Annotated in this window: 46 protein-coding genes and 8 pseudogenes (1 of these 54 running past the window's edge); 31 read left to right on the top strand and 23 right to left on the bottom strand. The window is 68.8% G+C overall.

What is annotated here, in order from left to right; genetic code table 11:
- Positions 1-248, bottom strand: the 5' end (the start) of a protein-coding gene (locus AADR41_RS13225; RefSeq protein ID WP_342281563.1) for an SDR family oxidoreductase. It extends 523 nt beyond the left edge of the window; 248 of the gene's 771 nt are visible here — the first part of the coding sequence; its start codon is at positions 246-248; the stop codon falls past the left edge of the window.
- Between the two features lie 190 nt (positions 249-438).
- On the opposite strand from AADR41_RS13225, the pseudogene AADR41_RS13220 reads away from it, so the two are divergent.
- The 4 genes and pseudogenes from AADR41_RS13220 to AADR41_RS13205 form a co-directional block, all read left to right on the top strand.
- Positions 439-1,342 (top strand): annotated as a pseudogene (locus tag AADR41_RS13220) (helix-turn-helix transcriptional regulator).
- 62 nt (positions 1,343-1,404) lie between these two features.
- On the top strand, positions 1,405-2,394 hold the full coding sequence (locus AADR41_RS13215; RefSeq protein WP_342281561.1) for a GlxA family transcriptional regulator: 990 nt from the start codon (positions 1,405-1,407) through the stop codon (positions 2,392-2,394).
- 140 nt (positions 2,395-2,534) lie between these two features.
- Positions 2,535-3,173 carry an HD domain-containing protein gene (locus AADR41_RS13210; RefSeq protein ID WP_342281560.1) on the top strand — a complete coding sequence of 213 codons (639 nt, stop codon included), beginning with the start codon at positions 2,535-2,537 and terminating at the stop codon, positions 3,171-3,173.
- A 58-nt stretch (positions 3,174-3,231) separates the two neighbouring features.
- Positions 3,232-3,839 (top strand): annotated as a pseudogene (locus AADR41_RS13205) (IS5 family transposase); the annotation flags it as partial.
- Positions 3,840-4,243: 404 nt separating this feature from the next.
- Here the strand turns inward: AADR41_RS13205 and AADR41_RS13200 are convergent.
- Together AADR41_RS13200 and AADR41_RS13195 are read right to left on the bottom strand one after the other, a co-directional pair.
- Complete coding sequence (locus tag AADR41_RS13200; protein WP_342281559.1) at positions 4,244-5,158, bottom strand: transposase family protein; 915 nt, start codon at positions 5,156-5,158, stop codon at positions 4,244-4,246.
- A 325-nt stretch (positions 5,159-5,483) separates the two neighbouring features.
- A complete protein-coding gene (locus AADR41_RS13195) occupies positions 5,484-6,128 on the bottom strand; it encodes a TetR/AcrR family transcriptional regulator (protein ID WP_342281558.1) in 645 nt (214 codons plus the stop codon).
- A 69-nt stretch (positions 6,129-6,197) separates the two neighbouring features.
- Between AADR41_RS13195 and AADR41_RS13190 the strand changes: the two genes are divergently transcribed.
- From AADR41_RS13190 to AADR41_RS13180, 3 genes and pseudogenes are all read left to right on the top strand, one after another.
- Positions 6,198-7,031, top strand: a complete 834-nt coding sequence (locus AADR41_RS13190; protein ID WP_342281557.1) for a class I SAM-dependent methyltransferase — start codon at positions 6,198-6,200, stop codon at positions 7,029-7,031.
- Positions 7,032-7,164: 133 nt separating this feature from the next.
- Positions 7,165-8,043: a class I SAM-dependent methyltransferase gene (locus AADR41_RS13185; protein WP_342281556.1), complete on the top strand. Its 879-nt coding sequence runs from the start codon at positions 7,165-7,167 to the stop codon at positions 8,041-8,043.
- 33 nt (positions 8,044-8,076) lie between these two features.
- Positions 8,077-8,917: pseudogene (locus tag AADR41_RS13180) on the top strand (IS5 family transposase).
- A gap of 98 nt (positions 8,918-9,015) precedes the next feature.
- Here AADR41_RS13180 and AADR41_RS13175 read toward each other — a convergent pair.
- The 3 genes from AADR41_RS13175 to AADR41_RS13165 form a co-directional block, all read right to left on the bottom strand.
- Positions 9,016-9,804: a calcium-binding protein gene (locus tag AADR41_RS13175; RefSeq protein ID WP_342281555.1), complete on the bottom strand. Its 789-nt coding sequence runs from the start codon at positions 9,802-9,804 to the stop codon at positions 9,016-9,018.
- A 512-nt stretch (positions 9,805-10,316) separates the two neighbouring features.
- Positions 10,317-11,108, bottom strand: a complete 792-nt coding sequence (locus AADR41_RS13170; RefSeq protein ID WP_342281554.1) for a DUF2785 domain-containing protein — start codon at positions 11,106-11,108, stop codon at positions 10,317-10,319.
- A gap of 274 nt (positions 11,109-11,382) precedes the next feature.
- Positions 11,383-11,676 (bottom strand): hypothetical protein, encoded by a 294-nt coding sequence (locus AADR41_RS13165; RefSeq protein ID WP_342281553.1) that lies wholly within the window; start codon positions 11,674-11,676, stop codon positions 11,383-11,385.
- Between the two features lie 604 nt (positions 11,677-12,280).
- On the opposite strand from AADR41_RS13165, the gene AADR41_RS13155 reads away from it, so the two are divergent.
- Positions 12,281-12,643, top strand: a complete 363-nt coding sequence (locus AADR41_RS13155) for an ATP/GTP-binding protein (protein WP_342281551.1) — start codon at positions 12,281-12,283, stop codon at positions 12,641-12,643.
- Positions 12,644-12,855: 212 nt separating this feature from the next.
- Positions 12,856-13,293 (top strand): hypothetical protein, encoded by a 438-nt coding sequence (locus AADR41_RS13150; RefSeq protein ID WP_342281550.1) that lies wholly within the window; start codon positions 12,856-12,858, stop codon positions 13,291-13,293.
- 899 nt (positions 13,294-14,192) lie between these two features.
- Here the strand turns inward: AADR41_RS13150 and AADR41_RS13145 are convergent.
- From AADR41_RS13145 to AADR41_RS13120, 6 genes are all read right to left on the bottom strand, one after another.
- Complete coding sequence (locus AADR41_RS13145) at positions 14,193-16,187, bottom strand: SpoIIE family protein phosphatase (protein ID WP_446751026.1); 1,995 nt, start codon at positions 16,185-16,187, stop codon at positions 14,193-14,195.
- Positions 16,188-17,160: 973 nt separating this feature from the next.
- Entirely contained in the window at positions 17,161-18,594 is a 1,434-nt protein-coding gene (locus AADR41_RS13140; RefSeq protein WP_342281548.1) for a sulfatase-like hydrolase/transferase, read from the bottom strand.
- Between the two features lie 11 nt (positions 18,595-18,605).
- Positions 18,606-19,952 carry an MFS transporter gene (locus tag AADR41_RS13135; protein ID WP_342281547.1) on the bottom strand — a complete coding sequence of 449 codons (1,347 nt, stop codon included), beginning with the start codon at positions 19,950-19,952 and terminating at the stop codon, positions 18,606-18,608.
- A 53-nt stretch (positions 19,953-20,005) separates the two neighbouring features.
- Positions 20,006-21,595: a sulfatase family protein gene (locus AADR41_RS13130; protein WP_342281546.1), complete on the bottom strand. Its 1,590-nt coding sequence runs from the start codon at positions 21,593-21,595 to the stop codon at positions 20,006-20,008.
- A gap of 196 nt (positions 21,596-21,791) precedes the next feature.
- Positions 21,792-22,373 (bottom strand): PadR family transcriptional regulator, encoded by a 582-nt coding sequence (locus tag AADR41_RS13125; protein ID WP_342281545.1) that lies wholly within the window; start codon positions 22,371-22,373, stop codon positions 21,792-21,794.
- A gap of 72 nt (positions 22,374-22,445) precedes the next feature.
- Positions 22,446-23,417, bottom strand: coding sequence for a formylglycine-generating enzyme family protein (locus AADR41_RS13120; RefSeq protein ID WP_342281544.1), 972 nt, complete (start codon positions 23,415-23,417; stop codon positions 22,446-22,448).
- A gap of 177 nt (positions 23,418-23,594) precedes the next feature.
- On the opposite strand from AADR41_RS13120, the gene AADR41_RS13115 reads away from it, so the two are divergent.
- From AADR41_RS13115 to AADR41_RS13090, 6 genes and pseudogenes are all read left to right on the top strand, one after another.
- Positions 23,595-25,376 (top strand): sulfatase, encoded by a 1,782-nt coding sequence (locus AADR41_RS13115; RefSeq protein ID WP_342281543.1) that lies wholly within the window; start codon positions 23,595-23,597, stop codon positions 25,374-25,376.
- A 33-nt stretch (positions 25,377-25,409) separates the two neighbouring features.
- Complete coding sequence (locus AADR41_RS13110; RefSeq protein WP_342281542.1) at positions 25,410-27,905, top strand: beta-glucosidase H; 2,496 nt, start codon at positions 25,410-25,412, stop codon at positions 27,903-27,905.
- Between the two features lie 110 nt (positions 27,906-28,015).
- Positions 28,016-29,692, top strand: a complete 1,677-nt coding sequence (locus AADR41_RS13105; RefSeq protein WP_342281541.1) for an FAD-binding dehydrogenase — start codon at positions 28,016-28,018, stop codon at positions 29,690-29,692.
- 320 nt (positions 29,693-30,012) lie between these two features.
- Positions 30,013-30,522: a hypothetical protein gene (locus AADR41_RS13100; RefSeq protein WP_342281540.1), complete on the top strand. Its 510-nt coding sequence runs from the start codon at positions 30,013-30,015 to the stop codon at positions 30,520-30,522.
- Between the two features lie 49 nt (positions 30,523-30,571).
- A complete protein-coding gene (locus AADR41_RS13095; protein ID WP_342281539.1) occupies positions 30,572-30,919 on the top strand; it encodes a hypothetical protein in 348 nt (115 codons plus the stop codon).
- Positions 30,920-31,036: 117 nt separating this feature from the next.
- Positions 31,037-32,123 (top strand): annotated as a pseudogene (locus tag AADR41_RS13090) (IS630 family transposase).
- Between the two features lie 25 nt (positions 32,124-32,148).
- On the opposite strand, the gene AADR41_RS13085 reads toward AADR41_RS13090, so the two are convergent.
- Genes AADR41_RS13085 through AADR41_RS13070 form a run of 4 tightly spaced genes read right to left on the bottom strand, consistent with a single transcriptional unit; the run spans position 32,149 to position 35,949 of the window.
- The gene (locus AADR41_RS13085) at positions 32,149-33,351 is read right to left on the bottom strand and encodes a hypothetical protein (protein ID WP_342281538.1); all 1,203 of its coding nucleotides are present in this window, start codon (positions 33,349-33,351) and stop codon (positions 32,149-32,151) included.
- Between the two features lie 5 nt (positions 33,352-33,356).
- Positions 33,357-34,520, bottom strand: coding sequence for a serine/threonine-protein kinase (locus tag AADR41_RS13080; protein ID WP_342281537.1), 1,164 nt, complete (start codon positions 34,518-34,520; stop codon positions 33,357-33,359).
- Positions 34,521-34,536: 16 nt separating this feature from the next.
- Positions 34,537-35,469 (bottom strand): serine protease, encoded by a 933-nt coding sequence (locus AADR41_RS13075; RefSeq protein ID WP_342281536.1) that lies wholly within the window; start codon positions 35,467-35,469, stop codon positions 34,537-34,539.
- Between the two features lie 9 nt (positions 35,470-35,478).
- Positions 35,479-35,949 carry a hypothetical protein gene (locus AADR41_RS13070; RefSeq protein ID WP_342281535.1) on the bottom strand — a complete coding sequence of 157 codons (471 nt, stop codon included), beginning with the start codon at positions 35,947-35,949 and terminating at the stop codon, positions 35,479-35,481.
- Positions 35,950-36,195: 246 nt separating this feature from the next.
- On the opposite strand from AADR41_RS13070, the gene AADR41_RS13065 reads away from it, so the two are divergent.
- Complete coding sequence (locus AADR41_RS13065; RefSeq protein WP_342281534.1) at positions 36,196-36,393, top strand: hypothetical protein; 198 nt, start codon at positions 36,196-36,198, stop codon at positions 36,391-36,393.
- A gap of 96 nt (positions 36,394-36,489) precedes the next feature.
- Here AADR41_RS13065 and AADR41_RS13060 read toward each other — a convergent pair whose 3' ends face one another.
- From AADR41_RS13060 to AADR41_RS13050, 3 genes are all read right to left on the bottom strand, one after another.
- Positions 36,490-36,762 carry a DUF6225 family protein gene (locus AADR41_RS13060; RefSeq protein WP_342281533.1) on the bottom strand — a complete coding sequence of 91 codons (273 nt, stop codon included), beginning with the start codon at positions 36,760-36,762 and terminating at the stop codon, positions 36,490-36,492.
- On the bottom strand, positions 36,759-36,932 hold the full coding sequence (locus AADR41_RS13055; RefSeq protein WP_342281532.1) for a hypothetical protein: 174 nt from the start codon (positions 36,930-36,932) through the stop codon (positions 36,759-36,761). Before AADR41_RS13055 ends, AADR41_RS13060 begins: the two co-directional genes overlap by 4 nt.
- Before the next feature lie 187 nt (positions 36,933-37,119).
- The gene (locus tag AADR41_RS13050; protein WP_342281531.1) at positions 37,120-37,923 is read right to left on the bottom strand and encodes a hypothetical protein; all 804 of its coding nucleotides are present in this window, start codon (positions 37,921-37,923) and stop codon (positions 37,120-37,122) included.
- Between the two features lie 324 nt (positions 37,924-38,247).
- On the opposite strand from AADR41_RS13050, the gene AADR41_RS13045 reads away from it, so the two are divergent.
- A complete protein-coding gene (locus tag AADR41_RS13045; RefSeq protein ID WP_446751029.1) occupies positions 38,248-38,877 on the top strand; it encodes a helicase associated domain-containing protein in 630 nt (209 codons plus the stop codon).
- Here AADR41_RS13045 and AADR41_RS13040 read toward each other — a convergent pair.
- A pseudogene (locus AADR41_RS13040) lies at positions 38,788-39,469 on the bottom strand (IS6 family transposase); the annotation flags it as partial. The gene AADR41_RS13045 and the pseudogene AADR41_RS13040 sit on opposite strands and share 90 nt — an antisense overlap.
- Positions 39,470-40,583: 1,114 nt before the next feature.
- On the opposite strand from AADR41_RS13040, the pseudogene AADR41_RS13035 reads away from it, so the two are divergent.
- The 3 genes and pseudogenes from AADR41_RS13035 (at position 40,584) to AADR41_RS13025 (ending at position 43,573) form a co-directional block, all read left to right on the top strand.
- Positions 40,584-41,825, top strand: a pseudogene (locus AADR41_RS13035) (IS110 family transposase).
- 52 nt (positions 41,826-41,877) lie between these two features.
- Positions 41,878-42,180 carry a hypothetical protein gene (locus AADR41_RS13030; protein ID WP_342281529.1) on the top strand — a complete coding sequence of 101 codons (303 nt, stop codon included), beginning with the start codon at positions 41,878-41,880 and terminating at the stop codon, positions 42,178-42,180.
- A 358-nt stretch (positions 42,181-42,538) separates the two neighbouring features.
- A complete protein-coding gene (locus AADR41_RS13025) occupies positions 42,539-43,573 on the top strand; it encodes an SGNH/GDSL hydrolase family protein (RefSeq protein WP_342281528.1) in 1,035 nt (344 codons plus the stop codon).
- Between the two features lie 177 nt (positions 43,574-43,750).
- Here AADR41_RS13025 and AADR41_RS13020 read toward each other — a convergent pair.
- A pseudogene (locus AADR41_RS13020) lies at positions 43,751-43,958 on the bottom strand (hypothetical protein); the annotation flags it as partial.
- 790 nt (positions 43,959-44,748) lie between these two features.
- Positions 44,749-45,567, bottom strand: coding sequence for a MerR family transcriptional regulator (locus AADR41_RS13010; RefSeq protein ID WP_342281527.1), 819 nt, complete (start codon positions 45,565-45,567; stop codon positions 44,749-44,751).
- Between the two features lie 371 nt (positions 45,568-45,938).
- Between AADR41_RS13010 and AADR41_RS13005 the strand changes: the two genes are divergently transcribed.
- The 3 genes from AADR41_RS13005 to AADR41_RS12995 all read left to right on the top strand — a co-directional run bounded on the left by AADR41_RS13005 (position 45,939) and on the right by AADR41_RS12995 (position 47,481).
- Positions 45,939-46,118, top strand: a complete 180-nt coding sequence (locus AADR41_RS13005) for a hypothetical protein (RefSeq protein ID WP_342281526.1) — start codon at positions 45,939-45,941, stop codon at positions 46,116-46,118.
- 153 nt (positions 46,119-46,271) lie between these two features.
- The gene (locus tag AADR41_RS13000) at positions 46,272-47,030 is read left to right on the top strand and encodes an alpha/beta fold hydrolase (protein ID WP_342281525.1); all 759 of its coding nucleotides are present in this window, start codon (positions 46,272-46,274) and stop codon (positions 47,028-47,030) included.
- Positions 47,023-47,481, top strand: coding sequence for a MarR family winged helix-turn-helix transcriptional regulator (locus tag AADR41_RS12995; RefSeq protein ID WP_342281524.1), 459 nt, complete (start codon positions 47,023-47,025; stop codon positions 47,479-47,481). Before AADR41_RS13000 ends, AADR41_RS12995 begins: the two co-directional genes overlap by 8 nt.
- Before the next feature lie 363 nt (positions 47,482-47,844).
- Here the strand turns inward: AADR41_RS12995 and AADR41_RS12990 are convergent, their stop codons facing one another.
- Positions 47,845-49,086 carry an IS110 family transposase gene (locus tag AADR41_RS12990; RefSeq protein ID WP_342281523.1) on the bottom strand — a complete coding sequence of 414 codons (1,242 nt, stop codon included), beginning with the start codon at positions 49,084-49,086 and terminating at the stop codon, positions 47,845-47,847.
- An 872-nt stretch (positions 49,087-49,958) separates the two neighbouring features.
- Here AADR41_RS12990 and AADR41_RS12985 point away from each other — a divergent pair.
- The 8 genes and pseudogenes from AADR41_RS12985 (at position 49,959) to AADR41_RS12950 (ending at position 57,613) form a co-directional block, all read left to right on the top strand.
- On the top strand, positions 49,959-50,885 hold the full coding sequence (locus tag AADR41_RS12985; protein WP_342281522.1) for an alpha/beta fold hydrolase: 927 nt from the start codon (positions 49,959-49,961) through the stop codon (positions 50,883-50,885).
- Between the two features lie 124 nt (positions 50,886-51,009).
- Positions 51,010-52,101 (top strand): integrase core domain-containing protein, encoded by a 1,092-nt coding sequence (locus tag AADR41_RS12980; protein ID WP_342281521.1) that lies wholly within the window; start codon positions 51,010-51,012, stop codon positions 52,099-52,101.
- A 26-nt stretch (positions 52,102-52,127) separates the two neighbouring features.
- Positions 52,128-52,283: pseudogene (locus tag AADR41_RS12975) on the top strand (IS5/IS1182 family transposase); the annotation flags it as partial.
- A 231-nt stretch (positions 52,284-52,514) separates the two neighbouring features.
- A complete protein-coding gene (locus AADR41_RS12970) occupies positions 52,515-53,399 on the top strand; it encodes an ABC transporter substrate-binding protein (protein ID WP_342281520.1) in 885 nt (294 codons plus the stop codon).
- Positions 53,400-53,407: 8 nt separating this feature from the next.
- The gene (locus tag AADR41_RS12965) at positions 53,408-54,382 is read left to right on the top strand and encodes an amino acid ABC transporter permease (protein WP_342281519.1); all 975 of its coding nucleotides are present in this window, start codon (positions 53,408-53,410) and stop codon (positions 54,380-54,382) included.
- Positions 54,379-55,152, top strand: coding sequence for an amino acid ABC transporter ATP-binding protein (locus AADR41_RS12960; protein WP_342281518.1), 774 nt, complete (start codon positions 54,379-54,381; stop codon positions 55,150-55,152). Before AADR41_RS12965 ends, AADR41_RS12960 begins: the two co-directional genes overlap by 4 nt.
- Positions 55,152-56,771 (top strand): N-acyl-D-amino-acid deacylase family protein, encoded by a 1,620-nt coding sequence (locus tag AADR41_RS12955; protein WP_342281517.1) that lies wholly within the window; start codon positions 55,152-55,154, stop codon positions 56,769-56,771. The genes AADR41_RS12960 and AADR41_RS12955 overlap by 1 nt, the downstream gene beginning before the upstream one ends.
- Positions 56,768-57,613 (top strand): serine hydrolase, encoded by an 846-nt coding sequence (locus tag AADR41_RS12950; protein WP_342281516.1) that lies wholly within the window; start codon positions 56,768-56,770, stop codon positions 57,611-57,613. Before AADR41_RS12955 ends, AADR41_RS12950 begins: the two co-directional genes overlap by 4 nt.
- Positions 57,614-57,671 lie beyond the last annotated feature (58 nt).

Below are 57,671 nucleotides of genomic sequence, written 5' to 3'. Positions count from 1 at the left end.
ATCCGCTCGGCCGCCGCCCGCACGGCCTCGGCGTCGGTGACGTCGACGGCCAGGACGATCGCGGTGCCGCCGGCCTGCTCGATCTCGGCGGCCAGCGCCTCCAGGCGGTCGGCGCGGCGGGCCAGCAGGGCCACCTTGGCGCCGCGCGCGGCCAGCCGTCGGGCGGTGGCCTCGCCGATACCGCTGGAGGCCCCGGTGACCACGGCGATACGGCCGGCGAGGGTGGTGTCGGTGATCAGTGTGGACATGAGGTGGTGCTCCTTCATCGCTGTCGGCGCGGATGTCTCCCGCCGCCTCATCCAGAAGACCAGGCGCACAGGCGCTCGCGGCGGCTGTAGCCGGCCCGCTCCCGCCTGGTTCCACCAGTACCAGGTTGAGGGCCGGCAGCCTCACCAACGACCCGCACAATGGACATACGGAACAGATCACGGAGGCCGGATGAAGCAGACTGCGGAGCTCGGCGCGTTCCTGCGCTCCCGCCGCGCCCGGCTGCGGCCCGACGACGTCGGGCTCGCACCGGATGCCCGCGCCCGGCGCGTGGCCGGGGCTACGCCGTGAGGAACTGGCCCGGCTTGCCGGTATCAGCACCGACTACTACATCCGCCTCGAACAGGGCCGCAGCGGCAACGTGTCCGAGGAGATCCTGCACGCCCTCGCCGAGGCCCTGCGCCTGGACCGGACCGAGCGCGCCCACATGATGAACCTGGCCGCAGCCGGTACCGGTCCGCGCCGCCGCGCTCCGGAGCGCCCGCAGCGGGTCCGCCCCGGCCTCCACGAGGTACTGGACATCCTGGAACACGTACCCGCGTTCATCCTGGGCAGGCGCACCGACGTCCTCGCCGCCAACCGGCTCGCCCGCACAGTGCTCACCGACTTCGACGCACTCCCGGCGAGCCGGCGCAACTATGCCCGCTACCTGCTTCTCGACCCCGCCGCACGGGAGCGCTGCCTGGACTGGGAGCGCACGGCGGCGGAGACCGTGGCCATGCTGCGCCTTGATGCCGGCCGCCATCCCCACGACCGGCAGCTGACTGCCCTGATCGGCGAACTGTCCGTGCACAGCCCGCAGTTCCCCCGCTGGTGGTCTGACCACCAGGTCCAGGAGCGCAGCCACGGCGTCAAGCGCTACCGCCACCCCCTCGTCGGCGACATCACCTTCCGCTACGAATGCCTCTCCCCGCCGGACGACCCCGACCAGACCCTGTGCATCTACACCGCGGGCCCCGAACCCTCCGACCGGGAGAACCTGGCGCTGCTCGGCAGCTGGACCGAGCGGGACACCACGCGCACAGCCGGCGCCGCACCCGGTACCGAGCGCGGATCCCCACCCCACCGGCCATAACGCTCTGCTCCCGAAGTTTCCCGTAGGCGGACAGCGGCACGGCACTTGAGAGGCGAGCAGTCATGGAACCCGGACGGCACATCGTGTTCGTCGTGTTCGACGGCATCAAGATGCTCGACGTGGTCGGCCCGGCGGAGGTGTTCGCCGAGGCCAATCTGTTCGGCGCCGACTACGTGCTCGGCTATGCCTCGCCGTCCGGGGAGCCGGTCGTCACCTCTGTGGGCCTACGCCTTCCTGTCGGCGGGAGGGCGGCCGATGTGGCCGGGGCGGACACGGTCGTCGTCTCGGGTGGCGACGTCCTGGTCACTCGGGCCGTCCCCGCCGATCTGACCGAAGCGATCCGCATGCTCCGGCCCCGTGCCCGGCGGCTGGTGTCGATCTGCACCGGATCGTTCGCCCTTGCCGCCGCCGGGGTCCTGGACGGGCGGCGGGCCACCACCCACTGGCGGCACGCTCGGCTGCTCTCCCGCGCCCATCCCGATGTCCGGGTGCAGCCCGACGCCCTGTTCGTCGAGGACGACGGCATCGTGACCTCGGCAGGCGTCTCCGCCGGCATCGATCTGGCCCTGGCCCTGGTGGAACAGGACCATGGCGCCGACCTGGCGCGGAACGTCGCCCGCAGCCTCGTGGTGTTCATGCAGCGCCCCGGCGGGCAGTCCCAGTTCTCGGCGCCGTTGGAGGTACGTCCGCCCCGCACACCGGCCCTGCGCTCCGTGGTCGACCTCGTAGCGGCGCAGCCCGGGCTCCCGCACACCGTCGGCTCACTGGCCGCCCTGATCGGCGTCAGCCCGCGCCACCTGGCGCGGATGTTCACCGCCGAGCTGGACATCACTCCGGCGCGGTTCGTCGAGCAGGTCCGTCTCGACCATGCGAAAGCGCTGCTCGACTCGGGCAGCGGGGTGGCCGAGGCGGCGCGGGCTGCCGGATTCGGGAGCTCGGAGACGATGCGCCGCACCTTCGTGGCCCGCCTGGGCGTCTCGCCGAGCGGCTACCTGGCCCGGTTCGCCACCGCCCGACGCGACGGCGACGACACGGCGGCCCGCGCCCGCTGACCCCTTGCGAGGACGCGGCCACGGTCCGCGTCCGGGCGGGTCCGGATCTGTGGGATGCCCGGCAGTTTGCGCAGTGGGCCGGACGGTGATCTGGAGGAACTCTGGAAGCAGTCCACTACACACCCGACCAAGGAGGACCCATGGCGGAGAACATCGCGGGGATCGTCATTCCCGACACCCGGCTGGTCCGCGAGGCCACCGACCTCGTCCTCGACGCCGCCGACGAGACGATCTTCAACCACTCGCGTCGCGTCTACCTCTGGGGATCGCTGAAAGCAGCCGCGCGCGGACTCGAAGCCGACCCCGAGCTCGCCTACGTCGGCGGTCTCTTCCACGACCTCGGCCTCACCCCGGCCTACGCCACCAAGGACCGGCGCTTCGAGCTCGACGGCGCCGAGGCCGCCCGCGCCTTCCTGCTCGACCACGGCCGCACCGAGCAGGAGGCCCGCAATGTCTGGCTGGCCATCGCGCTGCACACGACACCCGAGATTCCGCTCCAGCTGGCTCCGGAGGTCGCCGTGGTGACCCTCGGTGTCGAGACCGACGTCCTCGGTCTCGACCTCACCGAGATCACCGAACAGCAGCGGGCCGAGGTCGTCGCCGCGCACCCGCGCCCCGACTTCAAGAACCGCATCCTGAGGGCCTTCTACGAGGGCATGGCCGAGCGTCCCGACACCACCTTCGGAACCATGAACGACGACGTGCTGGCCCACTTCGACCCGTCGTTCAGCCGGAAGGACTTCGTCGAGATCATCCGGAACAACCCCTGGCCGGAGTGAGGCAGCGCTGAGAGAGCGTTTTGTCCTGGCGGAGGTGTCTGGCGGTCCGTGCTGGCAGACGGTGTACCGACGTTTCGCCCAGTGGAGCCGGGACCGGGTCTGGGCGAGGCTCCACCGTGTCGTCCTCGACGAACTCGGAGCCTGTGGCGAGCTGGACTGGTCCCGGTGCGCCATCGACTCCGTGAGCCTCCGGGCCTCAAAAGGGGGCCACTGACGGGACCGAATCCGACCGATCGCGGCAACGCGGGATCGAAAATCCACGTGATTGTTGACCGGAACGGGCTGCCGCTGTCGCTGGGCGTCTCCGGCGCGAACATGCACAACAGCCTCGGCCTTGAGCCGCTCGTACGCGGCGTCCCGCCCATCCGATCCCGGCGGGGCCCACGCCGCCGAAGGCCCGACAGGCTTCACGCGGACAAGGGCTACGACTACGACCACCTGCGCCGATGGCTCCGCAAGCGCGGCATCCGACACCGCATCGCCCGCAAGGGCATCGAGTCCTCACAACGACTCGGACGCCACCGCTGGGCGGTCGAGCGGGCCATGTCCTGGCCGGCCGGCTGCCGACGTCTGCACCGCCGCTACGAACGCAAGGCCGAACACTTCCTCGCCTTCGTCGGCACAGCCTCCGTACCCATCTGCCATCGCCGCCTCACACGCAGTTGACGGCCTAAAACACTTCAGGCAGGGCGGTTGCGATCCAGAAAATCCCGACCAGAATCCACCCCCCTCCCACCAGACGAAACGTCCCAGCCGTAGCGCTTCCCATTGACACGCGACAGGAATAGTAGGAAAAGATCCGATCTGCGAGGTTCCACAGGTTCGCCACGAGGCAGATCCCGAAACCCGCGACGACGGCTCCAACCACGACAGCAAGCATCAGCCACACTTCCTACACTCGCGCATTCAACAGATGATTCCCCATCTTCATGCCCCACTGTCCGAGCGGCCGATCGCGCAACGAACCCGATCGCTGGCCCTCGTTCAAGCGATCCGTCACAAGAAACGACGTCTAACGAGCTGGTGCGTGATTATGTTGGAGACGCAAGGGGTCTGGGCTGGGGTTTGTGTCAGCCAGTGGTGTTGCGGTCGGGGACGAGGCCGGCGATGGCCCGGTAGGTGACGGGCAGGGTCTCCCGGCGGTGGGTCCAGCGGACCAGTTGCTTCCAGCGTTTGTGATCGGCGAGGGCGTGTTCGACGCTGATGCGTTTCGAGGGGTGCCGGTGTCGGGCCTGTAGGCGGGCTTCGAGGGCCTCGGGAGGGCTGATCTTGTTTCCCTTCCTGGGCGGGGTCACCGCCTGGCCGGGATGGTCGCGGCGGAGCGCGGGGTAGCCGTCGTCCAGGAGGGCCTCCACGTCGCGAGAGTGCCGGAAACGGGGACCGATGCCTTCGTTGCGTGCGGCGGTCGTGTCATGCATCCGCCCTGGCCGCAGGGCGTCGGTCCAGAGCGTGCGGCCCTGATGGTCGGCGACGACGGTGGCCTTCATCGTGTTCTGTTTCTTCTTGCCGGAGACGAACGCACGGCGCCCGCCGCGGCCGGACGGGGGCCGGCGGACCTGGACCTCGGTGGCGTCCGGCCGCGGCTCGATGCCCTCGGCCTGGGCGTATGCGAATACATCCGCCAGGGTCCGCAGCCGCAGGCCGGGCCGGTCCGGGACCGCGCATCCCCGCTCGGTCAGCAGCCCTCGTATCTCGCCGATCGCACGGGTGATGGTGGAGCGGTCGACGCCGAACAACAACCCCAACGCCGCATGCGGCACATCGTGCCGCAGGTGAATCAGCGTGGCCACGAGCCGGTCGACGAACACCAGCCGATGCCGGGCACCGGCTCCCGCCCCGCGCTTCCTGGCCCCGCCACGAGCTTCGTGACGACGCCCCTCGACCACGGCCTGCCACGATCCCGCCAACTCCTCAACCAGGGCGGCGAGATGCCTCCGGGAGACCCCTGTGAACACCTGATGCGTAAGAACCGTCCGACTGAGCATGATCGCCACATCCGGATCATGCCACCCACCAGCAAGAACACATCACCCGCAATCACGCACCAACTCGTAAGAGCTCGCGCGGATAGGGGTGCGGTCATGGTTAGCGGTTCGGGCTGGCTTTGTTCACTTCCAGCAGCAGCATTTGTTCGTCGGTTCGGGAGACATCTGGCGCGTGGAAGCGTCGGGAGTGTTCACGAGAAATGACGTCGGGGCATGGGCGGCTCGCCTGTGAGGAAGGCGGCCGGGTAACCGTATAGGACACCGCCGCGGGTGGGTCGCGGCTGGGCGCCCGGCGATGCGGTGACGAATGGCCCCGTGGTGGGTCTTACTCGCGGTCGGGTACGCCCGGCTTGAGGAGCTGGAGGGCGAGGGTGTCGGCTGCCCATCGCTCCCATGCGGCTGGCGTCCAGGCGCGGTCGCGGGTGAGGGTGAGGAAGAGTTCAGGGCTGAGCAGGGCGTAGAGAATGTCGGCGGTCTTGTCGACTGTCAGGCCGGGCCTGGCCCCTGGCTTGTCCAGCAGCGCTTTGGCCGCTGCGGTATGCACGGTGTAACGCGGATCTCCGTGTTCGGGCCATACCTCGCGGAGCTCGGGGTGGGCAGCGGCTGCGGCGCGGACCATCTCGGAGATGGCGGCGACGCGCTCCAGGATGGTGCGGCTGCCAGTCACGAGTGCGGCAAGGCCGCTGTCGGCGTCCGGCGCTTCCGCGACCTGCGCGAACCAAGGGCGGTCCATCGTTGCCACCGGCGCGTCATCGCCCGCGATGGCTACATCGACCAGTTCCTTCAGCAGCCCGGGCTTGTTACGGAAGTTGAAGTAGATGGTCTGGATGGCCACGCCCGCGCGGTCGGCGACCTGCTGGAGCGTGGTAGCGCCATAGCCGTTCGCGACGAACAGCTCAGTGGCGGCGGCAATGATCCGCAGACGTGTACGGGTGGCCCGGTCCGGCTGAGGCGGCTTGACATCACTCATGACTAGAGCCTACATCTAGAGTCGACTTCTAGAGGTCGACTCTAGAACCGTGCGTGAGGGAGAACCCTGATGTCAGCGATCGCCAACCAGGAGCAAGCCAAGGCGTGGAACGACTGGGAGGGCCGGCTCTGGGCCGACCACCCTGAGCGCTACAACGCAATGCTGGACGCCTTCAACGTGCCGCTGTTCGCAGCGGCCGACATCGCCGCCCACCACGCTGTTCTGGACGTCGGCTGCGGCACCGGGCTCACCACCCGCCTGGCCGCCCGCCACGCGCACCGCGGCCACGCGCTCGGCGTCGACCTGTCCGCGCCCATGCTGGAACGGGCCCGCCAAGACGCAGCCGCCGAGAACATCACCAACATCGCCTTCGAGCAGGGGGACGCGCAGGTCCACCCCTTCGCCGTGCCCGGCTTCGACACCATCATCAGCCGCGGCGGCGTGATGTTCTTCGCCGACATGGTCGCGGCGTTCACCCACCTGCACGACGCCCTGGCGCCGGGCGGGCGCCTGGCCTTCCTCGGCCCACAGCCCGGCGGCCCTCACAGCGCCTACGCGCGGGCGACCGCGGCGCTCGCTCCCTACCTGCACGAGCCCTCACCCGCCGCGCGCGGCATGGGCTCCCTGCTGGACCCGGCACGGATCACCGAGGTGCTCACGGCGGCGGGCTTCCGCGCCATCGAGATCACCCCGGTCAGCGCGGACATGGGATTCGGTGCAGACGCCAGTGACGCGGCCGACTTCATCTTCTCGATGGGACCCACCCACCACAACCTGCGAGACATGGACACGGCCACGGTGGCCGCACTACACGCCCAGGTGCAGGACGCCCTCGGTGAGTTCGAGACGCCGCAAGGCCTGCGCATCCCCGGCGCCGTGTGGATCGTCACTGCCGCACGCTGAAGCCCGCCCGTCGCCCCGCGTGGGCGACGGGCCAACGGCAGAGGGCTTCGACGCCCGCTGACCTCGGCGGTCGGACGAGCCAAAAAGCTTCTTGAGCAGACGCCCATACTTTCTCCCCGACGGAAGCGATCCGATGCACGAACTCGTCAACACCGCACAGTTCGAGGCCTGGAACGGCGACGAAGGCCGACACTGGAGCGAGCACCACGACCGCTGGAACGCGATCAACCAGGGCTTCAATCAACCGCTGCTCGAAGCCGCCGGGATCGGCCCCGTGGACCGGGTGCTCGACATCGGCTGCGGCGCAGGCCAGACCACCCGGCTCGCCGCCCAGGCTGCCTTCCACGGCGCGGTTCTCGGCCTCGACCTTTCCGGGCCCATGCTCATCAGGGCACGTGCCCAGGCCACCGAGGAGGGCCTGGACCGGATCACCTTCGAGCAGGGCGACGCCCAGGTCCATCCTCTGCCCACATCCGCGTTCGACGTGGCCATCAGCCGGTTCGGGGTCATGTTCTTCGACGACCCGGTCGCCGCGTTCAGCAACATCGGCCGGGCCCTTCGCCCCGGCGGCCGACTCGCCTTCGTCTGCATGGCCGACCCGACCCGCAGCGAGTGGGTGCCCGTGTTCGGCACAGCACGCGCCTCTCTGCCCCTGCCTCCCCACGAGCCGGCCACCCCCGACGGGCCAGGGATGTTCTCACTCGCCGACCCCTCTGTCATCCACCGGATCCTGGACACAGCCGGCTTCGACAAGGTGCGCACCGAACCCGTCGAGACCCTCAGCGACTTCGGACGCGACGCCCACGACGCAGCCGAGCACCTGCTCGGATCAGGCCCCGGCCGACACCTGGTCAAGCTGCTCGACTCCGCGAGCGGCGTCGACAGCGCGGGCCGACCGAGCGGCACCGACAGCGTACGAACCGCGTTCACCGTCGCTCTTGCCGCCCACGAGCAGCCCGCAGGCGTCCACCTCCGCACCTCCGCCTGGCTCGTAACCGCGACGCGACGCTGAGCATCGCCGCCCGGCCCGCCACTGGGGAGACCTATGCCCGCGCTGCCATCATGGCTGACCGAACCGCTCTGGAACCAATTCGCGGCTCTGCTGCCCGAACGGCCGGTGTATCACCCGGACCATCCGCTCGGCTGCCACCGCCCGCGGATCAGCGACCGGGTCATCTTCGACAAGCTCCTGCAACTGCTGTGCTTCGGCTGTTCTTACGAGGCGATCGCCGACCCGACCTGCTCGGCCACCACGATGCGAAACCGCCGCGATGAGTGGATCCGACTCGACGTCTTCGCCCGGCTCAAGCAGATCGCGATGGAGTTTTACGACCGAATCGTCGGCCTCGTCCTCGACCAGATCGCCGTCGACGGCTCCATCACCAAGGCCCCCGGAGGCGGCGAGGTCGCCGGACGCTCACCGGTCGACCGCGGCAAACAGGGACTCAAACGCTCGGGCATGACGGATGGATACGGCATTCCGCGGGGCATGTCCTGGCTGGTGCCAACCGCCACGATTCCCCGCTGCTCGCCCCACCCTGGACCGCCTGGACGACCTCGGCCCGTTGCCCGAAGACATCACCGTGCACCTGGACGCTGGTTACGACTCGGACAAGACACGCGCTCTGCTCAGCGAACGCGGTCTCCGCGGCCGCATCGCGCACAAAGGTGAGAAAGCACCGATCCAGGCCAGTCAGCGTTGGCACGTCGAACGCACGCACGCCTGACAGAACGCCTTCCACCGACTCGACCGCTGCTACGAACGCCGCGCCATCGTCATCAACGCCTTATTCGACCTTGCCGACACGATCAACACCGTGCGTAGCCTGATCCGACGAGCATGGACAACCCACCGCTGGGACGAACGCCCGAACCGCCAACCATGACCCCGCCCCTATCCGCGCGAGCTCTGAGAAGGCCCAGACCGAAGGGTCTCTGGCCTGGGCCTTCCGCGCTTGCTGGAGGACAGATGACCCTCCGAGGGTTACTTCACGTCGACGTAGTCCGCCGCGGAGGCGACCGCCGGGGTCGTGGACGTGCCTGCGAAGGAGTAGCGGAAGTAGCCGTCCGCCGTGGCCTTCGTCGTCGTCCTCAGGGTGCCCTTGCTGTCCGTCGTGACGGTCTTGAGGGTCTTGTAGGTGCTCGTGCCCTTCTTCTTGAACTGGAGCTTCACCGGCTGCTTGGTGTAGCCCCCGTACTTGTAGGTTTCCCAGTTGGCGCGGGTCAGGGCACCCGTGACGGTGATCGTCTTGTTCTTCTTCACCGGTTCCGGCGAGGCGTTGACCGTCAGCCTGGAGTTGCGCAGGACCTTCGCCTTGGCGACGGAATCCTTGGTGATGTAGTCACCGTCGTTGGCCAGGGCGTGGGCTCTCACGGTCCAGGTCCCGGCCGTGGTGTTGTCCTGGGGATGGATGCGCGGGTTCATTTTCAGGGTGTAGGTGCAGGTGGTCGTGGTGAAGCTCTGGCGCACGCACTTGCCCGCGATGTTGTCGGGGATCACGAGACCGTAATAGTCGCCGTTCGGGAGGGGCGTGTGCCACAGGACCGGGAAGGTCCTTCCGACCTCGATGCCCGAGTCGTCCGTGGCGGTCACCGCGATGGTGAACGTCTTCACGTCCGTGGTCCCCAGGACGATGTCCTTCCCTCCGTTGACGACCACCTTCGTGATCCTGATGTCGCCCGAGAAGTCGTCCGCCTGGGCGGCCGCCGGAATCGTGAGCGCGGACAGGGTGAGCGCCCCGGCGAAGCCTGCCACGGTGGTGCGGTGATGCATGAAGGCGTTTCCCCATGTTTCGGCGCCTCAGGAACGTTCCGAGGCGGAGCTGACAATGCCCACCCGGTGCGCGGGTGGCACGGACATGACCGTCAGGTCGCAGGAATGGTTGCCATCGATCACGCGGCTGCCAGGACGAGCGCGGGGCTCACGCCATCTTCCGGCCCCGGAGTGTTCCGGCCGCGGTTTACTGGCGAGGTCGCGTATTCAACTGTCGCCAGTTCTCCGAGAAGTCCAACCGACTGGTGACCTTGTGTGATCGTCAGCGGCGTACGGCTCCGCGTCCCGCCGGTCTCCTTGACGAGGCGGTTGGTGCCCCCGTCGTGGTAGCCGAGAGCGTTCGCGACGACGGGGCAGGCAGTTCGGGGAGCTGCAGTCGGATGACGGCACTGCGGGCGGCTGCGACCGGGACATCGATCCCGCCCATGAGCGCGGAAAGGTGGTAGGGGCGGGCCGGCTGGGGAAGAGCCAGCGGGGTGCCTGATTGGTGACGCAGAACCGGGTGCCGTCGGTCAGCGTCTGACGATCCGGTCGAGGACGGTGGCGATGCCGGACTTGACCGCGTCGCGGCGGTGGAGGGGTTCCGCGGGCAGTTCGCTGGTGGGGCGCACGCCCCGGTCGGCGAGGACGTAGAGCAGGCGCAGGGTGCGCAGGCAGTTGCTGATGTGAGCGGGCACCGGGGTGCTGATGCGGTCGGCCCCGAAGCGGTCGGCGATCGGATCCAGCCAGCCAACGGCGTCGCGCTCGCTCAGGTCGGTGCGGGTGAGGACCCGGGCGATCGCCCGAGCCAGGCGGTCGTCCTCCATCTGGTCGTAGACGTGGTCGGTGGGCGCCGTCAGCCGCGCGGCGGCGAGGTCCAGCATCCGCACCGGCGCCACCTCGGGGTGGCAACCGAAGCCGGCAAGCAGGTCCGCGCCGTGTGCCACCGCGTGAAGCCAGCCGAGCGTTTCGTCGTGGCCGCGCAGATCCTGCTCCGCCGGGTACCAGTGCTCGAACGCGTCCACCCAGCCGGCCTTGAGGTCCCCCGCGGCCACCAGCATGTCGAGCACGAGAGGCGCGAAGGTGCGCGCCTCGACCCGCGGGTCGGTGAACCGGGTGGCCATCTCGTCCCCCAGCTCCAGCCGCCGGGACGTCCCGATCGTCCCGCGGGCGATCCAGGTCGCGAGGACGGTGTAGGGCGCGCCGTCCCGGACCAGTGGATCGGGATCTGCCAGGGCACGGGACAGCTCGCGGACGAGCTCGTCCATGGTCCGGTCAGCGGGCACGGCACAGTCGGCGGCCTCGACGCTCTTCCAGTCGGTCATGGCGGGCAGAATAGGTCCTTGCCGTGGCCACGCACCTGCGAATTATGTCCAGGTATCCATCTCAACCCGTCAACTGCCTTACCGGACTGAGAAGTTCTGGCGTCTGTATCACCCTGCCGCCGAAGCCGGACAGGGTGATGCGCAGCGGCTCGGTCCAGCACGTGATCGCCGCAGATCCGTGACCGGCCGAAGCCAGACCACTGGTCACGCGGCGCTTCGAACATCCATGTCAGACCGTGCGCCAAGCCCGCGTCGGCGGTCGTGGCGGATGACGTCACTCTCGGGCGTTGCCCTCCGCCGCGGCCTGGTCATAGCGGTCCTGGAACGGCTGGAGACGGGCACACAGCTCCATGCCGAGCTCCGTCTCCGCCCCCTCCACCCGGGCCCGCGCCTTCTGCACCCCAGGGTCGGACAGCAGCAGGGCGGCCTTCTCCGCCTCAGCTGTCTCCACCGGGCTGGACGGCTTCGGCACAGACGCCGCCGGGACAACTCCGTTGCTGGTCAGGGCGATGGACTGAAGGTCGATCTCGTCGGCCTGGACGAGCAAGACATCGGCGAGGGTGCCCACGGTGCCCCCGCGTCGAGCAGCGTCGTGCCACCTCCGGACGGCGCCCATGCCGGATCGCCGCCGGCCGCGGAGTCGTCCCAGGAGGCCGCGACGCTCCGCAGCAGAGCAGCGACCTCCGGAGCCCGGAAGCAGACCTGGCCGTCACTGCCGCGCAGCGGCCGGAGTTCCGCCACGATCTCGGGCTCGCTCACGCCGCCCACTCCAGCCCGAGGCCGGCCAGCGCGGCGAGCTTGTCCGTGCTGAGCTTGGCGCGCCTGGTCTTGGTGTTGGACAGGAACACCCCAAGCTTCACCTCCGACCCGTCCGGCAACGCCTCTACGTGGGCCCTGGGAACCCGCAGGTGCCCTTCCCGGGCCTTGTTTCTGCACCCAGGGGCCGCAACGCCCTTCTCGAAGGCGCTCACAGGCGCTGCGGACGGCCCGCCGGGCATGCCCGGCTCAGCCGGGGCCTCCGGGAGCACGATGACGGGAAGCGGGGTGACGCCGATGGCCTCCAAACGGCGCTCGCCCAGCAGGCGGTCAAGCGGCTGCGTCTGGCCGGTCCGGCGGTGGCGAGCCCCCGGGCTGCGGGGCGGTACGTGGTCGGGATGCCGATGTGGATGTGGGTGACCACCTCGATGTCGTCGTACGGGCCCGCGACCGCGAAGGCTACGGCGGGCGGCGTCACCGTCACCGCCACGGCAAAAGTCGCGTCGATCCGGTGGGACATGGGCGACGGCACCACCGTCACCTGCCACGGCCCCGGCACCCCGTACACCGCCGACAAGGGCAAGGTCCTATCCCCGGACTGCGGCCACCGCTACGAGCGCACCTCGGCCGGCCGCCCGGACGACCGCTACCAGGGCACCGCCACCGCGACCTGGACCGTTATGTGGACCGCTCCCGCCCCCAGTGACGGCGGCACGTTCACCGAGACCCGCCAGACCACGTTCACCGCCGTGGTGGGCGAGGTCCAGGTCATCAACTAGGGCGTGTCTGACAAAGGTTGAGCGTTCTGGCTGGAGCTCTGGTCCCGTGTCGCGTTTTGAGTTGCTCTCGGATGCCCAGTGGTCGTTGATCGAGGGATGTTCCCGAAACCGACGGGATGCCCGGGCCAGAAGGGAGTGGCCGCGACGTAAAATCGCGGTGAGGGCGAAGCGCCGGGCCGAGATTCCGGCACCGGTGTGAGGGAGGGGCCAGGATGTTCGGTTCGAAGAAGAAGCTCAACGATCTGATGGCGCAGCTCAGGCCCGACCTGAGCCGGGAATCGCTCGGCGTCGGGCCCGGCTTCCCGGGCGTCGCCCCGAACCCGCTCCTGAGCGGTGATGCACGGAAGCGCAATGCGGAACTGCGTACGGGGGCGCTTGCGCTCGGCGTTCTCGTCGACTGGCGGGAGGTCAACAGCAGTCCACGCGTGGTCCTGATGTTCGATGTGGAGACCGCCGACGGCATCTTGTTCCGCGGTATCGCAGACGAAGACCTCACGATCACCGAGCTCACCCGACTCGCCCCAGGACAGACGTTGCCCGTGCGCTACCGGCCGGCCGTCATGGACCACTACGTCGCCCTTGCCCGGGACGCGGACCCCGCCCATGTGCAGCAGCTCTCTGATGAGATCGCGAGCCGCAAGCGGACCTGACCCGAAGCCATTGGCCGGGTGTGGGCTGGACGGCCCATGGTCGGGTCCGTGGTCGGGCCCGACCACGGGCCGACGTAGGCCGACCACGGCCCCGACCACCGCAGGCCAGGGACCAACACGCTGCCCTGGGCCACGATCCCGGCCGCCGCGCAGGCACATCGTCCGCCTCACTGCCAACGACGTCATCGACGACGGGACCACGGTCACCGTCCGGCTGGGAGACCCACCCGCCCCACTTCCAGAGCCTGTTGCCAACCTGATGCGGGCCTACGCCCAGTCCTGCCAGCATCTGCCCCATGCCAGCAGCAGGAGCTCACAGCGGCTCTTCCCCGGACGCCGGCCCGGACAGCCGATGAACCCGGTCAGCCTTCAAGTGCACTTGCGCGAGATCGGCGTCCCGCCGCAGCGCGGCAGGACCTCTGCAATCCGACAGCTCGTCTTCCAAGCCCCGGCTCCCGTCGTCGCGAAGGCCCTCGGTCACCACGACAAGACAGCCACCCGCCTGGTCACCGAAGCCGGAGGAACCTGGAGCCGATACGCTCCCGGCGACCACACGCGGTGATCGCGCCTGAGGTCGGTTCGCCGCTCCACACGCTCGCGAGATCAGTCGTCTGGCGGAAACTCCCGGTCCAGAAGCTGTAGTACCTCCTGCTGCCGCCGATAAAATCCGGGCAGCAGGGGCTGCACGAGAGCGAGATGCTCCGTAATCGACAAGCCCCGGTGAGCGGGCGGCTGCGCCGACCTGCGTCTGACGGTTCCGGTGTCCGCCGTCCAGTGGCACCTGGGAACTACCAACCGCAGCTCGCTCAAGCTTCCGGTGGCCTGGTGAACACCCCTTGTCCCCGCAATGAGTGGCGCACCTGATCGGCCGGCGGGTGTGGAGCTGGAAGCTCTTTGTGCTAGTTGCCGGCCTGTTGCACGTTGATGACGAGCAGGGCGATGTCGTCATTGCGGGGTGCGCACTGCGTGGCGTGTTGGACGAGAATGTCGGCGAGGGTCTCCGCCGTTGCGCCCGGGGCCTGTGCGAGATGCTCGGCGAGGTCGGCTATGGCATCCTCGATGTCCACCCCGGGGGTTTCGACGAGTCCGTCGGTATAGAGAGCAAGCACGGTGCCGGGCGGCAAGGCGATTTCGCTGGTCGTGTAGTCGGCGGACGGGTCGATGCCGAGCACGAGGCCGGGTGGCAGGTCGAGGACTTCGGTGTGTCCGTCGGGGTGACGCAGGAGCGGTGGAGGGTGGCCGGCGGTGGCCAGGCGGGCACTGTGGTGTGCCAGGTCGAGGTGGATGTAGACGCAGCTGGTGAACAGGCCCGGGTCCAGGTCGATGAGCAGGCGGTTGGTGCGGGCGAGGACTTCGCCGGGGGATGCACCCGCGGTGGCGTGGACTGCGGTTCTGACCTGTCCCATGAGGGCGGCGGCATTGACGTTGTGACCCTGTACGTCGCCGATGGCGGCGGCTGCGTTCGTTTCGTCGAGACGGATGAGGTCGTAGAAGTCGCCGCCGATGTCCACGCCGTGGGTGGTCGGGAGATAGCGGGCGGCCAGTTCCAGGCCGGGGATCAAAGGCAGGGCGTGAGGCAGCAGGGCGGCCTGCAGGCTGTGGGCGAGTTGGTATTGGGTGTCGTAGAGGCGGGCGCGTTCCAGGGCTTGGGCGACCAGGCCGGCGATCGAGGTGAGGATGGCGCGCTCTTCTGTGGTGAAGGGGTGGGGCCGGTCGTAGGCGAGCACCATCGAGCCGACGGTGCGGCCGGAGGCGATGAGGGGCAGGAATGCCCAGGCAGCCATGTCGTCCTGGAGGACGGCGGGGGGATAGGCGCGCTGGAGATCCGCGAAGGTGGCGTAGAAGGCAGGAACGCTGGTGGCCAGCACGCGCGCGGCGGGGGTGTGTGAGGTCAGGGGGGCGGCGTCGAAGCGGTCCATGAGTTCGGTGCGGTAGCCGCGATGGCCGATGATCCGCAGGCGGTCTTCCTCCGCGGTCATCAGGGCGAGGGCCTGGATACCGAAAGCGGGCATGATCTGGCGGGGGACCCGGTCAACCACGTCCTGCACACCGACGGCTTCGGTGAGCGTCGCGGCCAGGTGCAGCAAGTAGTAGAAATACCTTGCTCGGTTCGGCGTGACCGGCGACGCGGCACGCTGCGCCTCCGGTGTGTTCTCGGCACGGGCCGTGGGGGCCGGAGTGATACGGATACTGATGCCGGAGGCATCCGGATGGAGCTGGAAGGACAACCAGTGATCCGGTGGGCGCCGGGCGGTGAAGGACGTGGTTTGGCGGCTGACCACCGCGGACCGGTAACAGTCCTCGAAGGCCGGGTCGTCCAGCCACGGCAGCGCCTCCCAGGGGAGCGCGCCCAGCAGGTCGGGGATGTCCGCTCCGACCAGTTCTGCAACAGCAGTGGTGATGAAGGAGATCCGGCCTTCCGGATCCAGCGCCAAACAGCCCCCCGGCAGGCGCTCGGCAAAGTTGGCTGCGGCCATTGCCTCACCCGGAGAGGGCGTGTAGGAGCGGTACGCCGACAGTACTCGCGGCTCCGCTTCGGGCAGCACCGGGCGGCCACTGTCGGCGGCCCGCCGCAGGAGAAGCCCGGTGTGGCGGCAGAAGACATCGATCGCAACACGCTCGTGCTCGGACAGCTGCGGCGGATGCGAACCGGGCCAGAGCAGCACCAGCCCGCCCCGATCGGTATCGCCCGTGGTGATCGGGGCTGCGGCCACCGCAAAGTGGTACGGCAGCACGAGCGCGGGCCTCGGGTAGCGGCGGGCCATCTCTTCACGGCTCCCGACCCACACCACGCGTCGCTCGCGTACGGCCTCGGCCACTGGGACCGGTGCCGCCAGCCTCACCTCTGCCCACGGTGCGACGATCTGCGGCGGGATCCCCGTCAGCACGGCCATGCGCAGTACGGTGTCGCCCGACGGGAGCAGGTACACCACGCCCACAGACGCACCGGTCTCATGCACGACCCGGACCAGGGCGGGGTCCAGCAACCCCAGGCCCGAACCCGCTGCGGGGGTGAACGCAACCTCTCGCACGTTCTCACCATCCCTCAGCGGCACCGGACCGGGGCCCCTCATGCGCCCGTAGGGATTCCGGGCCGTTTCAGCTCTGATGCCGAGGCCGACACCGGTCCTGGCTGCCCACCTGCCGGTGCTGGCGATGGCATGTCTCACCAGGCACACTGAGAATTACGCATATATAGACAATACGCGCAACGCCTGTCGTGGTCGCTGCCGACGTACGGCGTCGCGCGCACCCGACCGGCCCCGCCCTTCGGTAAAACGGGCCCACCAGCAGGTTCAGTCGGCGCGTGGTCGGCCGGACCGGTGCATGAGCAGAGGCGTGACAACGCGTAGTGGCCGGGCCAGTCGACCCCGGCGCCGTCCGACCGGCTCGGCGGCCGGCTTTCGCTGCTTCCTCGCGGCCGCGCGGCGAGGCGTCCGTCGACGGGTACGAGGGGCAAGCCGCCCCGGCGCTTGGGACGTCACGCAGCAGCCGACCGGGGCTCCTCCAGTATCTCCGCGACCTTTCGCGTCAACCCAGCTACCTGCTGGTAGCCGGTAGCTGCCCAGGGCCTCGACGTCGTGCAGCCGGGTGCGCAGTCCGTGGCGGCTCGGCTGCGTGAGCAGCCGCCGCCGGGCACCAGTGGCCCCGAACTCCCGCTCGCGCCCGTCATCGGGATCGGCTCCGCCGGGCGAATCGTCACCGTCGACCTCGACGCGGAGTTCCCGCACATCCTGGTCAACGCCAGCACGGGTGGCGGCAAGTCGGTGACCCCGCGCAGCATCGCCTGCCAGATGCTCGACCATGGCTCACTCGTGTTCGTCCGACGACATGGCGCTGCCGGGCTTCCGGATCGCCCGGGGTGGATCAGTGGGGCTGGGCCGTGCCTGGTGCCGGCAGGGCCACCTGTGGGAGGCGGGGGTCGGGGGTTGTGGGGATGACGTCGGTGGTTTCCACCAGCCATCGGAGGACGGCGTCGTGCAGGCGCCGCTCGATGTCCGCGTGGGCGGGGTCGCCCGCGAGGTTGGTCTGCTCGCGCGGGTCTTTCGTGCGGTCGTACAGCTCGGGCTGCTCGTAGAGCCGCCATACGTACGTCCAGTCCCTGTCCCGCACCGCGACCGCCTTGCCGACCAGTTCGGGCTGTTCGTGCTGGAGGGCTCCCTTCAGGTCGTAGGGGAAGCCGGGGCGTTCCATCTGCGGCTCCTCCTCCGTCGTGAAGCCGCCTTCGGTGAAGGCATACGTGCGGTGCGCGGCGTCCGGGTCGTGCAGCAGAGGGGTGAGGCTGCGGCCGAAGTGGCGGTGCGGGGCCTCGATTCCGGCCAGTTCCAGGACGGTCGGCAGAACGTCGATCATCTCCACCATCGCGTCGCTGACCTGGCCGCCGGTGAATCCCAGGCCGCTGATGATCAGTGGGTCGCGGGTGATGCAGTCGTGCATCGCGGAGGGCCACTTCTCGATCAGGCCGTAGTCGCCGAGGTATTCGCCGTGGTCGGCGAAGAAGAGGGTCACGGTGTCGTCGGCCGCGCCCGCCGCCTCGACCGCCCGCGTCACCCGGCCGAGCTGGTCGTCGAGGCGGGCGATCATGCCGTAGTACGTGGCCACCACCTCGCGCCACTGTTCCTGGGTGACCTCGCCGAGGCCGTAGCGGTCGCGGATCGCCTGCATGAAGCGGGGTTCGCCGGAGGGGTCGCCGGGGGCAGCGGGGTCGGGTACCGCTGCCCGGTCGAACCGGGAGAACCAGGGCTCTTCGACCTGGAACGGGCAGTGCGGGGCCACCAGTGGCACGAAGAGCACCCAGGGGTTCTCGGGAGGGTGGGCGAGCCACTGCTCGGCGGTGCGTACGGCGGCCTCGTCCGGGTCGATCCGGCCGTCGTCGGGCACCTGGCCCCGGTAGAACAGCCGGGACCAGACGCCGTCCGGGTAGTCCCCCTTGTATCCGGCGGTCGGCAGCGTGGAGAAGCCGTATTCGTGGACGCTCTGCTCGGTGACGCCGGGCGCGAAGGTGTCGCCCCGGGCGCCCGCCCAGGTGACGTGATAGCCGGCCTCTTTGAGGAGCCGGAGCAGGTTCGGCTCGTGTTCCTTGAGGAGGTTGGTCAGGGACCGGTGACCGGCGGTGTGCGGGTACCAGCCGGTGAGGATCGATGCGCGGCTGGGCGAGCACACCGGGTGCTGGACGAAGGCGTTGGTGAAGCGGGTGCCGCGGGCAGCGAGCGCGTCGATGTGCGGGGTGTCTACGTGCTCGATGGCGTCGGCACGCAGCTGGTCGGGCATGAAGACGACGAAATTGGGGCGTGAGGTCATGGTGGGGCCTTTCACAGGGTCGCGGCCGTGGCCGACCGGCGGTCGAGTTCCGCCTGGACCGTGGCGGCGTCGCGCGGGTACGTGCGGTAGAGCAGGGTGATCAGAAGGGCGCCGATCGATGTCAGCACGACGACGAACCAGAGGAAGGCGGTCCGGAGGCCGAAGGCGTCACCGACGAAGCCCACGCAGAGGGTGGTGACGGCCCAGCCGGCGGCCTCGACCGAGAGCATCAGCGCGAAGGCGGCGCTGCGCAGCTCCGGCAGGACGGCTGCCATCATCAGTGGTCTGTTGATGCCGGGCAGGGCGCTCTGCACAGCGGCGACCAGCGCGAACAGAAGGAAGTAGACGGCATGTGACGACCATGCGATCTGGGTGGTGACTGCCGCCATGGCGACATACGCGAAGAGCACGCACTGCATCACCCGGATGCGTCCGGTGCGCGGGTTGCGTCGGTGCAGCCGGTCGGTGACGACGCCGCCGAGCAGGGTTCCCACGATGTACGCGACGGCGACCGGGAGGGTGATGGTGGAGGCGGCGGCGTTACTGAGACCCCTCTCCTCCACCAGGAACGTCACGCCGAAGGCCAGCAGCACGAACTGGCCGGTGAACAGGCGCTGGCCGCAGATGACGAGCAGCGTGCGGTTGCGTATCAGTTCCCGCACCCGCGCCCAGGTCAGGTCGCGCTCGCGCACTGATGGGCGAGCTCCGGCGCCGAGCTGGGGTTCGGCGGCGCCGACGCCCGGGTCTCGCAGGAAGAGCAGGACCAGGATGCCTGCGACGACCTGCAGGGCGCCTGCGGCGAAGAAGCCGTAGCGCCAGCCGTCCTCGGTGTCCGCGAGCTGGCCGAGCAGCGGACCGGACACGCCCACGCCGATCGCCGCCATGGCGTAGAGGAAGGCGGAGGCCCGGCCGCGTGTGCCGTCGTCGAAGAGGTCGGCGAGCAGGCCGTTGGCCAGCGGGCCGCCGCCCGCGACACCGGCTGCGGCGATGGTGAAGAGGATCAGCAGCTGGATGTAGTTCTGGGCGAGTCCACATGCCATGGTCCAGACGCCCCACAGTCCGCTGCACACGGCGAGGACCGTCTTACGGGAGTATCGCTGGGCCACCAAGACCCATATGGGTCCGAGGAAGACGGCGACGAGCTTGCTGACGGAGGTGAGGGCGCCGAGCGCGGCCAGGGGCAGGCCGAGGGCGGTCCGCAGGGCGGGGAACAGCACCGAGACGACGCTCGATTCACCGTTGTCCACGCTCAACAGGCCGCCGAGCAAGGAGACTTGGCGCCAGCTGCCGGGGGCCGGGCGGTCTGTTCCGGCCGGGATGGCGGGGGAAGGAGAGAGCGAGTCTGCTTCGGTCGGCATCATGCGACTCCTTTGTCGGTGCCGGGCGAGGGCCGGGATTCCGGGTGGAGGGGTCAGCCGGCGTGGTCGGCGTTCTGCACGTGGGTCTGGTCGCGGGTCTGCAGCAGCTGCGCCCACCGTTGGAGGAGTTCGGCGGTCCGGGGGCGGTCCGGGGCGTGCCAGGAGACGGGCACGTTCAGGGTCGTGAGGCGGGCTTCGAGGTCCTCGGCGAGGTGCTCGCGCCCGGTGTCGCGCAGATGGCGGGCGTAGCGGGCGGGGTCGGTGTAGTAGGTCGGACCGGTCTGAAGGGTGGCCTGCATGGGGTCGGGCAGGGCGCCGGGGCGGCCGGCATGGGCGTGCCACCACTCGGCGAGGTGTGCCCGCATCCGCGCCGCAAGGTCCGGCTCCTGAGCCATCAGGTCCTGTGTCAGATAGGGGTCCTCCGTGACGTGGAAGAGCTGTTCCCACTCGGCGCGGAACGCGCCGGGGTGGTAGGTGCGGATGTAGAGGTGGTCACGGGTGCGGACCGCGCGCTGGTAGGTGTGGGCGCCGTGGCCCAGGACGAGGTGGTCGCGGGACTCGATGGTCTCGCCGTGGACGGCCGCCGCGAACGACTCGCCCTGCCACCCCGCCGGTATGTCCATACCGAGCAGGTCGCAGAGGGTGGGCGCGAGGTCGATGTTGTAGAGGAGGGCGTCGTTGCGGCGAGCGGCGTCGGGCAGCCGGTCGGTGACGCCCGGCCAGTACACGACCAGCGGCAGCCGGTGGGTGGGCTCGTTGGCGAGGCCGTGTTCCGCGTACGAGCCCTGCTCGCCGAAGGACTCGCCGTGGTCGGCGCTGACGATGACGGCGGTGTCCTCGGCGATGCCCAGTTCCTCCAGGGCGGCGAGGAGCCGGCCGAAATGGTGGTCCCAGTAGGCGACCGCTCCGTCGTAGCCGTTGATCAGGTGCTCGAAGTCCGCGCGGGAGCGGATCGCGTCGGGCATGTTGTGCGGGACGGGCGAACCGGTCGGCCCGCGTAGCGAGTAGTGCAGGTCGAGGGCGCTGCGAGGGCCGTAGATCTCGGCTCCGTGACGGGCGATGGTCTCCTCGTCGGGCCACTCCTGCACAGGTCCCGAGGCGGCCATCCGTTCGGTCCACTCGGCGGGCTGGGTGTAGTCGGTGTGCGGGTCCCAGTAGGTGAGGTGGAGGTACCAGTCGTCTTCGTCGGCGTGGCGGCGGATCCAGTCGATCGCGGCACGGTTGACGTCCGGGGCCTCCTCGTCGCCGAACCGGTCGGTCGCGCGGATCGACTCGCGGAAGTTGCCGTGGAAGAAGTAGGCGCGGTGGCGTTCGGCGAAGACGGAGACGGCTGCGGTGTAGTAGCCGCCCCAGCCGAGCCGCTGGCCCAGCAGCGGCCGGTCGGGTTCGGGGCCGTGCCCGGCGTCGAGGCGGAACTGGGCGGCGGGCCCGAAGTGGCCGACGACGCCGTTGGTGATGCCGAACTGGCCGCTCGTCAGGGCGGTGCGGGAGGGCAGGCAGGGTGAGTCGGAGCAGTAGTAGCGCTCGAAGACGACGGACCTGTCGGCCAGCGTTTGCAGGTTCGGGGTGGTGGGGCGGTGATAGCCGTACGGGGTGGTGTGGTCGGCGCGGAGTGTGTCCACGTCGACGTAGATGATGCGCATGGCGGGACTCCAGGTGGACGTGCAGGGGGAGCGCGGGCGTTTTCGGGTACGGCCGACCGCGGGCTCACCGAAGGGAGCCCGCGACTGGGGGCAACGGAGGGGGCGTTCACCCGGCAGTGGCGGCACCGGCGACCTGATGGGATCGCTCGGTGTCCAGGACCGGGTGCGGTCACTCGGCGCCGGAGGACGGGTACGGTCACCCGGCGTCCGGGCGTCCTTCGACGGCCCGCTCCAGGCGGGCCTTGGTGAGCTGGAGCCAGGCGATGTAGGAGGCGCTGAAGGCGTAGCCGTGCTCATGGGCCATGACGTGGACCTCACGCGCCCAGATTGGGTCGAGTTCGGGGATCTGTGCCTCGTACTCCGCGGGGAACGGAGGCGTGGCGGCTGTGACGTCGTGCTGGAGCCGGTACTCCAGCTCGGTCCGTACGATGTCGAGCGCGATCTCCGGACCGAGCTGGCCGCCGAAGATGAACCGCAGCTTGAAGTCGGGGTCCATGGGCCGCGGCGACGGTTCGAACGGTGAGCGGGCCCACTCCACGAGCGCGGCGCGCCCTTCCTCGGTGAGGCGGTAGACCTTCGCGTCAGGGCGTCCTTCGCGCGGATCGACCTCGAAGTCGACCCAGCCGCGCTCCACCAGCTTCGACAGCCGGCGGTAGATCTGCGGGAGCTGGACGCCGTAGCCGAGGTAACGGCCCGACCGGTCCATCCACCCCCGCAGGTCGTAGCCGGAGAGCCGGCGCAAGGCCAGCGCTCCCAGAATCACGTAGTCGAGGTGCATGCAGGGTACCTATGTTCCTGAGAACTGATGGGGCTCAGACTCACCCGGTCAGCCGGATGGTGTCAAGAGTCTTCACGCGGCCGCAACGCAACGGAAACCCGCGTGACCGCTGGAGCTGTCCGGGCTGTTGGCGGTGCGGGCGGCTACGCGGTAGCGGTTGCAGTAGGAGCGGTGGCACATGTGGGAACCGCCGCGGATGACCTTGTCGGCGCCGGTCGCGGGGCCCCGGGGGCTCACCAGCGGGCGCCCGGCTCGTGCGCCGTGGTCGGTGGTCCACCAGTCGGCGCACCACTCCCACACGTTGCCCGACATGTTGAACAGACCGAAGCCGTTCGGCTCGAAGGCGTCGACGGGGGCGGTGCCCCGGTAGCCGTCGGCGGCGCTGTTCCTCGACGGGAAGGTGCCGCGCCAGATGTTGCAGCGGTACGTGCCCTGCGGATCCAGCTCGTCGCCCCAGGGATAGCGCTTCTGCTCCGTTCCTCCACGCGCCGCGTACTCCCATTCGGCCTCGGTCGGCAGCCGCCTGCCCGCCCAGCGCGCGTAGGCGGCGGCATCGTTCCAGGACACGTGGACCACCGGGTGGTCGCCCCGGTCGGCGACCGTGCTGCCGGGTCCTTCGGGCCGGTCCCAGGCGGCGCCGGCGACGCCGCACCACCAGGGAGTCCGCTCCGGCCTGGGGGCGTCCCGCCGAAGCGCCGCGGGCAGGAATCCGGCGAACACGTACGACCAGCCCAGGCGCTCGGCGTCGGTGCGGTAGCCGGTGTCGGCGGCGAACGCCGCGAACCGCTCGTTGGTCACCGCGCAGGCGTCGATGCGGAACGGGTCGAGCCGGACCGCGCGCACCGGGCCCTCCCCGTCGTCCGGGAAGCCCTCGGCGTCCTCGGCGCCCATCAGGAACTCGCCGCCGGGCAGCAGCACCATTCCCTCCGTCCCTGCCCCGGGCGCGCTCGCGCGCGGGGCAGGGACGGGGTGCCCGCCGGGGGCCCGGGCAGACCGGGCAGCCGCGGGCATGCAGCAGCGCGGAGGCGTGGTGGGGTCGGTCATGGTGGCGGCTCCTTCTCTTCGGATGTCGTCGGATGTCGTCGGTGCGGCAGGCATCGACAGTCCTGCCTCGGGTCGGACGAACGGATTCCAGATCCTCTACCGAAGACTGTTGCAATCCCATTCTTATGTTCTAACGTACATAGGTCTCCACCGACAGACCGAGCACGAGGGGCCCCCATGAAGGCCATCATGGTCATGTTCGACACGCTCAACCGCCGCTTCCTCCCGCCCTACGGCGCGGAAGGTACACACGCTCCGAACTTCACCCGCCTTGCGGAGCGGACGGCTACCTTCGACACCTGTTACGCGGGCTCGATGCCCTGCATGCCGGCGCGCCGAGAGCTGCACACCGGCCGCCACAACTTCCTTCACCGCGGCTGGGGCCCCCTGGAACCGTTCGACGACTCCATGCCGCAACTGCTCACCGAGCACGGCACGTACACCCACCTGGTCACCGACCACCAGCACTACTGGGAGGACGGCGGCGCCACCTACCACGGCCGCTACCGCACCTTCGAGTTCTTCCGCGGCCAGGAGGGCGACGCGTGGAAGGGCCATGTCGCCGACCCCGAGATCCCGCAGGCCCGGCGTGCCCGGCGCGGCGAGACCTGGCGCCAGGACTGGATCAACCGGCAGTACCTGGCCGACGAGGCGGACCACCCGCAGACCCGCACCTTCGACGCCGGCCTGGAGTTCCTCCGCACCAACCGCTCCGAGGACGGCTGGTTCCTGCAGATCGAGACCTTCGACCCGCACGAGCCCTTCTTCAGCTACGCCCGCCACAAGCAGCACTACCCACACGCCTATTCCGGCCCGCACTTCGACTGGCCCGACTACCAGCGCACCACCGAGTCGGACGACGAGATCGCCCACGCACGCCACGAGTACACGGCGCTGCTCACCATGTGCGACGCCTCCCTGGGGCGCGTGCTCGACGCCATGGACGAACTCGCCCTGTGGGACGACACGATGCTGATTGTCTGCACCGACCACGGGCTACTGCTCGGCGAGCACGGATGGTGGGGCAAGAACGTCCAGCCCTGGTACGACGAGACCATCCACACCCCGCTCTTCGTCTGGGATCCCCGCAGCCGTATCCAGGGCGAGCGGCGCTCGTCGCTCGTGCAGACCATCGACCTCGGCCCCACGCTCCTGGAGTACTTCGGCGTCGAGCCGACCCCGGACATGCAGGGCCGCCCGTTGCGGCAGACGGTCGCCGACGACACCCCGGTGCGCGAGGCAGGCCTCTTCGGCGCGTTCGGCGGCCATGTGAGCGTGACCGACGGCCGGTACGTCTACATGCGGGCCTGCGCCGACCGGTCCAACCAACCCCTGCACGAGCACACCGTGATGCCCACGCACATGCGCGGCCTGTTCAGCCCCGCCGAACTCAAGGACGCCGCGCTGGTGGCGCCGTTCTCGTTCACCAAGGAGGTGCCGCTGCTCAAGGTGCCCGGCCACACCATGTCCAATCCGTACGCCTTCGGCACCCTCCTCTTCGACCTCGAAACGGACCCGGGCCAGCAACACCCGCTCGTCGACGACGACCTCGAACTGCGCATGGCGGGCCTGCTGACCGAGCAACTGCGGCTGGCCGACGCCCCACCCGGACAGTACGAACGGCTCGGGCTGCCCCCCGCCGGCCCTGTGACCGCCGAGCACCTGCTGGTCCGCACCCAGCGACCGCAGGCCGAGGCCGCCTGCGAGCCGCCGCCCCGCGCCGAGAACTTCCCCGACGGCCCGTTCAGCGTCCACGCACCACTGCGCGAGCTGCTGTCCCACCCCGAGGCCGAAGCCGTCCTGCGCCGGCACTTCGCCACACTGCTCGACAGCCCGTTCGTGCACGCCGCTGCCGACCTGTCCCTCCTGCAGATCGCGGCCGTCGCCATCGGCATGCTGCCGAACGATCTGCTGCACACCGTCGCCGGCGAGCTGGCCGCCGCCGGCCCGCGTTCTTGAGACGTTCTGTCACCTCACTGGGAGTTCATCACCATGGCATCCCCTGCCGGCAGTGGAGCAGCCGACACCTACGCGGACGCTCCCGACTACCACCGCCTGGTCGAGGCGGCCATCGCCCGCCTCGACCCGGACGCCAAGGCCCGGCTGCTGTCCGGCCAGGACCTTTGGTCGCTTCCGGCGCTGCCGGAGATCGGGCTCGCCTCACTGGTCATGTCCGACGGACCGGTCGGCGTACGAGGCTCCGGCTGGTCACCGGACGACCCGTCCCTGACCCTGCCCAGCCCGACCGCGCTCGCCGCGTCCTGGGATCCCGCACTGGCGCGGACCGTGGGCCGGGTACTGGCCCAGGAGGCCCACCGCAAGGGCGTACACGTCCTGCTCGCCCCGACGATCAACCTGCACCGCTCGCCCCTGAGCGGGCGCCACTTCGAGGCGTACTCCGAAGACCCGCTGCTCACCGCACGGATCGGCGCCGGATACGTCACCGGTCTCCAGGAGAGCGGCGTCGCCGCAACCCTCAAGCACTTCGTCGCCAACGACGCCGAGACCGAGCGCTTCACCGTCGACAACCACGTGGGCGAGCAGACGCTGCGCGAGCTGTACCTGGCCCCCTTCGAGGAGATCATCGCGACCGCCCGGCCCTGGCTGCTGATGTCCGCGTACAACTCCGTCAACGGCAGCACCATGACCGAGCACCGCGCCCTCCAGATCGGCGTACTGCGTGAGGAATGGGGCTTCGACGGGGTGGTCGTCTCCGACTGGCTCGCCGCCCGCGACACCGTCCGGGCGATCGAAGGCGGCCTGGACGTCGCCATGCCCGGACCGCACACCGTCTACGGACCGGCGCTGGCCGCCGCCGTACGGAACGGCACGGCCGACGAGACGGCCATGGACGAGGCCGTTCGGCACGTGCTGCTGCTCGCCGCCCGACTGGGGCTCCTGAAGGGAGCCGGGCCCGCCGCCCCCGCCGACCGGCGTCCGTCCCCGCTGGACGGTGCCGCCGTCGCCCGCGACACCGCCGCCCGCTCCTTCGTGCTGCTCCGCAACGAGGGTGGAATCCTGCCTCTGGACCCGGCGGACGACACCATCAGCGGTGATGGCATCGCCCTCATCGGCCACGCCGCCCGCCACGCGCGCATCCTCGGCGGCGGCTCCGCGACCGTCTTCCCCGGCCACGTCGTGTCCCCCCTGGACGGACTGCGCGCCGCCCTGCCCGCCGGCACCCCGCTCACCTGGGCCCAGGGCGCCGACCTCAGCGAGGGCCTGAACTCCGCTGCCGACGGCTTCACCCTGCGCGCCGTCCTGCACGGTGCCGACGGCAAGGTGCTCGCCGACACCCCGCTGCCCGACGGACGAATCCGATGGATGGCCGAAACACTCCCCGGTGGCGCGGACTTCGACGCACTGGACTCCGTCGAACTGCTCGGCACCTTCACGCCGCGCACCGACGGACCGCACACATTCGGCACCCGCGGCCTCGGCGCCTTCCGGCTCACCGTGGACGGCGCCACCCTCTTCGACGGCCTCCACCGGCCCGCCGACGCCGACCCGCTGGAGGCCGTCACCGGGCGACCGGTGCCGCGCGGCACGGTGGACATGAGGGCCGGGCACCCGGTCGAGGTCAGCCTGCTCGCCCGGGAGCCCCGCATGAGCTACGGATCGTTGCGCGGCGTCACCTTCGGACTCGCCCACCGCGAAGCCCCCGGCGAGGAGGACCGGCTGATCGAAGAGGCGGTCGCCGCCGCCCGTGCCGCCCACACCGCGATCGTGGTCGTGGCCACCACCGAGACCGTGGAGAGCGAGGGCTTCGACCGCAGTTCCCTGCGACTGCCGGGACGCCAGGACGAACTGGTCGCCCGCGTGGCCGCCGCCAACCCCCGTACCCTCGTCGTGGTCAACGCCGGCGCACCGGTCGAGATGCCCTGGCGCGAGGACGTGGCAGCGGTACTGCTGACCTGGTTCCCCGGCGAACAGGGCGGCGCGGCCCTCGCCGATGTCCTCCTCGGCCGCGCAGAACCGGGTGGCCGCCTCCCCACGACCTGGCCCGCACGCCTGAACGACGCTCCCGTCCGCCAGGTCACGCCGCAGGGCGGGGTACTTCGCTACGACGAGGACACATCCATCGGCTACCGCGCCTGGCAGCGGCACAGGGCCGAGCCGGCCTACGCGTTCGGCTACGGGCAGGGATACACCACCTGGGAGCACGAGCACCTCGTCCTCGCCGACGACCGCACGCTCCGAGTCCGCGTCCGCAACACCGGCTCCCGGCCCGGCCGCGAAGTCGTCCAGGTCTATGTCTCCGCGCCGGAGGGACTGAAGGGTCCGGACCGTAGGCTGGCCGGCTTCGCCTCCGTCACGGCGGACCCCGGCGAGAGCGTGGAGGCCGACATCGCTCTGCCCGAGCGAGCCTTCCAGATCTGGGACACGGCCACCCGCAACTGGACGACCCGACCGGGCCGGTACGTGATCCAGGTCGCGCGCCACGCGATGTCGCCCACACTCGACGCCGAACTGCACATCCCGGGCTGACCGCCGGCGCGCCCCTCATACCGCGGGGAGGCCGGAAACCTGACGCCCGGTCTCCCCGCACTCCCAGCCCGCCCCCCAGGGGCCACAGGAAAGAGAAGGACCCAGGACACATGGACGCCGATGTCGTCATCGTCGGAGCCGGGCTCGCCGGACTCGTCGCCGCCCACGAACTGACCTCGCGCGGCCGGCGCGTCGCCCTCGTCGACCAGCAAGGCCCCGCCGACCTCGGCGGGCAGGCGTACTGGTCGTTCGGCGGCCTCTTCCTCGTCGACTCGCCGGAGCAGCGCCGCATGGGCGTCAGAGACTCCCTGGGCCTGGCCTGGAACGACTGGCAGGGCAGCGCCGGGTTCGACCGGCTTGCCGACGAGGACACCTGGGCCGTCCGCTGGGCTCGTGCCTACGTGGAGTTCGCCGCCGGGGAGAAGCGCGCATGGCTGGCCAGCCACGGGATCTCCTTCCTGCCGACCGTGGGCTGGGCCGAGCGCGGGGGCCTGCGCGCGGGAGGGCACGGCAACTCCGTGCCTCGCTTCCACGTCGCCTGGGGCACCGGCCCGGGCGTCGTCGAACCCTTCGTGCGCCAGGCACGGCAGGCGGCCGACGCCGGCCTGCTCACCCTCCACCACCGCCACCGTGTGGACGAACTGATCGTCGGCTCCGACGCGGTCCAGGGCGTACGAGGTGCGGTGCTGGCCGAGGACACGGCACCCCGCGGGGCCGCCACCACCCAGACCGAGACCGGCGAGTTCACACTTACAGCGCAGGCCGTCATCCTCACCACCGGCGGTATCGGTGCCAATCACGAGCTCGTGCGGAGGCACTGGCCGGCGCGCCTGGGCACCCCGCCCTCGCACATGGTCACCGGCGTCCCCGCGTACGTCGACGGCCGGATGCTCGACATCAGCGCCGCAGCGGGGGCGCGCCTGGTCAACCGCGACAGGATGTGGCACTACACCGAGGGCCTGACCAACTGGAACCCGATCTGGCCCGGACACGGCATCCGAGTCCTCCCCGGCCCCTCACCCATGTGGTTCGACGCCCTCGGCAGGCGCCTGCCCGACCCCTGCCTGCCCGGCTACGACACCCTCGCCACCCTCCGACACCTGCGCACCACACCAGACATCGCCGACTACGACCACTCCTGGTTCATCCTCACCCAGAAGATCATCGAGAGGGAGTTCGCCCTCTCCGGCTCCGAGCAGAACCCGGACATCACCGGCAAGGACCGCGCCGCGTTCCTCCGCGCCCGTCTCTTCGGCAAGGGCGCGCCGCCCGCCGTCGACGCCTTCCAACGAAACGGCGAGGACTTCGTCACCGCCACCACCCTCGACGAGCTCGTCACCGGCATGAACAGGCTCACCGACGAGCCCCTGCTCGACGCCGCCGCCCTCCGCCGCCAGATCGAGTCCCGCGATCTGCAGATCGCCAACACCTACAGCAAGGACTCCCAGGTCCAGGGCATCCGCAACGCGCGCCGCTACCTGGGCGACCGCCTCGCCCGCACCGCCGCGCCCCACCGCATCCTCGACCCGGCGCACGGCCCCCTGACAGCTGTCCGCCTCCACGTCCTCACCCGCAAGACCCTCGGAGGCATCCAGACCGACCTGGACTCCCGTGCCCTAGGGGCGGACGGTCGCCCTGTAGACGGCTTGTACGCGGCGGGCGAGGTCGCCGGCTTCGGCGGCGGCGGAGTCCACGGCTACAACGCCCTGGAGGGAACCTTCCTCGGCGGCTGCCTCTTCAGCGGCCGCCAGGCCGGCCGCGCCGCCGCGGCACAGTGCGCCGCGTGACCCGACTCCTCCGGCAGGGTGTCGTAGAGTCACGAACTCTCACCGATCATGCAGACATCCTTGGTCTCAAGGACCTGACCCAGGCTTGGCGGATCTGGCTTCGTTCATCTTCTGGGGTTCTGGCTCAACTTCCGTGATGAGGACACGCTGAGTAATCCTTGGGGGATGACGCCCTGGCCAACTCTCGCCGGGGCCCTTGCGCTCCGCCTGCTGCCTTGACGGCGGATCACTACGTTATTTTGATCGCGTTCAAATATAGTTGGGGTTCGGCCGATGAGGCTGTGAGAGGGGCGGCTGCCCGAGGGTGTGGGGAGGGGGGCGTGAGCCGACAGTTGTGGCGCTCAATCGCTTTCATAGGGGTGGTGGTGGCGCTGACGGTGTCCTGCGGCTGGGCTGCGGCGATTTATGCCGCAGAGGTTTCAGCGGATCAGGTTGAGGGGCAATGGACCAACGAGGCGGGCACATCCCTGACCTTCCATGAGGATCACACCTTCGCTGCGGAGCACTTCGACGAATTGCCCGTCGCGTCAGACTGCACGAACCCTTCGGCCCTGTCGTCTGGCCGCTGGGCCTTCTATTCCTCAGCTGCAGCCGACCAGATCAACGCCGCTGACGAGACGGCCACACGCGGCACCGTTTTGTCGCTGATCTTCTCCGCCGGCAACTGCGAGGTGGACGTCTATCTCTTCGGTGACGATGACGACCCTTCGATGTGTCCGACCGGGGACCCGGATGCCGGCTGTCCCAGCGACGGCTATCTCCACCGAAACCAGACTGCGGCTCCGGCTCTTGAAACAGCCGTAACTCGGCCGGATGGCTCAGGTAAGTAGTACCCGCTTCCGCAACAGTTGGAAGCCTGCACGGCCGAACATCTGTCGCTTGAGCATCTTGATCCGGGTGCCCGGTGTCCCGGCCGCGCGCTTCATCTTCTCTGCGCCGGAACTACGCCTGGGCCGCGTGGTGTCCACGCCGGCTTTCGAGATCCGGCCGTCCGCCCGGCATGGCTTCGTCGGCGCTGAGGACGTGGTCCCGGGCGAGACGGAGACGGCGACGCGGGCGCAGGTGCGTGCGTCCCTGAGCGTCGTGAGGAAGCTGTTCGTGCCACGGGAACCGGTGCTGGGGGACGTGACCGTAGGGGTCCGCCCGATTCCGGCGGGCGACGGCGTGCTCTGCGCCCCGCTGGCGAGTGCTCCGGGGGCGTCGTGCTGGCTGCGCATCCCGGGGTGACGCTCGCGGCCTCGCTTGCGCTGCGTGCGGCGGAACAACTCGGGAATCCCTAGTGACCTGAGTCAGAGGTTTGTTGTTGGTTTGGTATGAGTCGTCCGGGTCCGAAGATTTCCGCCGTTGTCGGTGACCGATGCCCAGCGGGCCGTGCTCAAGGGCTCGTTACGTTGTCGCGCGACGTCTCAGGCTTTGGCTCAGCAGTCGCGGATCGTGTTGGAGTGTGCGGAGGGGCACTCGGTCATGGAAGTGTCGCGCCGGCTGCGGATCGCGCCGGACACGGTCCCGTACCTGGCGGCGGCGCTTCCTGGAACACGGCCCGGACGGGCTCGGCGACGGGCCGCGTCCTGGTGTTCCCCGCAAGATCACTGACGCCGATGTCGAGCGGGTGATCGTCAAGACACTCGAAGAGACACCGAAGAACGCGACGCACTGGTCGACCCGCTCGATGGCCGCGGCGACGGGCATGTCACAGTCGACCGTCTCGCGGATCTGGCGGGCGTTCGCGCTCGCGCCGCACCGGTCCCAGACCTTCAAACTGTCGACAGACCCGTTCTTCATCGACAAGGTCCGCGATGTCGTCGGCCTCTGTCTCGACCCGCCGGAGAAGGCCCTGGTCCTCTGCGTGGACGAGAAGTCGCAGATCCAGGCCCTGGACCGGTCCCAGCCGGTCCTGCCGATGATGCCCGGCGTTCCCGAACGCCGCAGCCACGACTACGTCCGCGCCGGCACCACCACTCTCTTCGCGGCCCTGGAGGTCGCCACCGGCAAGGTCATCGGTTCCCTGCACCGCCGCCACCGGGCCATCGAGTTCAAGAAGTTCCTGGCCAAGCTCGACAAGGAGGTCCCCGCCGGGCTCCAGGTGCATCTGATCCTCGACAACTACGCGACCCACAAGACACCCGAGATCAAGTAGTGGCTGTTGGCGCACCCACGGTTCCACCTGCACTTCACGCCCACGAGTGCGTCGTGGCTGAACCTGGTGGAGCGGTGGTTCGCCGAGCTCACACAGAAGAAGCTCAAGCGAGGCGTCCACCGCTCCGTTCAGGCCCTCGAACGCGACATCCGGGCCTGGCTCGCCGACTGGAACGAGCAACTTAAGTCTTTCGTCTGGACGAAGACCGCCGACGAAATCCTCGAAAAGGTCGCCGCCTACCGCCACCGAATCTCTGACTCAGGTCACTGGGTTGTGTTGTTGAGACCTCGGTAAGAGCTGATGAACCCTCCCACATGACTCATTCTGACCCCTCGGAGTACGGCGAAAGGGATGCGCTGCCTTCCGTGACGATGCCGTACACGTCGTCCGTGGTGAGCTCCTGCTGCTGTGTGCGGTCTCCCTCGAAGAACATGACGCGGCGCGAGTGCCCCATACGCGCGAAGCGTTTGATGATTTCCTGTGCGATGCCGGGGAGCAATTCGGCCGGTGCCGAGAGGGCGGCGAAGGTGCCGTCGTGGAAGTCTCCGGTTCGTGGGTCGCGCAGCGTGGCCCAGCTTCCTCTTCGGGGGAGGATCTGCAGGAGGTAGGTGTACGTGCCTGGGTGGGAGGCGGCGTGCGGAGCGGCCGGTGATGTGCGCTGGTCACTCTTCTGGACTGTGGCGATCAGGTAGTTAGCGTCCCCTGCAGGGCCAGCCAGGATGTGCATGCGCCTGGAGCGTCCCCAGGCGTCGGGGGCCAGCACACCTTCGCGTTCCAGGTCGAGCAGAAGGGACTGGACGAGTCCATCGCGGGTCGAGCCGTCGCTCATAGTGCCAGGGCCAGCCCTGCGGATGTGGAGAAGGGGTGCGTCATCGGGGATGAGAGGGAGGAACTTGGTCACCACAGCGAGGGCTTCGTCCGTCGTCGGACGGATGGGGCCGTCCCGTACAACGACTACGCCTTCGATGGCGTCCGGATCCACTGGTGTTACGTCGGGGCGACCGGTAGGGAGAACTGGTACGGACAGTCCCTGGCCGTCGCAGTTGGTGTTCGTGCAGGAGCCTACGACCACTTCCGGCGCGTCAACGGAGGCTGTGTGCGAGGTCGGCCTCTGCGCCTTCAAACAGTCCCTGCACAGCGTGTACCGGCATTTCTGGCATTGCATGCCGATGGGGTTCGTCGGCTGGAAGTGCACATCGTTGTCGGCAAACAGGACCGTGTGCGTCGAGTACCAGCGGCCGTCGCAGGCCGAGCACGCCGTCGTGATCGGCGCCAGCAGTGCGTTCCACTGCTGCATTTCGGTTACGGGTTCGGGGGACGCGAGCCGCGTCGTGCGGCTCTGGGCCAGCACTGAGAGCGCCACGAACAGCCCGTCGGGGTTTTCCGGGTCACGGCGCAGACCGCGCAGGACTTCGTCCAGCGCGGTACGGTGCCGCCCTTCCGCCAGCAGCCCCGCCACCGTGCGCCGCAGGTCCGTGAGGTGCGGGCTTCGTTTCCATTCCGACAGTTCGAATCGCCGCATGGAGGTTACTGCCAATCTGCTAGTTCGGTTGCTTCGGCATGCCGCCCGGCTCTGGTCAGCGTCTGCACTGCCGTCTGCCGTGCGGTCTCGAAGAGAGCCGGGGGCAAGGGCGTTGCCAGCAACCGGTTGAGCTGGCTGATGGCCTCGTCAAGCCGATCGAGCCGGATCAGCACTTGGGCCAGCGAGAGTGATCTGCGCTGCTGGTCGATCTGGGGCAGGGGAGTCCCCGGGGCTTCGACCGGCGGTCTCCGGACCGCTCGGGCAAGCATCTCAGCGAGCATGGTGAACGACTGCGGACGCTCTGACAGGTGTTGCTGCAGGCAACTCGACAAGAGGATGCTGATGCCCTCACCGGGCGGGGTGACGGGTACCTGGGTCAGCTCGGACTGCCCCCAGTAGTAGAGCTCGCTCTGACGATGATTCGGGCCCGGGGACGCGTAGTAGTCCAGCAGTTGCGCCCGCTGGGTGACTGGGTCGGGTGCCAGGGCGAAGGGGTAGGGGAGCTTGCCCGTGCACGCCTCGTAGAGGAGCACGCCGAAGGAGAAGATGTCGGCGCGGGTGTCGCAGGGCTCTCGCCGCAGCACCTCGGGCGCGGCGTACGCCCAGGTGCCGCCCCGCGCGCCCGCGAAGCGTCCGTCCTGGATACGCACCCGTTGGGCCAGACCGAAGTCGGCGACCTTGGCGTGACCGGTGTCGTCGATGAGTACATTTGACGGTTTGAGGTCGAGGTGGGCCACCTCAATGACTTTGGACAGATGGGCCATGCCGGCGCACACCTGCTGCAGGATTTCGGCGAGTGAAGGCCCGTGCCCCAGTCGGATCAGGTCGGTCAGGGTTGAGGGCGCGTAGTCGAAGACGATGCCTGGCTGCCCGCGCACATCGATGACGCCGAGCGTGGTGACGGTGTGCCGGTGCGGTTCGAGCCTGAGTAACATCTCGAGTTCGCCGTCGCCGACGAGTGCGCCGGACAGCGGGATCTTGATCGCGCGGCGGCCGCCGCGCTCGATGTCATCGACGATGAGGACCCATGCCTGCCCGCCGCGGCGGATCTCCGCCACCGCCCAGCGGTCGGACAGCACCTCACCGATGGCAGCGGGCGCGCCTGAGGGCGGTGGAGGTGGCTCGTATGGTCCGGCGGCCGTCAGGTCGGTGTTGGTATTGGAGTCCAACTGATCGATCTCCCTTTCACTCAGGCGTCACGTTCGCATTCGGGTCGAACAGATCCGGCGCGGAGAACTCCACCAGCATCGTTCCGCTCGCGACGGTCAGCCGGTCCTTGTCCCCGACCGGGCAGGAGTCCCCCTTGGCGAGCTTCAACTGGCGTGTGGCGCCTGCCAGGAATGCAGGGTGGGAGCCCAGATGCTGGTAGGTCAAGGTGGTACCGATCAGGGTGAGATGACCGTGGAAGCGACTATCACGGTGGTCCGGCAGGTACACACGGTTGTGTGAGTTACGGCCGAGCGAGACGGTGAAGTCATCGGATTCCAGAATGAGTTCGATCGAATTGCCGCGCAACCACGACAACCGAAGTGTGCCGTCGGTGAAACGGCGGACGGGTGCGGCCAGACGCAGGCGCTCGGGGGCGAGCGCGACGAGTTGCTCGGCCGGGGCGAGCAGCACGGTGTCGCGGTTCCAGCGCCCTGAGTTGAGACGGGCCGACACAATGCCGATGACGCTGCCCGTACCGGTGAGCAGCACCGGTGCGCCGCTCATGCCCGGCTGGGCGTGCTGGCAGCTCACCTTCACCCAGGCCTGGCCGTTTTGCGCTGTGGTACCGACGTAGTGGCCGACGCCGGAGTCGTAGTCGCGGGACGCGGCGAATCCGCGTAGGTGGACCGGGTCACCGGGGGTGGCGCTCGTATGCGAGGTGAGCGTCATCGGGCTCCAGTCATCGGCTTTGCGTACGTGGATAAGTGCCACATCGGTTGCACTGTTCGAGGACAGCGAGCAGTCGACGGGGAGCGAGAATCCGGGCGTGGCGATCGGCTCGAAGGTCCATTGCGCGGCTTGGTGAGACGCAAGGACATGAGCAGCGGTCGCGGCGAGTCCGTCGGCGGTAAGAACGACCGCTGTCGCAACGGGCTCACCGTCGCGCACCAGCCTTCCGATGGTGTCCACAGCGACGCCTCAGTCCGGGAACAGCCGGTTGGCCAGTTCGAGTAGGGGATCCTTGCCGGATCGGCGCTCAGCCGACAGCTGTTCCGTGTCCGACCCGCTGCTGGGGGCGCGGGATGCCTGGACCGCCGCCGCTAGTCTGTGACCATTGAGGGCCGCTGTCTCGTTGGCATTCGCACGGGACTCGGCGGTCTCGGTCCGGGCCGCCAGATCTGCCACCCGCTGCCTCTGCACCGTCGTACCGAACAAGGCGCCAATAGCCGCGAACGCGACGGCTTCCACAGAGCCGAGGACAACGAGCAGACGCGACCAGGCGACTTCGCTCGCGTCGGTATTGAACGCCAACCAGGCGAGAAGCCCGAGCCACAGCGTAATAACCGTGACTGCGACGACGAGCGCGGTCCCGACAAGCGGCGTGCCCGGCGCTGCTGCATCCGTCGTCCCGGCGCCCGCCTCGACAGCCGCATTCTCGGTTTCAGACACATGCCCCCCTACATACCGCAGCCGCCCGAAGCACTTCCCAGTCGGCTGTACGACCCCTGACTACCCTCTGTACCCCGCCGGACCCTCCTTGGTCCCTGGGGCGCGCACTGATGCCTGATCGTCACTATGGTGCGCGAAACAGAGCTGGGGCGCCGGGCATTCCAGCAACTTGCTGAACAGTGAGCCTTTCCGATCTGGCGCTGGTGACAACGCGTTGGACGGCCCTGCACAACAACGATGCTCCTGGTGGACGGGTTCTCGACCAAGATCACCCGTGTCTGCCAGCTGCGCGACCTCCTGAACATCGCAGCCCGCGCTCCTTGGGGTTTTCCGCAGTGGAACGCCAACGATCCGGAAGGCGAGGACGTACGGGCCGCCTCGGTCTACTTCCTCAACCGCCGCCAGCGGCACCTGTCCGTACTTGACATCGTCTGGTTCGGGTAGCCACTCACAAGCTGACGCGACCTGGAGCAGAGCGAAGAGACCTCGAAGCCGAGTGTTGCAACGGCCACTGACAGGCTGCGGGAGAACGCGGGAGGTTCAGTCGAGCAGGTCGTACTCTCCGGGCGTCCAGTCGGCGAACAGGGTGAGCGCCTTCTCCTTCTCGGCCCGTTCGGGCGCGGTGCCAGTGGCCGGCCACCAGTTCTCGACGTGGTGGGCGTCGACGAGGACGGATTCGCGGTACCCGCCGAAGTCGCCGGGGTCTTCGGCGACACCGATGTGGATGGGGGTGTCGTCGGGCAGGCCCTTGATGGCCTCGCGGAGTTGCGCGGCGTTCCATACCTGCGGTGCGTGGTCAAAGACGTCGGTCATGCGCACAGAGTGCCGGGCCGGGCGGCTTTGCTGATGGAGACACGGCTGTACCCCGGGCCAGAGCGCTGATCCGGGGTACAGGGGTCTTCGCGCGGGAGGTAGGGGCAGACCATGCGGTGCGCGATGCGGCACCGGGTTCCGGGGAGCGGTTCGGCGTCCCAGAGGTTCATCGCGGCCCCCGTCCGTGGTGATGATCCACCGTCGGCGCGGGCAGGCCGTGATGAGTAACCTACTTCTACCCGTCAACGGAGGCGATTGCCGAGGTCACCAGTCTGCTGGCGCCCATGGCGCCGGCCGCTGACGCGACGCCGGGCGTCCTGGTGGTGCTCATCACGCTCCTGGCGACGTCCTCTGCTCTCATGTGTCCAGTAGCCATGAGGCCCGTTGTTCGTCGACGCCTCCACGCCATCCTGCGAGTGGCACCGTGATGTCCGAGCGTGGCGCGCCGCGTAGCCTGCGGGATGCGGTGTGCCTCTCGGCGGTGGTGATGAACCGGTCCCACATCGGTGGCAGGGCTGGGCTGGGAAGCACCCCAATCTCGGCAAGTCCGATAAGGATGCCGTACCGCTGATACTTGTCAGTACCGGGCACGATCTTCGCCCGCGCGATCTCCTTCTCCAGCTCGCTCGGTCTCATCCCCGCCGGCGCTGAGCGGATGAGACCGAGCAACGCGCGCAGCCGCTCGCGGTCGTCCTCTTCCGGGCGAGGCAGCCCTTCCGCTGCGGCGGCTTCCAGGTCCGGCAGATAGTGCTCCGGTATCTCGTTCCATGCCCAGCCGAGTACGAGACGCAGCAGCGCTTTTGTGACATCGACGTCGGACACCGGCTTCAGACCGCAATCAGGGACACCGTCTTCCTCTCGCGGCGCCGTGCTGAGGAAGCGCGCCCATCCGTAGGAGATCACTGTCTGCCGCCCGCGCGGAGCGGACCCCAACCCCGCGACGAACGCCGGGAGTACCGTGTCCTCATTCAGCAGCGCAGCCGCTGAGACGGCACGCTCGACGATCTCAGACGCAGCCCACTGTTCGCGCTCATGCACCGGCCACCCCGCGCGGTGAGCTGCCGCAACGTCTGCGGGATCGCCGGATTGCTCAGCTCCCTTGACCGTTCCGGCGCGAGTGAAGCGATACCCGTAGCAGCGCATCAACGGCTCCAGGGCCATTTCCCCAGGTACTCGTCGTGACGTGGCACTCATAAAGATCAAGTCTACTGCTCGGATTTTCTCCGCAGGCGACATGATGCAGCTGCCTGCCGACCCCGCGGGCGCTGCCGTGGAAGGAGCAAGGTCTTCGTGCGGTGGGCACGATAGTGATCTCCTCCAAGAGGGCGGCCTGCAGTGTGTTGTCGGGGCGGTCCGGGCAGGGCGTGGCGTTCTCGGTGCCGAGCCCACCTGCACTCCACCGACGACCCCCCACTCCCGGCGAAGATCACCGTGGAGCTCCCTCCCGGAACCGCCGACCGGCTGCTCGCGCAGGTACGGCTGCTGATGGTCCGCCAGGTCACCTCCCCCTGGTGGGAGGGATACGGCCACGCCACCACCTACCGCGAACAACACGACCACCTCGACGTCCCCGCCGACCACGTCACCGACAACGGCCACCGGCTGGGCCGGTGGATCCTCAACGCCCGCCAGCACCACCGCAAGGGCTGGATGCCTGCCGACCGCATCACCGCCCTGAACCGGCTCGGCATGATCTGGCACACCCGCGACCAGGCCAACGAGCAGCTCATCGCCCATGCCCGCGCCTACCACACCGCCCACGGGCACCTCCGCGTTCCCCGCGACCACGTCACCGAGGACGGCTACCCGCTCGGCAGCACCCTCAAGATCCGCCGCAGCCGCTGCGCACACGGCGCCGTCCACACCGACGTGGTCCAGGCTCTGGACGAGCTCGGCATGATGTGGGACCTCCGCGAGGCGTTGTCACGTTGTCGGGGGTATAGGCGTCTGGCGGTGCGTCAGGGCGTGGTCGAGGCGGCTGTCGGCTGTCGGTCAGGCCGTAGCGGGCAGGCCGGAAGCGCCGGTGATCTGGTCCCAGACCGTGAACCGGACGGTCATCTCGAGGCGGTGGTCGGGTGCGGTGCGGTGACAACGGCCGGGTCGGAAGTGGGGTGAGATGCCGCTGAAGGCGGCCAGGAATCTTTGGGCGCCACCGACGCTGCGGAAGCCCTTCATCGCGCGCTCGCGCTGCCGGGTGGGCTGGTGCGAGTTCTCCGCCCGGTTGTTCAGTCCTTTGTGGGAGCGGTGCTCGACCGAGGGCATGACTTCTCGGTGGGCTGCGCTGTAGGAGCGCAGCTTGTCGGTGACCACCACCCGCGGCACCGAGCAGGTCTTGTTGAGCAGTGTGCGGAAGAAGCGCCGGGCCGCAGCGGTGTCCCGCCGGTTCTGCACGAGGATGTCCAGGACGGCGCCGTCGCACGGCCCGCCACAGGTACTTCAGCTCTCCGTTGATCTTGATGAAGACCTCGTCCAGGTGCCACTTGTCCCCGGGCCGGGGCCGACGGCGGCGCCGTCCGTCGGCATAGGCCTGCCCGAACTTCAGACACCAGCGGCGCACTGTCTCGCAGGAAACGATCACGCCGCGCTCGAGCATCAGCTCCTCGACCTCACGGAATGACAACGGGAAGCGGAAGTACAGCCGTACCGCGTGTGCGATCACCTCCACCGGGTACCGGTGCCCCTTGTACGACGGCGACGCGGACGACACGAGCGAACCCCTCCCGGCACGATCAACTCCAAGATCATCCCAGGCCGGTCAGTTAACGTGACAACGCCCGCCACGCGCATGAGCACCGGATCGGTGATCCGCTCCGTGTCGGCGAGGAGCAGCGGCTCCAGCTCGCCCGGGGTGTACGAGGAGACCAGGACCAGGTCCGCCGGAAGATCCGCGACGGCCCGGCCGACCCCGGCGTTCAGGGCGAGCCGGAGATCGCGCGGGCGCGGGTAGACCATCGCGGCCCACTCCTGCAGGCAGCCGACGTCACATCGTGCAGGCCATGCCCGGCGGGCAGCGGTCCGCCGTACGGGGAGAGCACACCATCGATCTCGATCGCAATGTATGGACGCATATCCGCAGAATACGGAATAGATAGTCACGCAACGACCAAATGCCTTTATTGCCTTACCAGTTGGGCGTACTTGCCGGGATCCCCGCCCGCGTACGCGAGGGAGATTTCACCCGCCCGGGACCGTCCCCGAGCCCGGCAAGCCACCCCGCGCGGGCGGCTTGCCCAGCCGGGAGCCCTGTCCCGCTCCCGCCCCGGGAAGGGGTTGCACCGGGAGGGGGCTGCACCGGGGGCTGGAGAGGTGCACCGGGCGGGGGACCGGAGGTACTACCGCAGGTGTGAACCCCCCGAAACGGACACGGCCCGTTTCCGCAGCTCAGCACCGGCGGGCAAGCCACCCTGGAGCGCCGACACCTCTAATTCGATAGCAATTAGAGGTTCTGGATCTCTGACGGGCCCGGCGGACGGTGTCTGCCAGGGCAGGACGTGTGTGGTCCGGTCGGTGCCGTGGTGCCCCCTACGACACCTCCGACCGTGCGAGGTCTTTGAAAAGACCGGTGGCGCTGGGCGCCGGCCGGTCCTCGCACGTTCTGCCCCCACAGGCCCGTCAGGTTCGGCATCCTCGATGGATGAGCTGCCGCACGGTGACGCGTTTCTCCTCACGAGCTTCGAGCTCTGGACACGGCGTGCGCCCGTGCGGCCTTGCGGTGCCGCGCACGGCTGATGAGGTGGCGGACCTTGGAGTCCTGGAATTAGTGCGCCGTGCGGCCCCGTGTGCTCGCGTTCGAGAAAAGCATCGGCGAAGGGGCGGGATCCATGGACGTGTTCTGCGGGATCGACTGGGCGGAGGGACACCACGACGTAGCGCTCGTCGACGGCACCGGCAAGCTGCTGGCCAAGTGCCGCATCGGCGACGACCTGGACGGCTACCGCCTGCTGCTGGGCCTCCTGGCCGAGCACGGGGACACCGCCGAGGCGCCGATCCCGGTGGCGATCGAGACCAGCCGCGGCCTCCTGGTCGCCACGCTGAGGCAGGGGCCTCGGTAGATCTTCGCGGTCAACCCGATGGCGGCCTCCCGCTACCGCGACCGCCACGGGGTGAGCCGCAAGAAGTCGGACCCCGGCGACGCGCTCGTGCTCGCCAACATCATCCGCACGGACATGCCGATGCACAGGCCGCTGGCCGCCGACACCGATCTGGCCCAGGCCGTGGCCGTCCTGGCCCGAGCTCAGCAGGACGCGGTCTGGAGCCGGCAGCAGCTCTGCAACCAGCTCCGTTCCCTGCTGCGTGAGTACTTCCCGGCGTTCCTGGAGGCGTTCAAGGACAAGCAGGGCGGTCTGGCCCGCCCGGACGCCCGCCGGGTCCTGGCGGTGGCACCGACGCCCGCGCTGGCTGCCAAGCTGCCGCTCTGGCGCTTGACGGCCATGATGAAACGGGCCGGCCGCCGCAGGAACATCGAGGCCGATGCCGAGCGACTGCAGCCGCTCTTCCGCCGCGAAGCCCCGCACCACGTCCCGCTGGTCGAAGACGCGATGGGCAAGCAGGCCGCGGCCCTGCTTCTGCAGCTGGACGCCGCCTGCGAAGCAGTCGCCGATCTCGGCGAAGCCACGGAGGAAGCCTTCCGAGTCCATCCCGACGCCACGATCATGCTGAGCTTCCCCGGCATCGGCTCCCAGATCGGCGCACGGATCCTCGCTGAGATCGGCGACGACCGCACCCGGTTCGCCACCGCCGGAGGGCTGAAGGCATACGCGGGCGCTGCCCCCATCACCCGCGCTTCCGGCAAACGCCACTACGTCGGACGCCGGTTCGTCAAGAACAACCGGCTCAACCACGTCGGCCACCTCTGGGCCTTCGCCTCCCTCAGCGGCTCGGCCGGCGCCGACGCCCACTACAGGCGACGACGGACCGGCGGGGATTGGCACATGCAGGCGCTGCGGCACCTCTTCAACCGCATGCTCGGCCAGCTCCACCACTGCCTCTTGGCAGGGGTTCCGTTCGATGAAGCGATCGCCTTCCCTGCAGAGCCCCAGCCAGCAGGAACAGCCACTGCGTGAAGCAGAACGGGGCAGCTTGTCCAGGAGTGGCAGGGGAGACGATCATTCGGCCATGAGACCCGAAGTGCAGGCTTTCGTTGCCGATGGACCGCTTCCCGACTGGGACGCGAGCGAGGAAGAGATCGACCGGCGTGAACGCCAGCTGAGGACGATCTCCCGTCCTGTCACCTCCGACGAGGCGACTGCCCTGGCCACCTGCTTCGGTCCCGACGACTGCTACGGCGTCGCCTGGACGCTCGTTCACCTGATCGAGACGGCTCCCAGCCCGGTGCCACAGTGGGAAGATCCGGGTCCGGAAGCTGGCGACTGGGCCGAGGTTCTGCGGGGGAGATGGGGCGGCGGCTTGACGGCTTAACTACATGAGGTGTCTTTCCCCGCGATAGCCAGGGGAAGAGGTACCACCCAGGGCGGGGCGGCGGGGCCGGACACCAGGCACACGAAGAAGTGGCGGACCCGCCGGTCCGCCCCTCACTCCCCGCCCGGCCTACCAGTGCATCCCGAGCGCATCAAGGTCCGCCCGCCGCTGCTCGGTGAGCTTGTCGCCGCGCGCCTGGGTCAGGCCGTGGTGGCCCGCCTGGAGTTGTCCAAGAACACCCGGTTGCGGTGCGCGCCCAGCGGATCATCACTTTCAGCACGTGGGTGAATACGGAGTGATTCGGTCCGCTCGCCCCACCTCGTGGGTCCCGATGAAAGGGACAGCCATGCCTTCGACCATGCGTAACACCGTGCACAGGACGACGAGACCTCCCGTGGGCCGGCGGCTGGCCGCCACGGCGGTCGCGTTGGGCAGTTGTCTGGCGCTCGCCGTCCCGGTGGGAACCGCCCAGGCGGCGGCCGCCGACCCGGTGCCGACGGTCTTCTTCGGTGACTCCTACACCTCCAACTTCGGCATCGCTCCCTTCCAGCAGGACGACACCAAGAGGATCTTCTGCTTCCAGGCGAAGGAGAACTATCCCGCCGCCGCCACCCGGCGCCTGGCGGTCAAGGGCATCACGCTCGATGTCCAGTCGGACGTCTCCTGCGGGGGCGCCCTCGTCAAGGACTTCTGGAGCGAACAGCAGCTGCCCACCGGCAGTCTTCCGCCGCAGCAGGACGCCTTCAAGGCCGACACCAGGCTGGCTGTCGGGAGCATGGGCGGCAACACGCTGGGCTTCCCCAGCATCCTCAAGCAGTGCTCCGACAAGCTCCGGGATCACGCGCTGCTGCCCGGAGAGCCGGTGGACCCGGACGAACCGGCCGCCAGGTGCAGCGAGTTCTTCTCGTCCGGGGACGGAAAGGCATGGCTCGACTGGCGGTTCGAGACGGTCAAGGAGGAACTGGAGGAGATGCTCACGCGGATGGTGTACGTCTCCCCGGAGGCCGATACCGTCCTGGTCGGCTACCCCAGGATCGTCCCCGCGGACACGGCCAAGTGCCAGACCCCGGCCCCCGGCCAGAAGGAACTGCCGCTCGCCGACATCCCCGCGGACGCCCTGCCGGTCCTGGACCAGATCCAGAATCGGCTGAACGACGTCATGAAGGAGGCCGCCACCGCAGAAGGCGCCGCCTTCGTGGACCTCTACGGCCACACCGGCGACAACACGGCGTGCGACGGCGTCAACCGGGGCATCGGTGGCCTCCTGGAAGACTCCCAGCTCAACCTCGGCGGCGAGCAGTCGATCCCGTGGTACGCGCACCCCAGCGAGAGGGGCCGTGACATCCAGGCCGAGCAGGTCGCCGCCAAGGTCGAGCAGATCCTTAACCCGTAAGACCCGCAGAGCGCATACGGCTCCCGGGCCCGCCGACACCCTTGACTGCCGGTGGACTCGGAAGCCCGTCAGCTTCCCCGGCGGCGCGGCCCGTTCGCTGAACCACGGACTTGGCAGCCGCCGCTGACCAGCCGCGCCGGGGCGGTGACTAGGACTCCACCGCCCTGGCGTCCGTGCTCACGCCTCGGCCCGCTCCGGGTCGCGCACCGGCCGGAGGCCGCCAGGCATCTCGGGCAGCAGGAACGAGTACCGGCCGAGCATGTTGACGTGGTGCCGGACGAACGGGGGGAGAGCCGGGCGACGGCGGCGTCCATGTACCGGGTGTTGAACAGGCCAGGGCGTTGAGGACCAGGCCGAGCGCGCCGAGCTGGTCCTCCATGCCGTCCGGGACCGACACGGTCCGAGGCAGCCCGTACTTTGCGATCGCCTGCAGCTTCACCTCTGCCGGGGAGGCGTCCCGGTGGGGCGGGCCGACCTCGATGTCCAGCAGATCACCCGCGAGGAACAACAGCGCCGCGCCCTACCGCCTCCGCCGACTCCAGGTGCTCGACGTGCTTTCGGGGGACTCTCAGGTGCCCTTCACGGGTGTGGAACTGCCGTGCCGCTGCGAGGTCTACTGCCCACTTCGAATCCTGCGTCTGCTTCACGGGCCGCTCATCATCCTCGGCGGGCTGGAGTCCGAGGGTGTTCTCCAAGATCCACTGCTGAACAGGCAGGAGCTGCTCCCACCCGTGCCGCTGCGCGGTGACCCAGCGTCCGAGATCCTTGCCCTGCACCATCACCTCGCCCGCAGCCGCCGGGAGAGGGCCGGCCATGCTGCGCGGCGAGCGCCGCGTCGTCGGCTGCCACGAAGGGCATTGCAGCAGTCCCGATCTCATCCTGGTCGCGTAGCGGACCTTGCCGACCAGACGCGGAAGCACCCACCGCGCGCCTGCCACGCTCGGTTGATGGGGATTCTTGAAGGCGGCCAGGGAGGCTCCTCGCATCACTCGCTCTGGTGTTCAACGAAGTGGGGAGTTTCAAGGAGCGTGGCCCGGGTCGTCGGCTTGGGTGTCCCGCTCGTGGAGTGTGCGGGCCGTGTCGAGACGTCGAGACGCTGACTTCGTGTCGGTGGCCAAGCCGGGATCCTCACGCACGGCCACACCAGCGATCAGCTGCCTGCGGAGAGGTCCCCGTCAAAGGAGCCGTGCCGTGAGTTCCATGCACCGCGTCCGGGCCGCGGAGAAGCCATAGGGCATCTTGGTTACCGCTTCGAAAGCACTCATCTGGACGTCCTCCTCGCCGCTCGCCTCGGCGTCGTAGGTCTCGAAGAGCTTCTCCTCGGCCACGTCCAATCCGGCCGCTTCAATGGCCTGGAGCAGGGCCTTGTGGTGGGCGCAGTGCTGCGCGGCGAGTTCCTCGACCTGCGGGTCGTGGGGGTCGACGGTGTCATCGAGGGCGGCGTCGGCCGCGTCGAGGCGGTCTGCCTCGGCCCGTAGGCCGGGATGGGTCGCCAGGGTGATGAACACGCTGGCCTGAATTGCGGCTCCCAGCGGCCCGAAGATCCGTTCCGTGACCAGCAGGGCGTCCAGGTCGGAGGGGCGCAGTGCGCCAGAAGGCAGGTGGCTGAGCCGGTCCGTGACCAACGAAGAGAGCAAGCCCAGTGGGCTGCCCACGACCCGCAGGCGCTGGACTGCCGCGCGCTGACGCTTGATATCGACCTCCTGGGCGGCCAGGGTCTCCTCCAACCGGCCCAGGACGTCCTCAACGTCCCGGGCTTCGTCGAAGGCGGCCCGCATGTCGTCCAGGCTGATGCCGGCCTCGGACATCTTGCGGATCCACAGCAGGCGGATCATGTCGTCGTAGCCGTAGCGGCGGCGTCCGTCTCCGCCTCGCTCGGGCTCCGGCAGCAGACCGATCTGGTGGTAGTGACGAATGGCGCGCGGGGTGGTTCCGGCGAAGGCGGCGGCATCGCCGATCTTGACTTCGCGGGGAGGCGTGGCGGAGGGGTACATCGCAGACAGGGCCTTTCGTGCTGTGGTGCCCTCGACGACACCACATGCCGCTACGGCATGTGCAACTACACACCACCCGGACCCTGACGGGCTATCGGGCGGTCCCTCGCCATTGGTGTCCCGTCCCAGGGAAAGGCCCGGAATGGGTGGGGAGATCCGTCGAGCCGGCGCGGAAACGACCACGGCCGGGCGTCGGGCAGCGCGGTTGTCCGTCCCGGCTGCCGTGCGGTGGCTGGGGACCGCGCCGACCGCGAATCGTGATGGCTCGGGCGCAGCAGCTGGGAGTCGTACTGCGGAGCACGGAGTTCGGTATCAGCCGCGCGCAGGCGTACCGGCTCCCAGGCGTCGCGGGCGCCCTGCCGTGATCCACGGTGCCGTCTGCGCGCGGACTCCCGTTCCCCGTCGCCGACGACCTGCTCGCCCGCCTCCCACCTATCCAGTTCGACCACATCAATTTTTTCGGCCGCTACGCCTTCACCCGAACTCCGGTCCCTGGCACACACCCGCTGGGCGACCCGCACACCACCGAAGGGGACGTCGAGGAGGAGTGAGCCTGCTGCCGGACACTCCAGGTCCTCGGTCCGGGAGTCCTACCCCTTCGACTTGCGACACCGCCGGGGCGCCGACGGCGCACGAGGCGGATCCCTCCCCGTGTGATCCAGTCAACTTATGTCACGACACATGTGTCGTGTAACATGTTCGATATGAACACTTCAGAGAAGATTCCGACCCTGGTCTTCGTCCCCTGCTTCTCCGGCGCTCCGTGGAGTGCCGAGCAGCTCGCCCCCTATGGCGACGCGCCCCAGCGCACGCTGCGCCTGCCCGAGGGCATCGACGACATGGAGCATTACGCCGACTATGTGGAGAAGGTGGTCGCGGACCTGGACGACTGGGTTCTGGTCGGAGACTCCTTCGGCGCGAACATCGCGCTCGCACTTGCCACCCGCTGCCCGAAGGGCCTGCGCTCCCTGGTCCTGTCCGGCGGATTCGCGGCCAACCCGGTCGACTCGAAGCCGTGGAAGGCACTGATGCGAGTGATCGGCAAGGCCCGTGGCCCGCTCTACACGCAGCTGACTCTGCGCGCCCACGCCCACCGCCTCGCCTCCCCGTTCGACGGCGAAGGGCAGGTGCCCTGGAGCGAGGCGCGCAGCCGCGAACTGTTCCTCGTCAATACCCCGGCCGCGTCCTTCGGCGCGCGCGTGCAGGCCAGTCTCATGGCCGACTACGTCGATGCGCTCGGCCGGGTCCAGGTCCCGACCCTGATCCTGTCCCCCTCGCATGACGTGCTGATCGGCGAGAACGCCTCCAAGATCATGCTGGAGGGCATCCCCGACGCCCGGGAGGTCGTGCTGCCGCGCACCGGCCACATGTTCCGCTTCTCCCACCCGGTCACCTATGCCACCGCGGTCGAGGACTTCCTCGCCGCCGCCCTGCCGGGATTCCGGGCGGGCGCGAGTGCGTAGGGCCGAACACCTGCGGTTCGCGATCCTGGCAGCCCAACGCGAGGGCAACCGGCTCCTGATCCAGGCCCTCAAACCCCACAGCATCACCCCGTCGCAGGCCGAGGTGCTGCGCCTGCTCCAGCAGCACGGCACCTTGAGCCTGAACGGGCTCGGACAGCTCCTGGTGTGCGAGAGCGGCACCAACCCCAGCCGACTGGTCGATCGCGTCGTCGCCGCCGGGCTCGTCGAGCGCCGCACCGCCGCCGAAGACCGCCGCTACCTCCACCTCAGCCTTACCCCCGAGGGCGAACGCCTGGCCACCGAGGTAGCCGGCATCGAAGAGCTCCTCTACGCCTCGATGGACGCCGCCTGCGAGGGCCTGGACACCAACGCGATGCTCGCGTTCCTGCACAACTTCATCGACACCCTGCCCTCAGGCAAAGCCCTCAACAAGCGCCTCGACCTCGACTGACGCCACGATCGCACGAGAGCAGTCGGCCGCGCCCGGCGAAGGAACGACCATGCAATTCGAGAACACCCTGACCACCCACGCGCCCTCCAACGAAGTCTTCACCTACCTCGCGCGGCCCGAGAACCTCCCACGCTGGAACTACGCGCTCGACCACACCGAGCAGACCTCCCCGGGACCGATCGGCGTCGGATCGACCTGCCGCCAGACCCGCGCTCCCGCGCCCGGCCGAAGAGCACTTCCGCATCACCGAGTACGACCTCCTGGCTTCATACGCGACAGTGAGCAGCAGCTCGGGGGCCGTATTCGAGATCGGCCGCCTACGGCTTCCGGAGGGGCGGGGCAAAAGACTCTTAATGGGTTTAGTCAAGCTGCCTGAGCGTCGCTGGCAGCCTTCTCGCGAGGGTTGTACTCCCTCTCATAGAGTCGGCCGTCCCGGAGCATGGCCCAAAGGATGGAGACTCGCTGGCGGGCGACCGCAATGACGGCCTTCTTATGACGACCCTTGTCATGTGTGTAGCCCTGGTACTTGCGGAGGTACATCTCGTTTTCCCACGTTCCCGTGGTCAAGCACGCGATCTGGCTGGACAGGAAGAATGCCCGCTGGAGGGGGCGACTGTACTGGGTCGGGCGCAGGCGGTTTCCCGTGTTCGATCCCGAGTCACGGGAGACAGGGGCCATCCCTGACGCGACAGCGAGTCGCCCAGAGGTCGGGAACCTGGAGATATCCCCGATCGCCGCGAGAAGTTCGGCCGCGAGAACTCCGCCGAAGCCGGGCATGGAAAGGACGATGGGCGCCTGAGGGTGCCGGGAGAGAAGTTCCTTGACCTTCTTCTCCAGCTCCTTCAACCGGTTGTTCATCTCCATGATTTTTTGTGCGAGTTCGGCCACCAGCTCGGCCGCTACGTCTTCTGCGTTAGCCGCTGACTCCTGGGCCCTAGCAGCTGCTAGGGCCTTCTCGGCGATGGCTGCCGCCTTCCTGACTCCACGCTTGGCGAGCCAGGCAGTCAGCCTGCTCTCGCCCATGCGCCGGATGGCCGCCGGCGTCTGGTATCCGGACAGGAGGACCAGCGGACCTTGAGACTGCGCGAAGTCGAAGGACCGCTCCAGCTCCGGGAAGATGCTGGTGAGCAGGGCCCTCATCCGGTTGATGGTCCTGGTGCGTTCGGTTGAGACGTTGCTGCGGTGGGACAGGATGAGCGTGAGTTCCTTTGTGAGCCTGGACGGTGCCGGCGCAGGAACTGTCTGTCGTCGGAGGCAGCGGGCGAACTCGGCAATGATGTAGGAGTCCTTCAAGTCGGTCTTGCCCTGGCCGCTGAAGCTCTTCTTGAAGGCCGCGAACTTCGAACCCGTGACGTACCGCGGATTCTGGCCGTGGTTGGCCAGGACTCCCAGGAGCAGAGATGCCGGACCGTCAATGAGGTCGAGAGCCCAGATAACGTGGTCCGACATGCCCATGGCCTCACCGAATGCGGCCAGGATGTCGGACTCGGAGTTGATTACCTTGCGGTTCCACAGCGACTCGCCGTCGCTGTCGACAACCGTGATCCAGTGGTGTCCTTTTCCTACGTCGATCCCGGCCCATAACTGTGGTGGCCGCTGCGTCATCTCGTCTCTCCAGGTCGATCACGGACGGGGAGCACCAGGCCACCCAGAGCAAGTCCGTTCGAGCGATGGAATCGCAGCTCTTAATCAGCTAGTGAGGGCGACCTGAAGGCTGGCCGACGTAGTCGCGTCGAGCTCCTTAACGGCAGCAGGTTTAAAGTCGCATCCAGCCTTCTGGCTGTAGATACAACGATCATCAGACAGGAGGGACACCCGCCGGCAAGTCCGTACAAGCGATCGAGTCGCAACTCTTAATCAGTAGTCATGGGGTGCCCCGGAAGGCTGGCCGACGGAGTCTTTTGGAGCCCCTTGATGGGCAGGCTGGCTAAAGTCGCATCCGGCCTTCCTGGCTGGACGGAGTTTACAGCTCGACCGGGGGCCCACCTGCACGGCCGTACTGTAGCGATCCTGATCGCAGCTCTTAATTAGCAGCGAGGGCAAGCAGCGACGCCGGTGTCCCGGTGTTGCAACTCATGCCCGATCGAGCCTGCTTGAAGGGTACGGGCTGGCCGACGGAGTCTTTTGGAGCCCCTTGATGGGCAGGCTGGCTAAAGTCGCATCCGGCCTTCCTGGCTGGACGGAGTTTACAGCTCGACCGGGGGCCCACCTGCACGGCCGTACTGTAGCGATCCTGATCGCAGCTCTTAATTAGCAGCGAGGGCAAGCAGCGACGCCGGTGTCCCGGTGTTGCAACTCATGCCCGATCGAGCCTGCTTGAAGGGTACGGCGCTGGCTACGGGGGCAAGTGGTCCGTAGCGGCGGCGCCGTCGCTGGGTGCCATGTCCATGGTCCGTACTGCTGCTCGGAGCCGTGAACATCGACATCGCCGCCGTGCGGGCGCCTCCCACAACGGTGAACAGCTGCTGACGCGAGTCGTGAGCAAAGCCACCCTCTCGTATCGGGGAACGTCAGAAGCTGTTTCTGTACTGACGATGCTGTGGCACGTTCTCTATCGTGAAGCCGTGCCCACCGAACCAGCCCCAGGTCAGCCCGTGCGCGGATACCTCATCACTCCCAACGGGCGGCGCCTCTCTTATCTCGACTTCGGGCCCGCAGGGGGGCGGCCCTTGCTTGGGTTACACGGACACCTCGGCGAAGGAGCTGACTTCGCAGAGCTCGCCCGCGCCCTGAGCCCCGACGGGTGGCGGGTGGTCGCACTGGATCAGCGAGGGCACGGGGACTCCGACCGGGCGAAGCAGTACGACCGGAACGGATACCTCGACGATCTGAGTCTCCTGCTCACCTACCTGGGCCTTGACCATCAGCCCCTGCCCGTTCTTGGGCACTCCCTCGGTGCCATCAACGCCTACTACCTGGCCGCAGCCCAACCTGACGCTGTAAGCGCCCTGATCAACATTGACGGGCCTGTGCACCTGCCAGTCGTGGACCCCGCACCGCTGTCCGTTCTGCTCGGCCTTCCGCACTCCGCTCCCACACGCGAGGAACTCCTCTCCGCCTGCGACTCCCTGACGCCCTTGCTGGAAAACGGACTGCGACCGCACCACGACGGGTGGCGGCTCGGCTTTCACCCTGCGGACATGGTCGACTCCGACACCCGCGTGCTCGGCGACCACTGGAACCAATGGCTGAGCTCCCACTGCCCCGCGCTGCTCCTGCACGGCACGGCCAGCACTGTGCTGCCCACCGCGCAGGCCCGCGAGATGGCATCTCGACGACCCGGCACCACCCTGATCGAACTGAACGCCGACCACTGGCCCCATCTACAAAGGCCGAAGGAGTCAGCGATTGCAATCCGCCGATTCCTCGACTCCATTCTTGGCGGCCGGTGCAGAGGGACCTGACCGGCCTGCGGGTGCCGAATAACCATCCGCCGAGGTCACAGCTTTGATCGCTGATCTAGGCGGCTCGGGGCGATCATCGCGAAGTGGTCGCCCGCTCGGCGTCGGGACGGCATCATGAACTGTCGTGCTGCTGCGTCTGGCCTACCTCGCTGCGACCAACATCCTGGCGATCCTGCGCCTGCTGACGATGAGCAGACACGAGAAGGACATCGAGATCCTCGCGCTCCGCCATCAACTGCTGGTCCTGCAGCGCCAGGTCGGCAAGCCCACCTTCACCGCCACCGACCGCGCCGTACTCGCCGGCCTCCTTCACCGCCTACCGACGGACAAACTGCGACGCCTGTTGTTGCTGGTGCAGCCGGATACGATCCTGCGGTGGCACCGCAACCTACTCAAGCGCCGCCACGCCGCGGCGAGCCGACCACATCGCCAAGGACGACCACCCACCGTACGGTCGATCCGCGCCATGGTGCTGCGCCTGGCCAGGGAAAACCCGCCGTGGGGGTATAGGAGGATCCACGGCGAACTCGCGGCCCTCGGGATCAAGATCGCCGCATCCACCGTCTGGGAGATCCTCAAGGAGCACGGCATTCCGCCCGCGCCCGAGCGGCAGAGCACGACCTGGGCCGAGTTCCTGCGCGGCCAGGCCGAGGCGCTGCTGGCCTGCGACCTGTTCGAGGTCCGCACCCTGACCGGGGCGCGCCTGTACGTCTTCGCCGTCATCGAGCACACCACGCGCCGCATCCGGATCCTGGGCGCCACAGCCCACCCCACGGCGGACTGGCTCGTCCAGCTCGGACGGAACCTGCTCATGGACCTCGAGGGCGCCGGCAGCCGCGCCAGATTCCTCATCCGGGACCGGGACGCGAAGTTCACCGCCGGCTTCGACGCCCTGTTCGCCGACGCGGGCCTGGAAGTGGTCAAGACCGGGATCCGAATACCGCGAATGAACTCCATCATGGAGCGCTGGATCCAGACCTGCCGCCGCGAGCTCCTCGACCGCACCCTGATCTGGAACCAGCACCATCTCCTGTACGTGCTCGATGAGTTCGAGACCTTTTACGATGGACATCGGCCACACCGGGCCCTGGGCCAGGCCGCTCCACTCCGCCCGCTGCCCGAGGTGATCGACATTCCGGCGCGGAGAAGGCGCCTGAGGATCCGCAGGCGAGATCGACTCGGCGGAACCCTCCACGAGTACGAACATGCCGCCTGACCTCGCCGGATGATTATTCGGCACCCGCAACCCGGGGCGGCGAGGTCGCCGGTCGCTCACCGGTCGACCGCGGCAATCAAGGCCTGAAACGCTCCGGCATGACGGCTGGCTACGGCATTCCGCTGGGCCGCGTCCTGGCCGGCGCCAACCGCCACGACAGCACTTGTCACAAGGCGACATTACGAGTGGGATGCGGCGGCCGTCGGCGATGGGCGGGTGAGGGAAGCCGTCACCCTGGACGAGCAGGCACCGCTCACCCGCTCCGTACACCGTCCGTTGACTCCGGCGCGTGACCCGGGAGCGGACCGGACCCGTACAAATTTCGATGGTGAGGCATGAATAGCTTCATCATCTTCCATTCACCGTGTGCGACTGCCAGCATCGGCGCACCGCACCCGTGAGGGAGAAATCTGATGAATCATTCCCGTTCTCTGCGCTGTCTGGCAGCCCTGGCCGTGGTGGCACTCTCGGCCACCGCCTGCGGGCGCTCCGGCCAGGGCGACGCCCCTTCCGGGGCCGAGTCGCAGGCCGCCTCCGGTCGGACCGCGGACGAGCTTCTGCCGGCCGAGTACCGGCAGAAGGGTGTCCTCCGGGTAGCCACCGCGGTCGGCTACCCGCCGATGGAGATGTACGAGCCCGGCACCACCCGGCTCACCGGCGTCGACCCCGACCTGGCCAAGGCCCTTGCCGGGCGGCTCAAGCTGAAGCTCGAACTCACCAACGCCGCCTTCGACGGGCTGATCCCGGGACTGGAGTCCGGACGGTTCGACCTGGTCATGTCGTCCATGACCGACAGCGCCCAGCGGCGCCAGGCAGTCGACTTCGTCGACTACTTCCGCACCGGCGGCGTCATCATGACGAAGCAGGGCAACCCGCAGGACATCAAGTCGCTCGCGGACCTCTGCGGAAAGACCGTCGTCCTCGCCAAGGGCAGCTCCAACCTCCACATCGGCGAGGAACAGAACGCCAAATGCCAGGAGAAGATGCGGATCTCGCAGAGCGAGGACGCACCGACCGGGCTGCTGCAACTGGACAGTGGGCGCGCGGTCGCGACCATCGTCGACTATCCCGTCGCCAAGATGTTCACGAAGAAGAGCAGCGCGTACGAGGTCCTGCCGGAGCAGTACGGCACCGCGCCCTGGGGCATCGCCTCCGCGAAGAGCCAGAGCGGACTGCGCGACGCCGTGCGCAAGGCCCTGCAGGAACTCATCGACAACGGCGGCTACAAGAAGATCCTCGACACCTGGGGAGTCGGCGACAGCGCCGTACCCGAGGCCACCGTCAACGACGGGCAGTGAGAACGGAAATGAGCCACCAGAAAATACCCGGTACCGCTCCCGGCGGGGGGCCGGAAGTCATCCCCACCGACGGGACGCCGCAGGAGGACGAGCTCTCCCTCCAGGTGACCAAACGGCCTCGCCCCGGGCGCTGGCTCGCGGTTCTCGCCGCCGCGCTGTTCGCCGTGTGGCTTGCCTACACCATCATCGTCAACCCCAATCTTCACTGGGACATCGTCGCCAAGTACCAGTTCGACGGCGTGATCCTCAAAGGCCTCGGGGTGACCATTCAGCTCACCCTCATCTCGATGATCCTCGGCATCGCCATCGGGATCGTCGTCGCGGTGATGCAACTGTCCGACAGTCCGGTCCTGCGTCTCACCGCCGGTGCCTACACCTGGTTCTTCCGGGGCACCCCGCTGCTGGTCCAGCTCATCTTCTGGTTCAACCTGGCCCTGCTGTTCCCGGTGATCAGCATCGGAATCCCGTTCGACGGCCCCAAACTCATCAGCTGGCAGTCCAACCAGGTCATCACCGGATTCGTGGCCGCCCTTCTCGGTCTCTCCATCAACGAGGGCGCCTACATGGCAGAGATCGTGCGAGCCGGCATCCAGAGCGTGGATCCCGGCCAGCGCGAGGCGGGCGCCTCCATCGGGATGTCGAACCGCCGGATTCTGTCCCGGATCATCCTTCCGCAGGCGATGCGGGTCATCATTCCGCCGTTCGGCAACCAGTTCATCTCCATGCTCAAGACGACCTCGCTGGTCTCCGTCATCGCCGGGGCCGATCTGATGACCGTGTCCCAGCACCTCTACCTCGCCAACTTCGAAGTGGTCGCGCTGCTCCTGGTGGCCTCGATCTGGTACCTCGTGCTCACCACCATCGCCACCATCGGCCAGCACGCCGTGGAGCGTCGCTACAGCCCCGGCGCCGCTCCCGTGCTGCGGAGCAGGATCCTTGCCAATCTCCTGCCCGGACGCACCAAGAAGGGAGCAGCGGCATGAACGACGTGATCCTCAGGGCTCGCGGAGTCCGCAAGAGGTTCGGCGACACCGAGGTGCTGAAAGGCATCGACCTCGACCTCCGCAGCGGTGAAGTGCTCTGTGTCATCGGCCCCTCCGGGTCCGGGAAGTCCACACTGCTGCGCTGCTTCAACCACCTTGAGCGGATCGACGCGGGGCGGGTGTGGATGGACGGCGAACTGGTCGGCTACGAACAGCACGGCCCGTCCGGCCGGGTGCTGCGCGAGCGGCGCGCCCGGGACGTCCGGCGGCAACGCGAGCGGATCGGCATGGTGTTCCAGCGGTTCCACCTGTTCCCGCACCGCACATCGGTGCAGAACGTGATGGAGGGTCCGGTCGTTGTCAAGGGCCGGCCCCGTGCACAGGCCGAGAAGCAGGCCCGCAAGCTGCTGGCCGACGTCGGTCTCGCGGACCGAGCGGACCACTACCCGGCGCAGCTGTCCGGCGGGCAGCAGCAGCGTGTGGCGATCGCCCGCGCACTGGCCATGGAACCCGCCCTCATGCTCTTCGACGAACCGACCTCCGCCCTCGATCCCGAACTCGTCGGCGAGGTGCTCGGCGTCATGCGCGACCTGGCCCGCAGCGGTATGACGATGGTCGTGGTCACCCACGAGATGGGCTTCGCCCGCGAGGTCGCCGACCGGGTCCTGTTCATGGACCGGGGCGCCGTCGTCGAGGCCGGGAGCCCCGATGTGCTGTTCACCGACCCGCGCCACGAGCGTACGCGGGCCTTCCTGTCGACGGTGCTGTGATGGGCCGCCCCCTCGATCTGCTGCTGCGCGGCGGCACGCTCGTCGACGGAACCGGCGCACCCGCCCGGGAAGCGGACATCGCGGTGGTGGACGGGCGGATCGCCGTACTCCCCGCCGGCGCCCCTGCCTCGGCCGCCGAAACCCTGGACGTGACCGGGCGGGTCGTCGCACCCGGCTTCATCGACGTGCACACGCACTCCGACGCCCTCGCGGCGCCCCACGGAGCCGGCGGAGCCACGGAGCCGATCGACGGTCTCCGTCTCGCTCCGCTGCTCCAGGGCGTCACCACGGAGATCTGCGGCAATTGCGGGACCAGCCTGTTCCCCTCGCTCCCGCGACGGCTACCGGAACTCGCCGAGCATCTCAGGGTGACGTTCGGGCTCGGGCCGGTGCGGCCCGCCGTGGACTTCGACGCGTTCGCCGCCGGACAGGACCCTGCCCTGCGCCACACCCATATCGCCTCGCTGGTCGGCCACGGCACACTGCGCGCCGGAGTGATGGGCTTCGAGGCCCGGCCGCCCCGGCCCGACGAACTGGACACCATGTGCGAACTGCTGGACCGGGCGCTGGCCCAGGGGGCGGCCGGTCTGTCCACCGGGCTGATCTACCCGCCCGGCACCTACGCCGACACCGAGGAGATCGTCGCACTGGCCAGGGTCGCCGCCCGTCACGGCAAGCCCTACGTCACCCATCTGCGCGACGAGATGTCGCAGGTGGAGTCCGCCCTGGAGGAGGCCCTGGAGATCGCGGTGCGCTCCGGCGCCCCCTTGCAGATCTCCCACCACAAGACCGCGGGCCGGCACGCCTGGGGCGCCACACTGCGTACCCTGCCCCGGCTGGAACGGGCCCGCGCCGAAGGCGTGGACGTGCTGTGCGACGTATATCCGTACACCGCGGGAAGCACCGTCCTGCATGCCATGCTGCCCCCGTGGGCGAGTGAGGGCGGCATCGGCGCCCTGCTGGAACGGCTGCGCCGGCCCGAGACGCGCGACCGGATCAGGACGGACATCGCCCAGGGCGTCGAGGGATGGGAGAACACCGTGGGAAACGGAGGCTGGGACCTCATCTCGGTGGCCGCCGCGCAGACGCACCCCGAGGCCGAAGGGCGCAGCATCGCCGACCTCGCAGCCGAGCGCGGCGTCCATCCGGTCGACCAGGCGTGCGATCTCCTGCTGGCCGAGCAGGGCGAAGTGACCATCATCAGCCATTCCATGCGCGAGGACGACGTCCGCAGGGTCCTCGCCAGCCCGTTGTCGATGATCGGTTCGGACGGCGTCCCCAAACCCGGTCGGCCGCATCCGCGCTGGGCGGGGAGTTTCGCCCGGGTGCTCGGCCGTTACACCCGTGACGAGCAGCTGCTCCCGCTGGAGAGCGCGGTGCACAAGATGACCGGATTGCCTGCCGGGCGGTTCGGCCTCACTGGCCGCGGCATGGTCCGCGACGGCGCCCTCGCCGATCTGGTGGTCTTCGATCCGGCGTCGGTACGCGACACCGCCGACTTCGACCGCCCCCTGCTGGCACCCGAAGGCATCGATACCATCGTGGTGTCGGGGCGGGTCGCGGCAAGAGGCGGCCGCCCGACCTCGGCGCGGGCGGGAGAAGTGGTGAGAATCCGATGAGTCTGGCCCAAGTGGCCGCGGCGGCACGGCGTTCGGCCGCGCTGCCGCTCACCCTTGCCGTCGCCGCCGTCGACATCGACGGCGGCGGCACGGTGGGGGTGGACGAGCACACTGTGCTGCCGGTGGCGTCCGCCTCGAAGCTGCTGCTGCTCGCCGAGGTGGCGCGCCGACTGAACACCGGGGAGCTGCCCGCCGACCGCCTCGTGGAAGTGCTCGACGAGGACCTGGCGGGCGGAACCGGTCTGCTGCGCCGGCTGAGCGGGCGCGGCTGGACCGTCGAGGACCTGGCCTGGCTGACCGCCTCGGTGAGCGACAACACCGCGACCAACGCACTCCTGCGCCTCGTGGGGCGCGAGTCCACGGCCCGGCTCGCACAGGAGCTCGGGCTCGATCACCTCACGCTGCACGACAAGGTCCGTGACGTCCGTGGCGCGGACGTGCCGCCCGTCTTCGCCACCGGTACCGCACGGGACCTGGCGAGGCTGGTGACACACGCGGTGCGCGGCACCATGAGCTGCCCGGCTGCCTCGGCCCGGCTGCTGCGTTGGATGCGGGCCAACACCGATCACGGCCTGGTCCCCGCACTGGTCGACCACGACCCGTACGACCCGGGTTTTCCCGAGAGGCCGCGCGACGGGCTTCTGGTGGCAAACAAGACCGGCACCGACACCGGGGTACGTGCCGACGCCGGTTTCATCATCGGCAGGCGCCGGCTGGCGTACGCGGTGGTGGCGCACTGGGACACGGCGCTGGGCCCGAGTACCGAGCGGGCCGCGGTGCATGCCATACGGGACGTGGGCCGGACCCTCGCGGCCTGCGCGGGGCGCCGGACCGTTGTCTGAGACACGGCACACCATCCTCCGAGGTGCGGTGGTCGTGACCGGCGGACCGGTCACGACC

It is taken from the genome of Streptomyces sp. CLV115 (assembly GCF_038448545.1).
GTDB classification, from domain to species: Bacteria; Actinomycetota; Actinomycetes; order Streptomycetales; family Streptomycetaceae; genus Streptomyces; species Streptomyces sanglieri.
This window is presented reverse-complemented; position numbering and strand designations above follow the sequence as displayed.

What these genes read in the sequence shown, in the direction of transcription:
- AADR41_RS13215 (WP_342281561.1), top strand. Translation starts at nt 1,405, where the DNA reads ATGGAACCCGGACGGCACATCGTGTTCGTCGTGTTCGACGGCATCAAG.
- AADR41_RS13210 (WP_342281560.1), top strand. Translation starts at nt 2,535, where the DNA reads ATGGCGGAGAACATCGCGGGGATCGTCATTCCCGACACCCGGCTGGTC.
- AADR41_RS13200 (WP_342281559.1), bottom strand. Translation starts at nt 5,158, where the DNA reads ATGCTCAGTCGGACGGTTCTTACGCATCAGGTGTTCACAGGGGTCTCC.
- AADR41_RS13195 (WP_342281558.1), bottom strand. Translation starts at nt 6,128, where the DNA reads ATGAGTGATGTCAAGCCGCCTCAGCCGGACCGGGCCACCCGTACACGT.
- AADR41_RS13190 (WP_342281557.1), top strand. Translation starts at nt 6,198, where the DNA reads ATGTCAGCGATCGCCAACCAGGAGCAAGCCAAGGCGTGGAACGACTGG.
- AADR41_RS13185 (WP_342281556.1), top strand. Translation starts at nt 7,165, where the DNA reads ATGCACGAACTCGTCAACACCGCACAGTTCGAGGCCTGGAACGGCGAC.
- AADR41_RS13175 (WP_342281555.1), bottom strand. Translation starts at nt 9,804, where the DNA reads ATGCATCACCGCACCACCGTGGCAGGCTTCGCCGGGGCGCTCACCCTG.
- AADR41_RS13170 (WP_342281554.1), bottom strand. Translation starts at nt 11,108, where the DNA reads ATGACCGACTGGAAGAGCGTCGAGGCCGCCGACTGTGCCGTGCCCGCT.
- AADR41_RS13150 (WP_342281550.1), top strand. Translation starts at nt 12,856, where the DNA reads ATGTTCGGTTCGAAGAAGAAGCTCAACGATCTGATGGCGCAGCTCAGG.
- AADR41_RS13145 (WP_446751026.1), bottom strand. Translation starts at nt 16,187, where the DNA reads ATGGCCGTGCTGACGGGGATCCCGCCGCAGATCGTCGCACCGTGGGCA.
- AADR41_RS13140 (WP_342281548.1), bottom strand. Translation starts at nt 18,594, where the DNA reads ATGACCTCACGCCCCAATTTCGTCGTCTTCATGCCCGACCAGCTGCGT.
- AADR41_RS13135 (WP_342281547.1), bottom strand. Translation starts at nt 19,952, where the DNA reads ATGCCGACCGAAGCAGACTCGCTCTCTCCTTCCCCCGCCATCCCGGCC.
- AADR41_RS13130 (WP_342281546.1), bottom strand. Translation starts at nt 21,595, where the DNA reads ATGCGCATCATCTACGTCGACGTGGACACACTCCGCGCCGACCACACC.
- AADR41_RS13125 (WP_342281545.1), bottom strand. Translation starts at nt 22,373, where the DNA reads ATGCACCTCGACTACGTGATTCTGGGAGCGCTGGCCTTGCGCCGGCTC.
- AADR41_RS13120 (WP_342281544.1), bottom strand. Translation starts at nt 23,417, where the DNA reads ATGACCGACCCCACCACGCCTCCGCGCTGCTGCATGCCCGCGGCTGCC.
- AADR41_RS13115 (WP_342281543.1), top strand. Translation starts at nt 23,595, where the DNA reads ATGAAGGCCATCATGGTCATGTTCGACACGCTCAACCGCCGCTTCCTC.
- AADR41_RS13110 (WP_342281542.1), top strand. Translation starts at nt 25,410, where the DNA reads ATGGCATCCCCTGCCGGCAGTGGAGCAGCCGACACCTACGCGGACGCT.
- AADR41_RS13105 (WP_342281541.1), top strand. Translation starts at nt 28,016, where the DNA reads ATGGACGCCGATGTCGTCATCGTCGGAGCCGGGCTCGCCGGACTCGTC.
- AADR41_RS13085 (WP_342281538.1), bottom strand. Translation starts at nt 33,351, where the DNA reads ATGCGGCGATTCGAACTGTCGGAATGGAAACGAAGCCCGCACCTCACG.
- AADR41_RS13060 (WP_342281533.1), bottom strand. Translation starts at nt 36,762, where the DNA reads ATGACCGACGTCTTTGACCACGCACCGCAGGTATGGAACGCCGCGCAA.
- AADR41_RS13055 (WP_342281532.1), bottom strand. Translation starts at nt 36,932, where the DNA reads ATGAACCTCTGGGACGCCGAACCGCTCCCCGGAACCCGGTGCCGCATC.
- AADR41_RS13050 (WP_342281531.1), bottom strand. Translation starts at nt 37,923, where the DNA reads ATGGCCCTGGAGCCGTTGATGCGCTGCTACGGGTATCGCTTCACTCGC.
- AADR41_RS13045 (WP_446751029.1), top strand. Translation starts at nt 38,248, where the DNA reads ATGGTCCGCCAGGTCACCTCCCCCTGGTGGGAGGGATACGGCCACGCC.
- AADR41_RS13030 (WP_342281529.1), top strand. Translation starts at nt 41,878, where the DNA reads ATGAGACCCGAAGTGCAGGCTTTCGTTGCCGATGGACCGCTTCCCGAC.
- AADR41_RS13025 (WP_342281528.1), top strand. Translation starts at nt 42,539, where the DNA reads ATGCGTAACACCGTGCACAGGACGACGAGACCTCCCGTGGGCCGGCGG.
- AADR41_RS13010 (WP_342281527.1), bottom strand. Translation starts at nt 45,567, where the DNA reads ATGTACCCCTCCGCCACGCCTCCCCGCGAAGTCAAGATCGGCGATGCC.
- AADR41_RS13000 (WP_342281525.1), top strand. Translation starts at nt 46,272, where the DNA reads ATGAACACTTCAGAGAAGATTCCGACCCTGGTCTTCGTCCCCTGCTTC.
- AADR41_RS12990 (WP_342281523.1), bottom strand. Translation starts at nt 49,086, where the DNA reads ATGACGCAGCGGCCACCACAGTTATGGGCCGGGATCGACGTAGGAAAA.
- AADR41_RS12970 (WP_342281520.1), top strand. Translation starts at nt 52,515, where the DNA reads ATGAATCATTCCCGTTCTCTGCGCTGTCTGGCAGCCCTGGCCGTGGTG.
- AADR41_RS12965 (WP_342281519.1), top strand. Translation starts at nt 53,408, where the DNA reads ATGAGCCACCAGAAAATACCCGGTACCGCTCCCGGCGGGGGGCCGGAA.
- AADR41_RS12960 (WP_342281518.1), top strand. Translation starts at nt 54,379, where the DNA reads ATGAACGACGTGATCCTCAGGGCTCGCGGAGTCCGCAAGAGGTTCGGC.
- AADR41_RS12955 (WP_342281517.1), top strand. Translation starts at nt 55,152, where the DNA reads ATGGGCCGCCCCCTCGATCTGCTGCTGCGCGGCGGCACGCTCGTCGAC.
- AADR41_RS12950 (WP_342281516.1), top strand. Translation starts at nt 56,768, where the DNA reads ATGAGTCTGGCCCAAGTGGCCGCGGCGGCACGGCGTTCGGCCGCGCTG.